Raw genomic sequence first — 53,900 nt, 5'->3', positions numbered from 1 at the left:
CGTCCGGTCGGCCGAATACCGGCGCGGCGACGTAGCCCACGCCGCGCGCGGCATGCACCTGCGCCAGCTCCTTCGCCAGCGCCACCGATACCGTGGCATGGTTCGCGTGCACCGCGCCGGGTGCCATCGCGCCGAGTGCGCCACCGTCGAGGATCACGGCGCGCACCGCGTCGTCGTTCGCCAGCATGCTGAGCACCGCCTCGCCGCGCGCCGCCTCGGCGGGCGCCGAGGCCACCGTCGCGCCCAGCGCCGCGAGCGGCTGCGCCGCCGCCGGCGAGCGGTTCCACACCGTCACTTGATGGCCTGCCCTGAGCAGGTTCGTCGCCATCGCGGCGCCCATCGCGCCAAGGCCCAGAAAACCGACTTTCATGTGCTGTGCTCCCGGGGTATCCGATCCATGCAGTGAAACATCCGGGGTGTTCAGCTCCCGCGAAACCGTCGCGTCACACCGCTTCGCCCGCCGCGTGTCCCGAGGCCCACGCCCACTGGAAGTTGTAGCCGCCCAGCCAGCCGGTGACGTCCACCACCTCGCCGATGAAATACAGGCCGGGCACGAGCTTCGACTGCATCGTGCTGGAGGAGAGGCCGTCGGTATCCACGCCGCCCAGCGTGACCTCGGCGGTGCGGTAGCCCTCGGTGCCGCTCGCCGTGATCGGCCAGTCGTGCAGTTGCCGGCCGATCTCGCGCAGCTCGGCGTCGCGGTACTGGCGCATCGGGCGGCTCGGGGACGCGGAGAGCGACCAGGGATGGTCGCTGCCTTGAGGAGCGAGGAAGCACAGCTCGCACAGGCGCTGCGCGAGGCGCCTGGGCAGGACATCGGCCAGCACGTTCTTCAGCTCGGCAGCCGGTCGCGCGGCGCGCTGCGCCGGCAACCAGTCGCCGAGCCCGGCATCGGGCGCGAGATCGAGGCGCAGCTCGTCGCCCGGCTGCCAGTACGAGGAAACCTGCAGGATCGCCGGCCCGCTGAGCCCGCGATGGGTGAACAGGAGGCCCGCGCGGAACGCGTGCCTGCCCACCCTTGCCTCGGCCAGCGGCAGGGCCACGCCGGCGAGCTCGGCGTAATGCTCCTGGTGCTTGCCGCTCAGGGTCAGCGGCACCAGCGCCGCGCGCACGGGCAGCACCGCGTGGCCGAACTGGCGCGCCAGCGCGTAGCCGAAACCGCTGGCGCCCATGCTGGGGATCGACAGGCCGCCGCTGGCCACCACCAGCGATTCGGCGTGTACCTCGCCGCGCGCGGTGAGCACGGTGAAGCCCTCCCCCGTCCTGCGCACGCGTTCCACCGCGCAGGAGGTTTCCACCCGCACGCCCGCCGCGGCGCATTCGTCCAGCAGCATGCGCACGATCTGCTTCGACGAATCGTCGCAGAACAGCTGACCCAGCTCCTTCTCGTGGTAGGCGATGCGGTGCTTCTCCACCAGCGCGATGAAGTCGACCGGCCTGTAGCGCGCCAGCGCGGACTTGGCGAAATGCGGATTCGCGCTGAGGTAATTCGCCGGCGAAGCGCCGATGTTGGTGAAGTTGCAGCGCCCGCCGCCGGACATCAGGATCTTCTTGCCCGGCTTGTTCGCGTGATCCACCACCAGCACGCGCCGGCCGCGTTGCCCTGCGGTGATCGCGCACATCAGGCCTGCGGCGCCGGCGCCGACGATCAGTACGTCCGTTTTCACATCCGCATCCTCGGCGCCGGGGCGCGCATTATCTCGCGTAAACTGTCCGCTTCGTTCCCCATCGAGCCACCGCCATGCCTTCCTTCGACGTAGTCTCCGAAGTCGACAAGCACGAACTCACCAATGCGGTGGACCAGGCCAACCGCGAGCTGGCGAACCGCTTCGACTTCAAGGGCACGGACGCGAAGTTCGAGCTGGACAAGTTCGTGATCACGCAGAGCGCGCCCAGCGACTTCCAGCTGCAGCAGATGCTGGACATCCTGCGTGGCCGGCTGATCTCGCGAAAGATCGACGTCCGCGCGCTGGACATCGGCGAGGTGGAGACCAACCTCGCCGGCGCGCGGCAGAAGATCACCGTGAAACAGGGCATCGAGCAGCCGGTCGCCAAGAAGCTGGTGGCCGCGCTGAAGGAGGCCAAGCTCAAGGTCGAGGCGCAGATCAACGGCGACAAGCTGCGCGTCACCGGCAAGAAGCGCGACGACCTGCAGGCCGCAATGGCGGTGCTGCGCAAGACCGACGTGGAGCTGCCGCTGCAGTTCGACAACCTGCGCGACTGAGCCGCCCCTAGCCACCCAGCCCGGCCACCACGCTCACGCTGATGGCGAGGATGAACACGTTGAAGAAGAACGCCACCACGCTGTGCAGCAGGGTGATGTGCCGCATGCGCCGGCTGCTCACGGCGACGTCGGAAGTCTGGAAGCACATGCCGATCACGAACGAGAAGTAGACGAAGTCCCAGTAGTCGGGGCGGTAGTCCGGCCCCAGTGCGGAAGGGAAATCCAGCCCGCCCTGCAGGCAGTCGTCGTCGCCGTAATAGCTGTGCGCGTAGTGCAACGCGAAGCTGGTGTTCACGAACAACCACGACAGCACCACGCTGGCCGTGGCCACCGCCACCGCCAGCGCACCGCTTCTGGCGGCGTGCAGCTCGGTGGCCAGCGCGCCCAGCACCACCAGCGAGACCGCCACCACCACCGCCAGCGTGGCATGCCGGCCGGTGTCCTGCAGCCGCGCCTGCCGTCCCAGGTGCTCGGTGCTGCAGCGGCAAAACATGATCGCCAGCGCGACCAGGTAGAGCAGCGCTCCCAGGTCGAAGCCCAGCAGCACCGCCAGGGGCAGGCGCACGCCGATCGAGCTGAGCAGCATCACCGCGAGCACGAACACCGCGGTGCTGGTGCTCAGCCGCGGTCGTGCGCGAATGAAGCGCAGCGGGCGCCAGCGCGAGGCCGCGCCCGCGCCGCCGGATGCCGGCGTATTCACGCGAGCAGGTCCGCGTAGTCCGGATGCCGCTGTATCCAGGCCTCGGCATAGCTGCACAGCGGCACCACCTTCCAGCCCTTCATGCGCGCGTAGTCCAGCGCCGTGCGCACCAGTTCGCCGGCCACGCCGCGGCCGCCGGCCGGCGGCGGCACCGCGGTATGGGTGATCGCCATGCCGCCCTCCGCCAGCGTGTAGTCGAGCACGCAGAGCGTGTCTTCCACCGTCACCTCGAAACGTTGCGCGCCGCGGTTGTGCTGAATGTCGAGCTCCATGGCGGTCTCCTGGAAAGATGCCGCCAAGCATACCGCCGCCGTCAGGCCGCCAGCTCGTCGCGGGCCAGCGCGCGGCGGCGGCGCACTGCCGCGGCGAGGCATTCCAGCACCTGCAGCGAGTCGTCCCAGCCGAGGCAGCCGTCGGTGATGCTCTGGCCATAGGTCAGCGGACGGCCGTCCACCAGATCCTGGCGGCCGGCGACGAGGTGGCTCTCCACCATCGCGCCCACGATGCGCGATTCGCCCGCCTCGAGCTGCGCGGCGATCCCGGCGACCACTCGCGGCTGGTTCTCCGGGTTCTTGCCGCTGTTGGCGTGGCTCGCATCGATCATCACCCGCGCCGGCAGGCCGGCCTTGCCGATGGCGGCGCAGGCAGCCTCGACGCTGGCCGCGTCGTAGTTCGGCACCTTGCCGCCGCGCAGGATCACGTGGCAGTCGCGGTTGCCGCTGGTGGCGGCGATGGCGGCCTGGCCCTGCTTGGTCACCGCGAGGAAGTGATGCGGATGCGCCGCTGCCTGCACCGCGTCCACCGCCAGCTTCACGTTGCCGTCGGTGCCGTTCTTGAAGCCCACCGGGCAGGACAGCCCCGAGGCCAGTTCGCGGTGCACCTGGCTCTCGGTGGTGCGTGCACCGATCGCGCCCCAGGCCACCAGGTCGGCGAGGTACTGCGGCGAGATGATGTCGAGGAATTCGCTGCCCGCCGGCACGCCCAGCGCGTTGATGTCGCACAGCAGCTGGCGTGCCACGCGCAGCCCCTTGCGGATGTGGAAGCTGCCGTCCAGGTCGGGGTCGTTGATCAGCCCCTTCCAGCCCACCGTGGTGCGCGGCTTCTCGAAGTACACCCGCATCACGATCTCCAGCTCGCCGCCGAGCCGCTCGCGCTGCGCCGCCAGACGCTGCGCATACTCCAGCGCGGCGCGCGGATCGTGGATGGAGCACGGGCCGATCACCACCGCGAGGCGGTCGTCCGTGCCGTCGAGGATGCGGTGCAGCGCTACGCGCGCCTGGCCCACGGTGGCGAGCGCGGCGGGCGGGGCGGGGCACTCGTCCATCACCTCGGCGGGCGTGGCGAGCGGGGTGATCGTGCGGATGCGCAGATCGTCGGTGGCGGACTGGGACATGGCGGCGGCTCTCCTCGGATGGGGTGCCAGCGGCGGCCATGAAAAAAGCCGCCTGTGCTGCTGGCGGCTTTCGGGATGGGGTCTCAGGACTTCATGACAAACACACCCACGCCTCCGCCAGCGCTTTGCGGTAGCCATAAAACCAGAAGTACTGGCAGGCGGTGTGGGTCATGGGAGGCCAGTGATAACACAGGCTTTCGCGGCACGCAAAGTCCTTTTGCGCATATCCGCCGCTTCCGCTAATTTCCGGCGGATCGACCGGGGGACGCCAGTGGCCACGCTCATACCTTCCCGCAACAGCTGCCTGCCACGGATGACCGGCGGCGAGAAGCGCGTGTCCGAACGGCTGGAACAGAAGCTGGAGGACGACTACCTGCTCTGGTACGACGTGCCGATCGGCCTCAGGCAGCGCCGCCCCGACTTCGTGGTGTTCCATCCGCGCCGCGGCCTGCTGGTGCTGGAGGTGAAGGACTGGAAGGCCGATACCATCCGCCAGGCCGACAGGACCCAGTTCACCCTGGTCACCGAGCGCGGCCTGGCGAAGGAAACGAACCCGCTGCTGCAGGCCCGCGCCTACGCGCTGGAGATCGGCGTGGTGCTGGAGCGCGACCCGGCGCTGCGCTTCCCGGAAGGCCACCGCCACGCCGGCAAGCTGGTGATGCCCTGGGCCTGGGGCGCGGTGCTGGCGAACATCACGCGCAGGCAGTTCGACGAGGGCGGGCTGGACGCGGTGATCCCCGGCCATCTCGCGATCTGCCGCGACGAACTGTACGAGACGGTCGACGCCGAGGCGTTGCAGGAACGGCTGTGGGCGATGTTCCCGCAGGTGTTTCCGGTAACGCTCACCCTGCCGCAGATCGACCGCGTGCGCTGGCACCTGTTCCCCGAGATCCGCGTGGAGCCGGGTAGCGGCCAGTTCGGCCTGTTCGCCGCCGAGGGCAAGGATGCGCGCGCACTCGAGATCCCCGACCTGGTGAAGGTGATGGATGCCCAGCAGGAGCAGCTGGCGCGCTCGCTGGGCGACGAGCATCGCGTCATCCACGGCGTAGCCGGCTCGGGCAAGACCATGATCCTGGGCTTCCGTGCGATGCAGCTGGCGCAGGCGATGAGCCGGCCGATCCTGGTGCTCTGCTACAACAAGACGCTGGCGGCGCGGCTGGAGCAACTGATCGGCGAGCGCGGCCTCGGCGACAAGGTGCAGGTCTACAACTTCCACCGCTGGTGCCGGCGCATGCTGGACAGCTACCACGTGGAACTGCCGCCCAGGGGCGAACACTTCTTCGAGGCGATGGTGGAGCGGGTGATCGAGGGCGTGGACAAGGGGCAGATCCCGCGCTTCCAGTACGGCGCCGTGCTCATCGACGAGGGCCACGACTTCGAGCCGGACTGGTACAGGCTGATCGTGCAGATGATCGACCCGGCCACCAACTCGCTGCTGGTGCTGTACGACGACGCGCAGAACATCTACGGCAAGCCCGGCCGTCGCCGGCTGAGCTGGAAGAGCCTGGGCGTGCAGGCGCAGGGCCGCACCACCATCCTCAGGCTCAACTACCGCAACACGCTGGAGATCCTCGCGGTGGCCCGCAACTTCGCCGGCGAGCTGCTGGCCGCGCGCGGCAGCGACGACGATGGCGTGCCGCTGGTCGCCCCCGAAAGTGCCGGGCGGCGCGGCCCGCTGCCCGAGCTGATCCGCACCGACAGCGCCGCCGCACAACTCGATGCGCTGGTCGCCCAGCTGCGCGACGAGCACGCCCACGGCCGCCCCTGGGGCGAGATGGCGGTGATCTACCGCGCCGGCTGGGAAGGCGAGAAGCTGCACGAGGCGCTGCAGCGCATCGACATCCCCTCCAGCCTCGCCGACGAGCACGGCAAGCAGGCGCTGTTCGTGGTCAAGGACAGCGTGAAGCTGCTCACCATGCACTCCTGCAAGGGCCTGGAGTTCCCGTTCGTGATCATTCCCGGCCTCGGCTCCCTGCCGCGCGAGGGCCAGCGCGAGGTCGACGAGGCGCGCCTGCTCTACGTGGCGATGACCCGCGCCACCGAACGGCTGGTGCTGATCCACCATCTCGACTCGGTGTTCTCCAAGAGCATCCGCGACTCGATCAACGAGGTGCAGGCGCAGCTCGCGCCGCCCGGTTGAGCCGGCCCGCCCGTCTCGCCGGGTTCACCCGGACGGGCGCAGGCTCCCGTCCGTGGCGCCACGCTCCGCGCCACCGGAGGAGCTTCGATGAAACGCACCGCCTGGCTCGCCACGTTCCCGCTGCTCGCCCTGCCTGCGCTCGCGCTGGCCGTGGAGGGCTATACCACCGCCAACGTCAACCTCCGCGCCGGACCGGACGCCGGCTACCCGCTGATCGACACCATCCCGGCCGGTGCCCCGCTGGACATCCAGGGCTGCACCAGCGGCTGGGAATGGTGCGACGTGATCTTCCAGGACGAGCGCGGCTGGGTCGCCGGCAACTTCATCCAGTACGACTACGACAACCAGTATGTGCTCGTGCCCCGGTACGGCATGCAGATCGGCATACCCATCGTCACCTTCGTCATCAACAGCTACTGGAGCAGCCACTACCGCGATCGCCCGTTCTACCGCGAGCGTACCCGCTGGTACGCACGCCCCATGCCGCGCCGGCCGCCTCCGCCGCCCGCGTACCGCCCGGTGCCGCCGCATCGCAACCCGCCGCGAGGCAACCCGCCGCAACGGCCCGCACTCCTGCCACCTGGAGCGCGGCCAGCCGGGCCTCCCCGCGCACCCGTCGCGCACCCGGGCAACGGCAAGCCCGCGCCCGCGCACGGCAGGTCCGAATCCAAAGGCAAGGACAAGGACAAGGACGGCCACCAGGACCATTGATCCATCATCCCCGTCAGCGCCCGTGCCGGTCGAACCGCGGCCGCCACGGGCACTGCGCTAGACTGCGCGCACCTCGTTGCCCGGAACCCGCTGCATGCGCCGTCTGTCCGCCGCGTTCGCCGCCATCCTGCTGGGCGCTCTCGCAGCCACGCCGCCGGCATCGGCCGCCGGCAAGGTCACCCAGCTGCAGAAGATCGACCGCGTGGTCGGCAGCGGCACGGTGGCGCGCGACGGCGACACGGTGCAGGTGAACTACACCGGCTGGCTGTACGACGCGAACGCGAAGGACCACCACGGCGCGGAATTCGACAGCTCGGAAGAGAACGGCGAGCCGATCCGCTTCACGCTGGGCGCAGGCGAGGTGATCGCCGGCTGGGACCAGGGCATCCGCGGCATGCACGTGGGCGGCAGGCGCACCCTGATCATCCCGGCCCGGCTGGCCTACGGCAGCCGCGGCGCCGGCGACGCCATCCCGCCGGACGCCGCCCTGGTGTTCGACGTCGAGCTGGTCGGGGTGCGCTGAGCCGCACGGCGCTTCAGGCCTCGACGAGATCGTCGTCCGCGGCATCGGCCACCACGCGGTTGCGCCCGCCGCGCTTGGCGCGGTACAGCGCGGCATCCGCTTCCTTGCACAGGCGCTGGGCGTCGTAGCCGGCGATGTCGGTGAAGGCCACGCCGACGCTGGCGGACACCCCGACGATCACGCCGTCACTCTCCACCCGCGCCGCCTCGACAGCCAGCCGGATGCGCTCCGCGATCGCCACGCCCTGCGTGCGCGAACACGCGGCCAGCAGGATGCCGAACTCCTCTCCGCCCAGCCGGCCGAACAGGTCGACAGTACGCAAGTGCCGCCGGCAGACGGCAACGATGTGCCGCAAGACTTCGTCGCCCATGGCATGACCATGGGTGTCGTTGACCTGCTTGAAGTGATCGAGATCGATGAAGACCAGGCAGGCCGCGGCGGCACGCTTCTCCAGCAGGCGCAGCGTGCGCTCCACCTCGGTCATGAAGTGCTGGCGGTTGAAGGTCGCGGTCAGGCCGTCGAGGTGCGACAGCTGCTTGAAGCGCAGTTGCGAACGCCTGAGCCGGAACATCCACAGCGCGGCGAAAGCCAGCGCCATCAGCAGCAGCGCCAGGTACAACCGGTTGGCTTCCGCCTTCTGGGCGTCCCGTTCCTGCCGTACGCGCAACAGCGCGTTCTGCCGGCCCAGTTTTTCCGTCTCGAGCTTCTGCGCCAGCAGGTGTTGCTGCACAGTCTGGTAGGCGATTGCGCGCGCATTGACGTCGTCGAGGTAGGCCTTGTCCAGCGCGGCGTACTTCTTGTAGTAGCCGAGTGCCGCGGCGGCGTGGCCCTGCCGATTCTCGATGCGGTAGAGCACCTGGTAGGTGTCTTTGAGCCATGCGCCGATATCGTCCGGTTTTCCCGCGGCGATCACGGCGAGGGCAGCCTTCCGGGCGCCATCGTCGTCGCCGACGGCAGCCAGCGCCTGCGCCCTGTCCACCAGAGCCGACAGCTTGTTCGGGGCATAGTCGTTGCCGTCCACGCTGGGAGCGATCCGACCGAGCAGGGCAAGCGCCTTGCGCGGCAGGCCCTCCTGTACGTACCGGTCCGCCAGCGTGACCGTCAGGTCGGTGTTGTAAACCGGTTCCGTGGCCATCGGGCAGGCCGTCAGCGCCTGACGCAACTCCGGGCTGTCGGACTTGAGCCGATGGCCGGTGTCGAGTGCCACGACCAGGGCGGCGGCGGCATAGCACGGACTGCTTCCAGCAGGAACGGCATCCATCGCCATGCGCGCATAGCGGACAGCCAGGTCGGTCTGGCCAGCCAGGCCCAGCGATTGCGACAGGTTCAGCAGCACCACGTAGCGGACCTTGGCATCCGTGATCTGCGGCAAGCGTGCCGCGAGGCGATTGGCCAGTTCGAATGCCTCCGTGTAGCGCCGGGTAATCCCGTACTGGCTCAGCAACAGGGCGGCCGCACGGTCGGCCACGTGCGGATCGCCGGAGTGCCGGATGATGTCGCGAAACTGCACCTCCGACCTGGCGTATTCGCCTTCGAACATGGCTTCCCATGCGTCCAGATAGCGCAGACGCCATTGCTCATCCGGTGCCAGCCGGGAAGCCACCCGATTGAGTTCGGCCAGTTGGCGGACGAATCGCGGGTGATCCGTGACCGGCAACAACCAGGTCTGCCTGAGCAGCGCGGAGGGGTCGGCGACAGCGTCGGCGGCAAACCCGGCCTGGCAGAGCACGCAGCCCGCCAGGCCTGCCCACGCGAGCCACAACCGCAAGCTGTCCGATTGCCAGTGCATGCCGTTCGGGCGAACGCTAGAGCGCCGGGTCGCCCTACTCCGGGAGCGGAAGATGGCCGATCGGTCGGGCGCCGCGTTCCACGGACCGCGTCCCGCCGTGCGACGGTGCCGGCATGCCAGCCGTCCGGCCGGCCGATGTCCGGCACTGCAACGCGGTGAAGCCGGCCGCTTCCGGCGATTCAATCGCATCCATCATGGATTCCCCCATTCCGGGATCATAACGCCGGCGGCGGGCCAATGTGCGCGGAACTGCTGTCGTGCAGCGGCGGCGCTCAGCCAGCGACGGACACCCTATTCCCGGCACCGGCCTCCACCCGGTTGCGCCCGCCGCGCTTGGCGCGGTACAGCGCGGCGTCGGCCTCGCGGCAGAGGCGTCGCAGGTCGTGGCCACAGGCGCCGGTACAGGCCAGACCCAGGCTCGTGGATATCGTAATGACGGCCCCTTCGCACTCCACCGCGGTGGCCTCGACCGCGCTGCGGATGCGCTCGGCGATCGCCACGCCCTGTTCGTGCGAGCAGCCCACCAGCAGGATGCCGAACTCCTCGCCGCCCAGCCGGCCGAACAGGTCGCCCGGACGCAGCTGCTGCCGACCGGCCACCACCACCTGGCGCAGCACCTCGTCGCCCATGGCGTGGCCGTGGGTGTCGTTGATCCGCTTGAAGTGGTCCAGGTCGATGAAGACCAGGCAAGCGTTGCCGGCGCGCTTCTCCAGCAGGCGCAGCATTCGGTCCACCTCGCCCATGAAATGCTGGCGGTTGAACACCGCGGTCAGTCCATCGAGGTGGGACAGCTTCTTGAAGCGCAGCTGCGAGCGCTTGAGCCGGAACATCCAGAGCAGGGCAAAAGCCAGCACCATCAACAGCAATGCCAGGTACAGTCGATTGGCTTCCACCGTCTTGGCGTCCAGCGTCTGCCGCATGCGCAGCAGCGCGTTCTGCCGGCTCAGGTTCTCCGTCTCCAGCTTCTGCGCCAGCACGTGCTGCTGCACCGCCTGGTAGGCCATCGCGCGTGCATTGACGTCGTCGAGGTACGCCTTGTCCAGCGCAGCGTATTTCTCGTAGTAGTCGAGTGCAGCGGCGGTATCGCCCTGCTTTTTCTCGATGTGGTAAAGGACTTCGTAGGTGTCTTTCAGCCAGTTGCCGGAGTCGCCTGCTGGCCTTGCGGCGATGGCAGCCAAGGCCGCATTCCTGGCGGCAACATTCTCGCCCACAGCAGCCAGTGCCTTCGCCCTGTCCACCAGCGCCTCCAGCTTGTAGGGAACATAGCCGTTGACGTCGAGCTCGGGCGCGATCCGGTCGAGCAAGGCAAGCGCCTTGCGTGGCTGCCCCTCCTCAATGTGCAGCTCGGCGAGCTTGAGCCACAGGTTCGCGTTGAAAACCGGTTCACTGGCCACGGGACAGGCATCAAAGGCCTGTTGCAACTCCGGGCTGTCGGATTTGAGTCGATGACCGTCGAAGAGCGCCTCGATCAGAGCGGAAGCGGGATAGCACAGGCTGTCGCCGGCAGGAACGGCAGCCATCGCCATGCGCGCGTAGTGCACAGCCACGTCGGTCTGGCCGGCCTCACCCAGCGATATGGACAAGTTCTGCAGCAATGGCAAGCGAGCCTTCGCGTCCGTGACCTGCGGCAGACGTGCCGCGATGCGATTGGCGAGTTCGAACGCTTCCGTGTAATGCCGAGTGAGCCCGAGCTGACTGAGCAGCATGGCAGATGCACGATCGGCCAAGGCCGGGATATCGGAATGCTGGATGATGTCCTGGAACAGCGCCTCCGACTTCGCGTAATCGCTCTCGTACATGGCCTCCCATGCGTTCGAATACCGCAAGCGCCACATCTGATCCGGTCTTAGCCTGGATGCTTCCTGATTGAGCAATGCCAGTTGCTGCAGGAAGCGCGGATGGTCCGTGGTTGCAAGAGCCTGGGTCTGCTTGAGGTAGACATCGGGGTCGGCAATGGGCGTGGCGGCCAGGCTCGCCCGCCAGCACAGACCGCTGGCGAGGCCCGCCCAGACGGCCCATTGCCGCAGACTGCTCGTCCAACGGGACATGCCGCTACACCTGTCGCCCCTCAGTGCGAGAGGGCTTGCTTGGCGGGAGAGGACGGGGAGCGATCAGGCTGGGATGGCTCCGGCAGCGGGGCGTCCTCTTCTTCCTCTTCATCCCCGTAGCCTGGCGAATTCATCTGGGGCGCTTCCGATATCTGCTGAAGCCCCAGTTCATGGCGCAAAGGCGCACCATCGCCCAACGCCACCGCCATCGACAATCCGGCGCTCGCCTGCGCCTGCTCCAGCGCGCCCTTTAGTTCGTCAGCCTGTGCATAGCGCAGTGACGCATCGCTACCGATGGTTTCCAGCAATTCGATCGTATCGGTCATGTTGTTCCCCCTGCCCCCATGTTCGGTCGGCACTGACGTGCCGCACCGTCCCGCTTCAGGTCGCCGTAGCTTCCTGTCCCCTCAAATCCAGCGCCTGCAGCCGTTCAAGCATGTCACGGTTCGGCTGCAAGGTCACGGCTGGCGGCAGCACCACAGTTTCCTCGGCGGTCAACGACACCCTGGCCAATTCACGCAGGGTGATGCGCTGGATGCGCGGCCGCTCGATGGGCAGGGTGGCACCACGGTAGATGATGACCTCGTGGTCGGGCGGATAGTCCTGCTCCAGCCGCTCCACCAGCAGGGCACGATAGGCCGGTCCGTTGTCGAAACGTCCCACGGAACGGTTGCCGACCACTCCGACCTGCCACAGCACCAGGTAACCCGCGGTGTCGATACGCCGCTCGCAGTACAGCAGTTGGCTGGCCTCGAAGTGCTGGCAGCCATAGCGCCCAGGGTCGATGCCCAGATCGGCGTAGAGGCAGTCTTCGGCCGAAATGCCCGGTTCCATGTGCGCCTCGTAGCCCTCTGCGCGCGCCTGTTCGATCACCTTGTGCGGCGACCAGGCAAAGATGCCGGGGTGGCCGTAGAACACACCGCAGACGCGTTTGCCATAGCGCAGCTCGACCATCATCAGCGCCACCCATTCGCGGTAGGTCTTCATGCGCGGCTTGCCCTCGGCGTAATTGGGCTGCAGGCTGCGCACGTCCGGCTGCATGCGCTTCAGCCACTCTTCCGCGATAGGGTCGGAAAGCGCCGCAAACACCACGTCCGCCTGCACGATGTGGCTGCGCGCCAACGGGGTTAGATGGGAGCCCAGGGTCATGCCCAGTCCCACACAGCTCAGGCTGCCGCGGCGGGTGTCGTTCGAAGATGGCGAGGCGGCTGGAATCATCGCGCGATCATAGAGCAAGTCCGGGTGGCGCCATGGTTGGCGGCGGATGAGTGGCGGGCGACTGCCGGAACCCGGGTTTGCGGAAAGCACGCCCCGTGCCAACCCATGCCTAACGGCACGGTTGCGCGGCGCCGCGGCTCGCTAGTCTTGCGAGCTTTGCCCCCCGCGAGGACAGACCCGTGCGCAAGCCGCTGCAGACGAGCTTGCTGGCAGCCCTGCTGCTGGCCGGTTTCCACCATCCGGCGCGGGCCGCCGATGCCAAACCGCCGGCCGCAACGGAGGCGCCGGGCGCCAGCGACGGCTTCCACCTGCCGCCCTTCCCCGCCGACGCCCACGTTGCGCAGTCCACCACCGTGGAAGGCCGCACGCTGAAATACACCGCCACGGTGGGCACGCTGCCGGTGCGCGACGAGAAGGGCAAGGTGATCGCGCAGGTGATGTTCACCGCCTACACCATGCCGGGCAGGAACCGCCCGGTGACCTTCGCCGTCAATGGCGGCCCCGGTGCGTCATCGGTCTACCTCAACCTCGGCGCGATCGGCCCGAAGAAGGTGAACTTCGGCGTGGAGGGCGACAATCCCTCCGATCCGGCCGTGCTGCACGACAACCCCGGCACCTGGCTGGGCTTCACCGACCTGGTGTTCATCGACCCGGTGGGCACCGGTTTCAGCCGTGCGCTGGTGGACGACAAGCAGGCCACCAGGGACTTCTACAGCACCGATGCCGACATCCACTACCTGTCGCGCATCGTCTACGACTGGCTGGTGAAGAACGGCCGCATGGAGTCGCGCAAGTACCTGGTGGGCGAGAGCTACGGCGGCTTCCGCGGACCGCGCATCACCGACTACCTGCAGACCCGGCTCGGCGTGGCGATGAACGGCGTGGTGCTGCTGTCGCCCTACCTCGACCCGGCCGCGTCGGACGACAGGAACGTCTCGCCGCTGCCGTGGATGCTCACCCTGCCGTCCATCGCCGCCGCGCACCTGGAGCGCGAGCACAAGCTCACGGCTGAGGCGATGCAGCCCATTGTCGACTACACCCGCACCACCTACGCCACCACGCTGATGCAGGGCCGTGGCAACCCGGCCGCCACCGACGCGATGATCCGGAAGGTCACCGAGCTCACCGGCCTCGACCCGCTGTTCGTCAAGCGCTCCGGCGGCCGGCTGGAAACGCAGGCCTATCTGCGCGAGGTGTATCGGGCCGAAGGCAAGCTGGGCAGCCGCTACGACTCCAACGTCACCGCGTGGGATCCGTTCCCGTATGCGCCGCACCAGGAAACCGGCGACCCCATCCTCAACGGCATCATCGCGCCCACCACCACCGCGATGGTGAACTTCATCACGCGGACCGTGGGCTGGAAGTACGACGGCCGCTACAACGCGCTCAGCTACGCCGTGAACCGGCTGTGGCACGAGGACGATGACGCCCGGCTCGGCTCGGTGAAGCAGCTGCGCGAGGCGGTGGCCAACGACCCCGGCCTGCGTGTGCTGATCGCCCACGGCTGGGACGACCTTTCCTGCCCGTTCATGGCCTCAGTGCTGATCGTCGACCAGATGCCGGCGATGGGCGACCCCACCCGCGTCGAGGTGAAGGAATACCCCGGCGGCCACATGTTCTACGCGCGACCGTCCAGCCAGGCCAGCCTGCTGCACGACGTGAAGACGCTGTACGGGGTGAAGTGACTCCGCTCCCGCCTGCCTGCGGGCATGCGGGGGAGGCGCCATGGAGGGCGCCGCGTCGAGGGGCGCGGAGAGGGTATTCCGGGGATGCGTTCACCTTCCGTGGTACACGACCGACCGATGATGGCGCACGGTGCCGCTACGGCGCACACTTGCGATCCGCCACATCCCTGATGAGGTGTCCCATGAAATCCGCCCTGACCGGCCTGTTCGCGTTCACGTTCGCGGTTGCCGCGAACGCCGCCCCCGCCCAGACGAAACCGAAGGCTCCCGCCTACACCCCGCTGCGTCCGGTCGCCGACTGCCTGCGCACCGACCGCATCAACGAGTGGCACATCGTCGACGACCGCACGGTTACCGCCCGCACCGGCCCCGACCGCTACCTGGTGAAACTCCAGGTCGCCTGCCCGCGCCTGAGCTACGGGCCGCCCACCCTGCTGTTCCATTCCAATCGCGCGAACCAGGCGGTGATCCCGTTCAGCATCTGCGGCGAGGCGGGCGAGTCGGTGCGCGCGCTGGGCCAGCCGCCCTGTCCGATCCAGTCGGTGCGCAAGATCGACAAGGCCGAGTTCGACAAGCTCAGCGCGCACGCCAGCCGCAGCGGCAGCGGCGCCAACCAGCCCAGCAAGCCGTGACCCGCGCGAACGAAAAGAGCCCGGCGCTTGGCCGGGCTCTTCGTTTTGCGCATCAGTGACTACGATCAATCGCCATCGTCGTCATCGCGCACGTAGCGCGTGGGGTAGCCATTGTCGTAGATCACGGTGCGGGTCACCACGCGACGCGTCACCACCGGCGCATCTTCATAGACCACGGTGGGCGGGCCGTAGACCACCGGCGGCTGCGCGTAGTACACGGGCCGCGGCGCCAGCGCGTCGCTGACGATGCCGGCCACCGCACCGGTGACGATCGCGCCGGCGATCCAGCGGCCGCCACTCCAGTAGCCGCCGTGGTGGTAGTAGCCGCCATGGCGCCAGCCGTCATGGTCCCAGCCGCCGCGATGACCCCAGCCACCGCCGTGACCCCAGCCATGCGCGGACGCACTCAGCGGCATCGCCACCGCGGCGGCCACGGCCAGACCGATCGCCATCCACTTGCCGACATTGCGCTTGGACATGACAGAAACCTCCGTTGATTGCGGGAGCGATGCTGGGCCCGATGCGCTTAATCCGCACTGAAGGATTCGCCTAAGCAAAACCTCAGCGCTTGATTCGTGATGTGGCCCACGGATCGACTTCGGGTGCACGGCGCGGCCTGAGCAGCCAGCAGCCGTGGATGTCGGCGCGGCGCGCGAAGTCGAACGGGATGCTCGCCACGCTCCAGTCCTCGATCTCGAAACGCTCCGCCAGGGCCGCCTCGTCCAGCTTGAAGCGGCGGAAATTGTTGGAGAACACGATCACGCCGTCGTTGGCCAGCCGCTCGCCGCAGGCTTCCAGCAGCGCCACGTGGTCACGCTGCACGTCGAAATCCTCGGCACGCTTGGAATTGGAGAAGGTGGGCGGGTCGACGTAGATCAGCCCGTAGTGCCCGCGATCCTGCCGCAGGAACGTGAGTGCGTCGGCCTGCATCAGCCGGTGCTTCGCGCCGGTGAAACCGTTCAGCGCGAGGTTGCGCGATGCCCAGTCGAGATATGTCGCCGACAGGTCCACGCTGGTGGTGTCGCGCGCGCCGCCCGCCGCCGCGTACACGCTGGCGGTGGCGGTGTAGGCGAACAGGTTGAGGAAGCGCCGGCCCGCGGCCAGTTCGCGCAGCCTGGCGCGCACCAGCCGGTGGTCGAGGAACAGGCCGGTGTCGAGGTAGTCGGTGAGGTTGACCAGGAACTTCAGGCCGCCCTCCTCCACCTCGACGAACTCGCCGCGCTGGTCGAACTGGCCGTACTTGGAGCCGCCCTTGCCGCGCTCGCGGGTCTTCACCGCGATGCGCTCGCGCGGCACCGCGAACACCTCGCCGGCCACGCGGGTGATCTCGCGCAGGCGGATGCGCGAGGTTTCGGCGGGCACATCGGCCGGCGCGCGGTATTCCTGCACGTGCAGCCAGGCGTCGCCGCCCTCGCGCGCGTAGACGTCGACCGCGGCGGCGTACTCGGGCAGGTCCTGGTCGTAGGCACGCCAGCAATGGATGCCCTCGCGCGCCAGCCGCTTGCGCAGGTGGCGCAGGTTCTTCTCCAGCCGGTTCTTCAGCATCTGCGCGCCGGCGGAAAGCGGCTTCGGCTCGCGCGGCGCCTCGTCGCGCGGACGGATCTCGAACGTGAGCAATTGGGTTTCCAGCGCGCCGTTGTAGAGCGCGTACTTCTTCTCGGCGTGCAGGCCCAGCGCGCGGCCCAGCTCCGCATCGCCCGCCAGCACCGCGGCGCGCCAGCCAGCGAACCGCGTGCGCAGGCGCTCGCCCAGCGCGTGGTACAGCGCGGGCATCGCCGCCCGTTCGCCCAGCCGTTCGCCGTACGGCGGGTTGGTGATCACGAGGCCGCGTTCCACGCCGGCCGGCGGCTCGACGTGCGCCACGTCGCGCTTCTCCAGCGCGAGGAAGCCGGCCACACCCGCTTCCTGCGCATTGCGCTTGGCGGTCTGCACCATGCGCGGATCGGCATCGCTGCCGAAGAAGCAGGGGCGCAGCCGCTGGAGGCCCGCCTCGGCGCGCTGCCGCGCCTCGTCCAGCAGGCCGCGCCACAGCGCGAGGTCGTGCTGCTGCCAGCCGAGGAAGCCGTAGTAGTCGCGGCGCCAGCCCGGTGCCACGTCGGCCGCCATCAGCGCGGCCTCGATCAGCAGGGTGCCGGAGCCGCACATCGGGTCGAGCAGGGCGCCGCCCGAGGCGTAGATCTCCGGCCAGCGCGCGCGCAGCAGCATGGCGGCGGCGAGGTTCTCCTTCAGCGGTGCCTCGCCCTGCAGCTCGCGCCAGCCGCGGCGATGCAGCGGCGAACCGGCGAGATCCAGCGACAGCGTGGCGCGGTCGCGCTTCAGGCGCAGGTTGAGGCGCACGTCGGGTTCGTCCGTGTCCACGCCGGGGCGCGTGCCGCCTTGCTGGCGGAACTGGTCCACCACCGCGTCCTTCACCCGCTGCGCGACGAACTGGCTGTGCGTGAGCTTGCTCAGCGCGGTGTGCGCATCCACCGCCAGCGTGGCGTGGGCAGCGAGGTGTCGCGACCAGTCGATGGCCTGCACGCCGGCATACAAGGCCTCGTCCGTCGCCGCGTCGAACTCGGCCAGCGGCAGCAGGATGCGGCTGGCGAGGCGCGACCACAGGCAGGCGCGGTAGGCGGTTTCCAGCGGACCGGCGAAATGCACGCCGGCCAGCGCCTCGCGCACGTCCTGCGCGCCCAGCGCGGCCAGTTCGTCGCGCAGCAGGTATTCAAGGCCCTTGGGGCAAGTCGCGAAGTAACGGTTCATGCCAGCGCCCCCAGCAGTACGTCGAATTGCGCAGCGATGGCGTCCATGCTGGCGAGCAGGCGATGGTCGTCGTCCAGCAGCAGCAGCGGCAGCCGGCGCGGCGCGGCGAAGGCCAGCACCGCCGACACCGGGCACACCTCGTCGCGCCAGCCGTGCACCAGCATCGCCGGCACGCCGGAACGCACGTCCAGCGCCTGCGCGAAGCCGGGGATCGCCGGCGGCGTGGCGAGCAGGAACAGGGCCGCCACCGGCGCCTCCAGCGAAACCAGCGCCGAGGCGAACGCGCCCATGCTGGAGCCCACCAGCACCGGCGGTGTTTCGCAGGCGGCGATGGCGGCGCGCAGTTGCGCCACGCGGGGCGCCACGGCATCCGCATAACCGTTGCCGTCGTGCGCGCGGAAATCCGGGCGCTGCGTGCGCCAGCCCCGCGCTTCGGCGCGGGCCGCCAGCGCGCTGATCTTGGTGGCGCCAGGGCTGGAATCCAGGCCGTGCGAAAGGATGATGTGGCCGCGCATCGCGGTCTCCGAGGGTCGTGGGTGCCGCATGCCGCGGTTGTCCATGATAGCGGGCGCCGTGCGAGACTCCGCGCATGCCCACGCTCGCCATCCACGACCAGCCCCTGCCGTACGTGGCGGAACTGCCAGAGCGCCCCGCGGACGCGGTGACCCTGGTGGTGATCCACTGCACGGAACTGCCCGACCTCGCGACCGCCCGCGAATACGGCGAGAAGGTGCTGTACGACAGCGGCGCCGGCAACAGCGGCCACTACTACATCGACCGCGACGGCACGGTGTACCGCTACGTGCCCGGCACGCGCGTGGCGAACCACGTGCGCGGCTGGAACCCGCCATCCATCGGCATCGAACTGGTGAACATCGGCCGCTACCCGGACTGGTTCGATTCGCGCCGGCAAACCATGACCGAGCCGTACCCGGCGGCGCAGGTCGCCGCGCTGCGCGCGCTGCTGGCGCAACTGCGCGGCGAATTCCCCGAGCTGCGCCAGATCGCCGGCCACGAGGATCTGGACACCGCTCGCGTGGCGGCCAGCGACGATCCTTCGAAGACAGTGCCGCGCAAGCTCGATCCCGGCCCGCTGTTCCCGTGGGACGCCATCGTCCCCGCCAGCGGCCTGGAACGGCTGCGCTAGACTGCGCCCACCTTCCCCGGCTCGCGTCCGATGCCCGAGTTCACCGTCCAGCCGTTGCTGCGGTCGACCACCGTCGCGGCACACGACGTGCACTGCCGCGGCGAATGCCGCCACCGCAGCGCGGAGGAGTGCGCGGCGGCGACCCAGCTGGTGTTCCCCTACCGCGGCCTGTTCCTGCGCCACGTGGGCAGCACGCAGTCGGTGGCCGACGCCAACCACGTGCTGTTCTTCAACGCCGGCGAGGGCTACCAGGTCAGCCACCCCGTGACCGGCGGCGACGCCTGCCTGTCGCTGTCTGTCTCGCAGCCGCTGCTGCTCGAACTGGCGCCGGCCGCGCTGTTGCAGCGGCGGGATGTCCCCGTGTTCCACGGCCAGTCGCTGCGCATCGACGAACGCGCCCAGGTGCTGGTGGCGCTGCTGCGCCACAGCCTGCGCCACGGCAGCATCGAGCCCCTGGAAGCCGAGAGCCTGGCGCTGACCCTGGTGTGCCGCAGCCTCGGCCCGCGCACCACCCATGCACCCGGCGCCACCCACGCGCGGCAGCGGCTGGTGGACCGCGCCAAGCTGCTGCTGGCCAGCGACCTCACCCGGCGCTGGACGCTGGCGGAGATCGCGGCGGAAGTCGGCGGCTCGCCGGTCTACCTCACCCAGGCCTTCCAGCAGGTCGAGGGCATGCCGCTGTACCGCTACCACCTGCGCCTGCGGCTGGCACGCGCGCTGGACCGGGTCGCCGAGTGCGAGGATGTCGCCGCGTTGGCGCTGGACCTCGGCTTCTCCAGCCACAGCCACTTCAGCGCCGCGTTCCGCCAGGCCTACGGACGCACGCCCAGCGAGTTCCGCCAGGCCGCGCTGGCGCCGAAGCGGTGAACGGCTAAAGATCCTGACAGCCGCCGACGGCGGCCCATGGTCTCCTGTGCCTGCCCGATCGCGGGCATCACCGGAGCACCACCATGAAAGCGAAAGAAGCCACCTGCGCCACCTGCGACTACCCGCTCGACGGCAATGCCATCGAGGTGACCATCGGCGGGCGCACCGTCGAAGTCTGCTGCGAGGAATGCGCGCAGAAGCTGCGCGAGGCGGAAGCGCGGTCGTGAGCGGCGAAATGCCCTCATCCGCCGCGCGGACGACGGCGCCGGACGTTGGCCGGCGCCGCTTCCTCATGCTGGCCGCGGGCGCGGGCGCAGCGGGACTCGCCGGCTGTGCCAGCTGGCCGCATGCGGTCACTCCTGCGATGGATGCCACGACGTTCCATGCCGCGCGCCGCTACACGCGTACCGCGTTCGGCGACATCGCCTACGTCGAGCGCGGCAGCGGACCGGCAGCGCTGTTCCTGCACGGCTTCCCGCTCAACGGCTTCCAGTGGCGCGGTGCGCTCGGGAGGCTGGCACCGTACCGGCGCTGCATCGCGCCCGACTTCCTCGGCCTGGGCTACACCCGGGTGGCCGAAGGGCAGTCGTGCGCGCCCGCCGCGCAGGTGGCGATGCTGGTCGCCCTGCTCGACACGCTGGGCGTCGAAAGCGCCGACGTGATCGCCAGCGACAGCGGAGGCGCAGTGGCGCAACTGCTGGTTGCCCGCCATCCGGAGCGCGTGCGCAGCCTGCTGCTGACCAACTGCGACACCGAGCAGGACTGCCCGCCGCCGGCCATGCTGCCGGTGATCGCGCTGGCCAGGCAGGGCCGCTTCGTCGACGACTGGCTGGGGCACTGGTATCGCGATCACGCCCTGGCACGTTCGGCCGCCGGCATCGGCGGCATGTGCTACGCCAATCCCGCGCACCCCAGCGACGAGGCCATCGACACGTATTTCGGGCCGTTGCTGGCGTCGCAACACAGCCGCGATCTGGCGCACGCCTATGCCATCGCGCTGGAACACAACCCGCTGGCCGGCATCGCCCCCTTGCTGGCGCGCTCACGCGTGCCGGTGCGCATTGTCTGGGGCGACGCCGACACGATCTTTGCCCCCGACAACGCCGACTTCCTCGACCGCGCCTTCGGACGTTCGCAGGGCGTACGCCGGCTGCCGCGCAGCAAGCTGTTCTGGCCCGAGGAACGCCCGGACGTCATCGCCGAAGAGGCGCGCAAGCTCTGGAGAGAAGCCACATGAACGCACCCCATTCCCGCCGCATTGCGGTGTACGGCGCCTATGGCCACACCGGCCGCTTCGTGCTGGCCGAGCTGCGCCGTCGCGGTCTCGTCCCGGTGGCCTGCGGCCGCGATGCGGCGAAGCTGGCGGCGCTGGCCGAAGCCACCGGCGTCGAAACCCGCGTCGCCGACGTCGCGGATCCCGCCGCGCTGGACGCGGCCTTCGCCGGCACTGCCGCCGTTCTGCTCTGCGCCGGACCCTTCATGGACACCTCGGCGCCGGTGCTCGACGCAGCGCTTCGCGCACGCATCCATTACCTCGACGTGGCGGCCGAGCAGCGCGTGGTGGCGGACGCCCTCGCACGCGACGCGGAGGCGCGCAGCGCCGGCGTGACGGTGTTGCCCGCGATGGCCTTCTACGGTGGCCTCGCCGACCTGCTGGCCAGCGCCGTGCTCGACGGCGCCGGCGATGCGGACGCGGTCGATATCGCCGTCGCTCTCGACGGCTGGCATCCCACCCGCGGCACCCGCATCACCGGCGAACGCAACCACCACCCGCGCAGCTACATCGAGCACGGGCGCACGCTCCATCTGCCCGATCCGGCGCCAGTGCGCACGACGGATTTCCCGGCGCCGTTCGGGCCGCAGGAGACCGTGCTGCTCACGCTGTCCGAGGCGGTGCTGGTGCCGCACCACATCGCCTGCCGCAACCTGCACGCCTGGATGAACCTGGCCCCGCTGCGCGACCTGCGCGACCCGGCCACGCCGCCACCCGTTGCCGCCGACGACAGCGGCCGCTCCGCGCAGCGCTTCATGGTCGACGTGCGCGTGCGCCGCGGCGATCGCGCCGGGCGCGCCACCGCCAGCGGGCGAGACATCTACGCCGTCACCGCGCCGCTGCTGGCCGAGGCGCTGCAGCGCATCCTCGACGGGCGGGTGAGCGGCTGCGGGGCCCTGGCCGCAGGACAGGCGTTCGACGCATGCGACTTCCTGGCCGCGCTCGCGCCCGCCGGCCTCGCGGTGGCGATCGAGACCGGGGCGAGGGTCGAGGTGCCGCTGCCCGCTTGCTGAGGCGGGAGCGGCGGGCGCTCCCGGTATACTGGCGCATTTCCGCCAAGGCCCGCCGCATGCGCGAAGAGCACGTCAAGGAACTGGTCGAACTGCTGCAGCTCGAGCGGCTCGAGGACAACCTGTTCCGCGGCCAGAGCCGCGACATCGGCACCCGCTTCGTGTTCGGCGGCCAGGTGCTGGGGCAGGCCCTGTCGGCCGCGCAGCAGACCGTCGATCCCTCGCGCGAGGCGCATTCGCTGCACGCCTACTTCCTGCGCGCCGGCGACATCGACGCGCCGATCGTCTACAGCGTGGAGCGCGCCCGCGACGGCGGCTCGTTCTCCGCGCGCCGGGTGGTGGCGATCCAGCACGGGCAGCCCATCCTCAACGGCGCGATTTCCTTCCAGGAGCCGGAGAAGGGTTTCGAGCACCAGATGGCGATGCCCGAGGTGCCCGCGCCGGAGGACGTGGAACCGATGCGCCACCTGCCCGCCGGCGAGCTGGCCAAGCTGCCGGTGAAGCTGCAGCGCTGGCTGGGCATCGACGGCCCGTTCGAGTTCCGCCAGGTGTGGCCACGCGACGAGCTGCACCCGGCCAAGCGGCCGCCGATCCAGCACATCTGGTTCCGTCTCACCGCGCCGATCGGCGATTCGCCCGTGCTGCACAGGGCGATGCTCGCCTACGCCTCGGATTTCCACCTGATCGGCACCGCCACGCTGCCGCACGGCATCTCCTACCTCACCCACAACGTGCAGATGGCCAGCCTCGACCACGCGCTGTGGTTCCACCGCCCGTTCCGGGTCGACGAGTGGCTGCTGTACTCCTTCGACAGCCCCACCGCCCAGGGCGGCCGCGGCCTGGCGCGCGGGCAGATCTTCAGCCGCGACGGCCAGCTGGTGGCCTCCACTGCGCAGGAAGGCCTGATCCGCCTGCGGAACGGCTAGTAGAATTCCGACATGCGCCAGATCTACACCTCGCCCCGCCCCGAAAACATCGACCGCGTGGTCGCCCTGATGGCCGAGCACGGCATCGAGGCCACGGTGGAGAACCGGTCCAACTGGCGCAAACCCGGCCACCGCCGCTTCAGCTACCGCGAGACGGACTACGACCGCAGCGGCTGGGAACAGGTGTGGATCGCCCGCGCCGACGACTACCCCCGCGCCCGCGCCCTGCTGCGCGACCTGGGCATCGAGCCGGTGGTGCGCCACGGCCAGGACCTGGCCGAGGCGCGCAATCCCTCGCCCCTGGCCCGGCGCAAACACACCGTGGCGCGCGTGCGCCGCATCGTGATGCTGGCCATCCTGGGCATCGTCGCGATGATGACGCTGCGCTACCTGCACATCATTTGAGGCCAAGAGCCTGTTCAATATCCCCGCGTGGCCCGCGCCGGGAGCTGTTTGCGTGCAGGCCGAGGAAGAACGAAGGAGTGGACGTCCGTCCACGACCGAGCGATGACGCAGGCATGCGGCAGCGCGCGGCTTGACCTGCCGGCCAGGCAGGCGCTGCGCCACGCACTACCACCTGACGGCCACGGCAAGGCAACGCGGGCTGCGTGGAGACATTGAACAGGCTCTTACGCCCTGCAGCGTGCGCCTGCCGCCGCTCCAGCCTAGAATCGGGCCATGCGTTCCGAACACGTCCGCCTGTTCCAGACCCTGCCCCACGCGTGCGGCTACTACCCCGAGCGCACGGCGCAGAACCTGGTGATCGACCCGGCCGCGCCGCAGCTGGACCGGCTGTACGGGCCGGCGCTGGAACGCGGCTTCCGCCGCGCCGGCGGGCACCTGTACTTCCCGCACTGCCCGGAGTGCCACGCCTGCACCCCCTGCCGCATCGACGCGCTGCACTTCCAGCCCGACCGCTCGCAGCGGCGCTGCCTGAAGCGCAACGCCGACCTCACCGTCACCGAATGCCAGGCCGGCTACAACGCCGAGCGCCATGCGCTGTACGAGCGCTACCTGCGCCAGCGCCACCCCGGCGGCGGCATGGACGAGGCCGACGCCAGCGACTTCCGGCGCTTCCTCACCGCGCCGTGGAGCCCGACCGTGTTCCTGGAGTTCCGCCTGCACGGTCGTCTGCTGGGCGTGGCGGTCACCGATGTCTGCCGCAGCGGCCTGTCGGCGGTCTACACCTTCTACGACCCTGCCGAAGACGCGCGCGGGCTCGGCACCTTTGCGATCCTGCAGCAGGTGGCGCTGGCCCGCCGCCGCAACCTGGCCTGGGTGTACCTGGGCTTCTGGATCGAGGGCCACCCGAAGATGGACTACAAGCGGCGCTTCAAGCCGCTGCAGCTGCGCACGGCCGAGGGCTGGAAGGTGATGCCGTGAGGCAGGAGCGCCGCCCTGCCGCGCGCTCCTGCAAGTTCAAGCCCCGGGTGCTTCCGGATACGGAAACAGCTTCACCAGTGGCACCGAGATGCCGTCGTCGCCCACCACGCGGCAATGCGTGCGGTCGAGCTGGCGCGGGTCGTCCACGCCGCAGCTGTGGGCGATGATGCCCACCTCGTGCATCACGTTCTTCGCGTAGTTCGCCACCTTCCCGCTCTTGTCGGCCACCACCAGGCCGCGCTGCAGCTTCGGGTCCTGCGTGGTGATGCCGGTGGGGCAGGTGTTGCGGTTGCACTGCAGCGACTGGATGCAGCCCAGCGCCAGCATGAAGCCGCGCGCGGAGTTGACGAAGTCGGCACCCATCGACAGCGCCCAGGCCACGTCGTAGGCGGTGATACGCTTGCCCGAGCAGATCACCTTGACGCGCTCGCGCAGGCCCTTGACGACCAGGGTGTCGACCAGCGCGGGCAGCGCCTCGTGCAGCGGCAGGCCCACGCCTTCCATCAGGGTCTGCGGCGCGGCGCCGGTGCCGCCCTCGGAACCGTCGACGATGATGAAATCGGGCGCGCTCTCGATGCCGCGCCGGTGCACTTCGTCGCACAGCTCCTCGATCATCGCCATGTCGCCGAACACCGCCTTGAAGCCGGTGGGCTTGCCGGTGAGCTCGCGGATGTGGCGGATCGCGTCCAGCAGTTCCGGCACGTTGCCGATGTCCAGGTGCCGGTTCGGGCTCTGCGAATCCTGCCCCACCGGAATGCCGCGGATCTCGGCGATCTCCGGCGTCACCTTGGCGGCAGGCAGCAGGCCGCCCATGCCGGGCTTGGCGCCCTGGCCGAGCTTGATGCTGACCATCTTCACCTGCCTGTGAGCGCAGATCGCCAGCAATTTCCGGTCGTCCAGCTTGCCGTCCGGCGTACGCACGCCGTACTTCGCGGTGCCGATCTCGAACACGATGTCGCAACCGCCTTCGAGGTGGTACGGCGCCAGCCCGCCCTCGCCGGTGTCCACCCAGATGCCGGCCTTGGCCGCGCCGTGCGACAGCGCGCGCACCGCGGGCGCGCCGAGCGCGCCGAAACTCATCGCCGAGATGTTGAAGAACGCGGCGTGGTCGTAGGGTTCGCGGGCATAGGGGCCGATGCGCACCGGCTTCGGCTCCACGTGGTGGTCGCCCAGCGCCGGAAACGCCGCATTGACGAAGAACGGCACGCCTTCGCCGCGCAGGTCGCGGGTGGAACCGAACGCGTTGGTGTTCTCCGCATTCTTCGCCGCGCGGTACACCCACACGCGCTGGGCGCGGTTGAACGGCAGCTCCTCGCGGTCGCTGGAGAACAGATACTGGCGGAAGAACTCGCCCAGGCGCAGGAAGCCGTAGCGGAAATGGCCGATCACCGGGAAGTTGCGCAGCACCGCGTTCGAGGTCTGGTTGCGGTCCACCACCCACACCACCGCGATCACCGCCACCGCCACCGCCAGCAGCAGCAGGAACAGCGCCGCGAGCGTTTCCACCAGCACCACCAGCCAGTGCGCGAATCCCGTCGATTGCATGAGCGACTCCCGTGCGTTGCGATCGCGTCGAGCGTAACTCGCACGGCGTGCGAACGCGAGGAGCAGCCACGGCTGGCGGCGCCTTGGTGAGCGAGGAAGTCGAGACGCGTGCTTCCTCCTCTTCCCCTTGGGGAAAGGATCGAGGCGAGGCGCAAGGCTCGAACACCACTGATCGACGCACGCTTCGATGACAGTGACTCTGCCAGAGCCGCCCCTCACCCCAACCCTCCCCCCGCTCCTCGGAGCCGCGGCCATCCGTGGCCGCTCCCCGCGTGCCCCGGAGGGGAGCGCGAGAAAACCGTTACAGCTCCACGCGCAGCTGCGCCGCGGCGCGCACTGCCTTCGCGCGCGCCGCCTCGATGCCGGCGTCGCGCGCCAGCGTCACCGCCATGCGCCGGCGTCCCTTCACCTCGGGCTTGCCGAACAGGCGCAGCTGGGTGTCCGGCTCGGCCAGCGCCGCCGCCACGCCGTGGTAGCGCGGGGCGCGGCCCTCGCCTTCCACCAGCACCGCGCACGATGCCGAGGGACCGAACTGGCGGATCACGGGAATCGGCAGCCCGAGGATCGCCCGCGCATGCAGCGCGAACTCCGACAGGTCCTGCGAGATCTGGGTGACCAGGCCGGTGTCGTGCGGGCGCGGGCTGACCTCGGAGAAGATCACCGCATCGCCCTTGACGAAGAATTCCATGCCGAACACGCCCCAGCCGCCCAGCGCGTTCGACACCGCCGCAGCCTGGCGTTGCGCCTCGGCCAGGGCCTTGTCGCTCATCGGCTGGGGCTGCCACGACTCGCGGTAGTCGCCGTCCTCCTGGCGATGGCCGATCGGCGCACAGAAGCTGGTGCCGTCCCGGTGGCGCACGGTGAGCAGGGTGATCTCGTAGTCGAAGTCGACGAAGCCTTCCACGATCACCCGCCCCTGCCCCGCGCGGCCGCCGGACTGCGCATAGTCCCACGCGTGCTGCAGACCGGATGCGTCGCGCACGATGCTCTGGCCCTTGCCCGAGGAGCTCATCACCGGCTTGATCACGAACGGGTAGCCGATGTCGGCCACCGCGCGGCGGTAGTCGGCCTCGTTGTCGCAGAAGCGGTACGGCGAGGTCGGCAGCTCCAGTTCCTGCGCGGCCAGCCGGCGAATGCCCTCGCGGTCCATCGTCAGCCACGCGGCGCGCGCGGTGGGGATCACGTGCAGGCCCTCGCGTTCCATCTCCACCAGGGTGGGGGTGTGGATCGCCTCGATCTCCGGCACCACCAGGTCGGGGTGTTCGGTCTCGATCACGCGGCGCAGCGCGGCGCCGTCCAGCATGTCGACCACATGGCTGCGATGCGCCACCTGCATCGCCGGCGCGGCGGGGTAGCGGTCCACCGCGATCACTTCCACCGCGTAGCGCTGCAGCTCGATCGCCAGCTCCTTGCCGAGCTCGCCGGAACCCAGCAGCAGCACGCGCACGGCGTGATCGGAATGGGGCGTGCCGAAGGGTTTCATGGGCGTGCTCCGTCGCTGGGCGGGAGCGTATTGTAGGTGGAGCGGCGCGGGTTTCGCGCCCCTCGCAAGGCCTTGCCATGCAGCGCTTCGGCAGCGCACCATCGTCCGCCCGGGGCATGCGCTGCCGATGGCGGCTGGCGCGAGGCTGCACGTCGGCACGACCCTCAGCGCCTGCCTGACGCCGCCACCGTCAGTTGCGGAAGCCTGAGCTCGTTGCGCGCGCCGTCATCGCCCACCACGTAGAGGCGCCCGTCGCGCCGCGCCAGGGTGGCGACGTCGCCCACCACAGCGGGATCGAGCCGCCGCAGCAGGCGGCCGTCGGTGGCGTCGTACACGACCAGCCGGTTCGCAGCGTCGTCGGCGACCAGCAGCCAGTCGCGTCCAGCGCCCTGCCAGCGCATCAGCCGCCCCGAACCCGACGGCGGATGCGCCGGGCCGAAACCTCCCAGCACGATCGCCAGCAGGCCCGCCCAGAGAACGGCGGCGGGCCACCAGGAACGAACGCGCTGGCTCGCGGGGGAATGCATGCCGGCATGCTCGCGCCGCGCCATGACAGGCGCATGACGCCTTCGCCGGCGTCAGGCCCCGCGTGGGCGCAGCGCCAATCCCAGCGCGATCCAGCCTGCCACGAAGGCGATGCCGCCGAGCGGCGTGACGACGCCGACCCAGCGCGGCGCACCCAGCGCCAGCGCATACAGGCTGCCGCTGAACAGCGCGATGCCGAACGCGAATGCGACGGTGGCGCAACGTCCCGCGCGCCCCGCGCCGAGCGCCGCCGCGAGCGCCAGCGCCAGCGCATGCCATGCGTGGTATTCCACCGCCGTGCGCCACAGCTCTCGATGGGCGGGGTCGAGCACGTCACGCAGGGCATGCGCGCCGAATGCCCCCAGTAATACCGCGCTTGCGCCGGCAATGCCGACAAGCAGGCCGGCAGCTGGCACGCCGACACGAAAGCGGACAGTTTGTCGCGGCATGCTCGGGCTCCGGAGGCAAAGGGGGCGCACAGCGAAGGGGCTGGCGTATGCTTGGGCGATCGATGCCGACGGATTCTCGCATGAAGTTCCCGCGCCTCCTGCGTCTCGCCCTGCTCCTGCTGCCGCTGGCCGGCGCCTTGCTGCTGGGCGGCTGCCACCGCGACGCGCTGCCGTTCAAGCTCACCGACATCAGCGGGCACATGCCGGACCTGCAGTTCCGGCTCACCGACGACAACGGCAAGACAGTGACCGCCGCCGACTACCGCGGCAAGGTGCTGCTGCTGTACTTCGGCTACACGCACTGCCCCGACGTCTGCCCGCTGACGCTGGCCCACCTGCACGTGGTGCTGCAGAAGCTGAGCAAGCAGGCCGACGACGTGCGCATCCTGTTCGTCAGCGTCGACCCCGCGCGCGACACGCCGGCGGTGCTGCACGCCTACGTCAACGCCTTCGACAAGCGTGCGGTGGGCCTTACCGGCAGCCCCGGCGCGATCGAGGCACTGGTCAAGCGCTATCGCGCCTCGTTCACCCGCGAACCGGGCAGCAAGGACGGCAACTACGAAGTCAGCCACAGCTCCGCGATCTACGTGTTCGACCGCGACGGCCGTGCCCGCGTGCTCTCCACACCCGGCACGCCACAGGACGACCTGGTGCACGACTTGCGCCTGCTGCTGCCCCCGGGAGCTTCCGCATGAACCGTATCGCCCTGCCCCTGCTGCTCACCGGCCTGCTCGGCGCCGGTCTCGCACATGCCGGCACCATCGCCCAGGTCGTCGCCAGCCATGCCTGGATCCGCGTGCTGCCCGGCGACCTGCCGGCCGGCGGCTACGTCGTGCTGCGCAACGACGGCGACCGGCCGGTCGCGCTGACCGGCGCCAGCAGCCCCGCCTACGGCGAAGCGATGCTGCACGAAAGCTCCCATGCGGGCGGCATGAACCGCATGACGATGATCCATGCGCTGCCGATTCCCGCCCACGGCACGCAGGCGCTGCAGCCCGGCGGTTACCACCTGATGCTGATGCACGCGAAGCAGCCGGTGCACCCCGGCGACACGGTGCGCGTGGTGCTGCAATTCGGCGATGGCGGCACGCTGCCGGTGAAGTTCCTCGCGCGCCCGGCCGGTGCGTTGAGCGACGAGGATTGAGCAACTGACTTGGCGATCGTCCCTGATCGCACGCTTCAATCGAGCACCGCCCGGCGTGGCGTCTGCCAGGTCTTGCGCGGCAGGCGGCCGCTGCGCGACAGGCGCAGCCACTGGCGCAGCGCGAGCAGGCCGCCGACGGATTCCAGCAGCGCCGCCGGCACCCAGGTGATCACGCCGCCGATCATCTGCCCGGTGAGCACGTTGAAGCTGAACGCGCGGCCGCAGATCTCGAAGATCGGGTAGAGGTCGCTGCGCGAGAACGTGACGATCGCCCCGGCCAGGATCTGCGGTGCCATCGTGATGCCCGGCGACAGCACGCGCATGCCTGCGCCCATCCGCCCCGGCGGGTGCGGCCGGTGGTCGAGGATCAGCGACCAGTAGGCGAAGCCCGAGAGCAGCATCGTCCAGTTCATGAAGCGGTAGACGCGCCAGTCCAGCATAGCCAGCGTCTGCGCCCACGGCACCAGCCAGACCAGCACGAAGAACACGAACAGCACCGAAGCCACCAGCGGCTGGAACAGCGTGCCGCCGACGACGCGCCAGGGCCGTGAACGCCGCAGCCGCTTCAGCCTGCGCACGCGCCAGCGCCGCGGCAGGCCGGCACGCAGCACGCTGGCCGGGAACGAGGCGCAGATCAGCAACGGCGCGAGGTGATGCAGCAGCAACTGCTGCAGGCGGTGCACGAAGAACTCGTGCTCGGCGTAGAAATCGAGATAGGTCTGCAGCGTGAGCCAGATGATCGCCATGCCGATCCAGAACGCCGCGCGGCGGCCGCGGCTCACGCGCACGCGCCGGCTGCCGCGCCAGTACAGCACGCAGGCCACCAGGAAGCTCGCGAGGAACACCCACGAGAACTCCCACGGCACGAACCATTTCAGCAGCGTCGCCATCAGTCCGACATGCCCGCACGCGATACCCGGCCCAGCATAGCGCCCACGGCAGCGGCGCCATTGCGACGGATTGCCGCCCGCATCACGGACGTGCTCACCGCCGCCGCCGGTTGCGCCGGGTGCGGCGCCAGCCGTACAGCAGGCCCAGCAGCGCCACCAGCGCGGGCACCACCACGATGTTGATCACCTTCAGGCGCAGACCCAGCGCGTCGATCTCGGCGTTGAGCTGGTGCTGCACGTCGCGCAGCTCCTTGTTGATAGCCAGCTGGCGCTGACGGAACTGCTCGATCTCGTGCCGCTGCTCGGTACCGATGCTGCCGGCATGGCCGCCGCCCTTGCCCGGCTGCAGCTCCTCCAGCCGCTGCCGCGTCTCGGCCAGCTCGCGCTCCAGTTCCTGCTCCTTCTGCAGGAATTTCTGGTCGGCCACGTTGCGCAGCGCCTCCACCCGGGTGAACGGCCGCTGCGAGGTGGAGCGGCCGCGGATCGACAGCAGCGCCGAGGAGCCGCTGAGATTGTCCACCAGGTTGCTGACGAACTCGCCGTTGTTCGCGAACGGCCGCATCATGACCTGGCCCAGGACGGTCTGCGGCTCCACCCACAGGCGGTCGCTGAGCAGGTCCGTGTCGGCGACCAGGATCACCTCGTCGCCGGCGGCGGAATGCGCCAGGTGGCCGGGCTGCCGCGCGCGCTCCGGGAACGCGCTGGAAAACGTGCCGCGCAGGCGCGCGGCGAGCACGTAGTTCGTGTTGTCCGGCTTGTAGCCCTGCAGCAGCAGGGCCGGGTTGTCGCTGGCCTGCAGCACCCGCTGCGTCGGCACCAGCTCGGCGTCGGAACTGCTCTGCAAGAGCGGGATCAGCCGCGTGGTCGCGTCCGGCGCCAGGTCGAAATGCCCGGTGGTGGAGAGGTCGATGCGCTGCAGGCTGGCGGTCACCACGTCGTCGTGGTTGAGCTGCTGGGCATCCAGCCCCAGCATCGCCGGATGGCTCGCGTTGGCGCCGTTCAGTTCGATGGCCAGCGCGTGCGAACGGTCCAGCACCACCTCGTGCGGGTCGTAGCGGACGCCCCAGGCCGCAAACAGCCGCGGCAGGTCGGAGCTGTGGTCGGGCAGCGCGCCGGTCGCCGGATCACCCGGCGTGTCGTCCAGCTCCGCATCCGGATCGACGAACACCACCAGGTGGCCGCCGCGCAGCACGTACTGGTCGATCGCATACAGCGCGTCCGCCGGCAGCTGCCTGGGATGGATCAGCAGCAGCACACGGATGTCCGCGCCGACCTGCTTCAGCCGATCCGGGTCGATGGTCTTCACATCGAACAGCTGGGCCAGCTGCTGCATCACCACCCAGGGCTGCTGTCCCAGCACCGGATTGCCTTCCACCGGCAGCGAGCTGATCACGCCGATGTGCGGCTTGCTGGCCTCGTTGAGTTCGTACAGCAGCTTGGCGATGTCGTATTCGAGGAACGGCTCGCGCGACGGATCGAAGAACGGGATCGCCAGCGAACGCTCGGGCGCCGCCCCCTCCATCGCCTCGCCGTCGGCGCCGGCCGGCAGCACGTTGCCGGCGAGGCCGAAGAACACCCGCTCGCCGTTGCTGCCGCCGCTGGCCGGGGTGAGCCCGGCGCCCTCGGCGCTGGCCTCGTCGTCGGAGTACGGCACCGGGTCGACCACCTGCAGCTGCACGCGCCCGTGCGAGCGTGCCGCGATCTCCCGCAGCATGTCGCGCACGCGCTGTTCGTAGCTGCGCAGCTTGGGCAGGTCGCGGGTGGCGTGCTCGGAGAAGTACAGCGTGAGCCGCAGCGGCCGCTGCAGGTGCTCCACGATCTGCAGCGTGCCCGGGCTGAGCGTGTACAGCCTGTCGGCGGTGAGGTCGATGCGGCGCGCGCGCAACCAGTGCCCGCTGCTGACGATCAGCGATACGGTCACCAGCGCCAGCAGCGCCAGCGCGGCGTACAGCCAGGCGCGCCGGCTGACGCGCAGCGGCGTGGTGAATGCGGCGGGCAGGCGCAGGCGGGCCATCTCAGCGCACCCGCTTCAGGGCGAGCAGCAGCACGCCGGCGGTGAGCCAGCCCAGCGTGCTCAGCACGAAATAGGCCAGGTCGCGCAGGTCCAGCACGCCGCGCGCGATCGCCTCGAAGTGGCGCAACATGCTGAGGTAGGCCATCGCGTTGACCAGCCGGCGCGGCAGCGCGCCGGAAAAGAAGTCGAGCACCTGCGGCTGGCCGGCGAGGATCAACAGCACGCACACCGTGGCGGTGAGCACGAAGGCCACCACCTGGCTGCGGGTGAGCGCCGACAGGCAGGCGCCGATCGCCACGAAACTGCCGGCCATCAGCCAGCTGCCGAGGTAGCCCGCGAAGATCACGCCGTTGTCGGGCGCGCCGAGGTAGTTCACGGTGAGCCAGAGCGGGAAGGTCAGCGCGAGTGCCAGGCCGATGAACAGCCAGGCGGCCAGGAACTTGCCCAGCATCGCCTGCCACAGCGCCAGCGGCAGCGTGAGCAGCAGCTCCAGCGTGCCGCCCTTGGCCTCCTCCGCCCACATGCGCATGGTGACCGCGGGCACCAGGATCAGGTACAGCCAGGGATGCACCGCGAAGAACGGCTGCAGGTCGGCCTGCCCTCGCTCGTAGAAATCGCCCGTGTAGAACGTGAGGATGCCCGCCAGCACCAGGAAGATGACCAGGAACACCCAAGCCATCGGGGTGACGAAGAAACTGCGCAGCTCGCGCCGCATCACCGCGCCGACCGGGCTCATGCAGCGTCCCCCGCGTCGTCCTGCGCGGTGGTGATCTGGCGGAACACCTCGTCCAGCCGGCCGCGCTCGAGCTGGATCTCGGAGACTTCCAGTCCCTGCTCGCGCAGCAGCTGCTCCACCGGTTCCAGGATGCGCACGCCAGGCCGCGGAAACACCGTGATGCGGCCGTCCAGCGGGTCCACCTCGATCGCGGCCACCTGCGGCAGCCGCCCAAGCATCTCCTGCGACACGCCGCTGCCGGGCGCACTGAACGACACCGCGCCGTGGTAGCGCGAGCGCGCCTCCAGCTCGGCCGGCGTGGCGTCGGCCAGCAGCCGGCCGCGCGCGACGATCACCACGCGGTTGCACAGTGCGTGCACCTCCTCCAGCAGGTGGGTGGAGATCAGGATCGTGCGTTCGCGCGCCATCGCGTCGATCAGGCGGCGCACCGTGTGCTTCTGGTTCGGGTCGAGGCCGTCGGTGGGTTCGTCCAGCATCAGCACCGGCGGGTCGTGCAGGATCGCCTGGGCCAGGCCCACGCGCCGGCGCAGGCCCTTGGAGAGCGTGTCGATGCAGGTCTCCAGCACGTCCTCCAGCTGCAGCCAGCCCACCACCTCGTCGAAGCGGCGCCGCCCCACTTCGGCGGTGAGCCGGCGCATGCGCGCGATGAACACCAGGAACTCGCGCACCGTCATCTCGCCATAGCTGGGTGCGCCCTCGGGCAGATAGCCCAGCGCACGGCGCGCGGCCAGCGGCTCGCGCTGCACGTCGTGACCGCAGACCCGCGCGGTGCCGCTGGTGGGTGCGAGGAAGCCCGCGATCATGCGCATCGCGGTGGACTTGCCCGCGCCGTTGGGGCCGAGCAGCCCCAGCACCTGCCCCGGCTCGGCGCGGATGCTCAACGCGTCCACCGCGGTGAGATGGCCGTAGCGGCGGGTGAGTCGTTCGGTCTCGATCATGGATGGGCGGGCGGCGAAATCATCTGCAATGTACCGCATGCAGGCGGGAAGGTTCCGGCGTATCGACACGGCAACGGTACGGCGGAGCGCCGTTCCACCCGCCCGCCGAGATGGCGCGCAGCGATCTGCGCCACAAAAAAGCCCCTCCGGAGAGGGGCCTTTCGATGGAGCGGCGGACGGGACTCAGCTGCTGGCGGGATCCGCCGCCGTACTCGCGGGCGCCGGTGCGCTGCCGGCGGCGGCCGGGCCTTCCACTTCCAGCGTCGGCTGCTTGATGCCGGCGGCCTGCTCCGGGGTCTGCTCCGGCGCGTTGGTGATCGGCAGGTAGACGTCGAATTCGGCGTAGCTGGTGATGTTGCCCTGCGCGTCCTTCACCTCGGGCTTGGCGAGGATGTCGTACATGCGGTTCACCACGTCGTCGAACTTGTAGCCGTGGGTCAGCGCGTAGGCCTTCAGCATGTCGCGCGTCTGCGGTACGCCGGCGGCGGTGCCGTTCCACACGCCTTCCAGCGCGGGGCCGCCGAACGCCAGGGTCGCGCGCACGTCGCCGTCGACGACCAGGCGGCCGAACTTGTCGTGGTCGCCGGGCTTCAGCGTGGCCGCCTCGGCCGGGGCCGCGGCGGTGCCGGCATCGGCCGGCGCGCTGCCCAGGGCGGGCGGCGTGGGCGTGGTGAGCTGCTGGGTCTGGCCGTTGACGTTGACGGTGCTGGAGTCGATCGGCATGGCCACGTCGAAGGTGTACGTGGTATCGCCGTAGTTGGTGGTGAAGATGATGCGCGGGCCGGTGACGTTCACGCCCAGCTTCTTCGCCGTCGCCTGGATCTGCGCCACCGCCTTGTCGACGGTGTCGGCCAGGCCCTCGATGCCGTCCTTGCGCTGGATCGACGCCGGCACCAGCAGCACCGGGGTCTGCTCGGTCTGGCGGATGTACGGGATCAGGTCGCCGTAGCTCACGTTCGGCACCGAGGCCAGCACGTTCTGCAGGTTGTTCAGGCCGAACTCGATGAACGAGTCGGGGTCGCCGTGGATGTACAGGTTGGCGAAGCGGTTCACCAGGTTCCAGCCGTACTTCACGTCATACGACCAGGTGACGTTGGTGAGCTGGTTGCGGCTGCCCTGGCGCTCCAGGTCGAGGGTGAAGGTCTTGTCGTAGCCCTTCCAGCCGTTGTCCAGGTCCCACACGATCTTCGCGGTCTTGGCGGTGCCGTCGACCTTGTTGAAGTCAGGGGTGGCGCTGTCGATGGTCAGCGAGCCGTTGCCGACGCGGGGATCGCTGCTGCTCCAGCTCACCTCGGCGCCGGGGCCGAAGGCCTTGCCGGAGTAGCTGTACTTGAGCTGCGGGTCGTACGAGTTCAGCACGGAGAACTCGGGCAGGCGACGGAAGTTCGAAAGCACGTCGTAGACCTGGCGCATGTCCTTGCCGACCACCAGCGAGCGCTCGATGTGGCCGCTGCCCGGCATGACCACCGCGGCCAGCACGCCGATGCCGACGACGATGGCCAGCGCCATGAGAAATTCAAGAACACGAACACGCATCATTCCAGGGTCTCCGAGCGTCTGTTACGCGGTACTCAGGTGTTGCCCCAGCCTTCGCGCGAGCCTTGGCAATGGCTCGATCGCGGGGAGATGACCGGGGGTCGGCAAGCGCCGAAGGACCGGATGTTACTTGCTCGTGCGCCGGAACGCCATCGGGTTCCGGCGAGCCGTATGGACGGCCGCAAGGCCTTGTCGCGACAGGCTTGCCGGCCCGCGACGGACGTTGCGCCGCAGCATCCGCGGGCGCATGGAAGCGCAGCCCCGCGGCGCGCTCAGACGATGCCCAGCTCCAGCGCCTTCAGCACGGCGCGGGTGCGGTCGCGCACGCCCAGCTTGGAGAGGATGTTGGAGACGTGGTTCTTCACCGTGCCCTCGGCCACCTTCAGCGAGTTGGCGATCTCCTTGTTGGAGTAGCCGCCGGAGAGCAGGCGCAGGATCTCGGTCTCGCGCTCGGTCAACGGGTCGGGCTGCTCCAGGCTGGTGAACTGGTTCTGCATGCGCCCCACCCCGGCCAGCAGGCGCTGGGTGACCATCGGCGCCACCAGCGAGCCGCCGGCGGCCACGGTGCGCACCGCCTCCACCAGTTGCTCCAGCGACACGTCCTTCAGGAGATAACCCCGCGCACCGGCTTTCAGGCCCTGCAGCACCAGCTGGTCGTCGTCGAAGGTGGTGAGGATGATGGTGGGCGGCAGCTCGTTGCGCGCACCGAGCGCCTGCAGCACCTCCAGCCCGCTCATGTTCGGCATGCGCAGGTCCAGCAGCACCACGTCGGGCTTGACGCGCGGAATCTCCTGCACCGCCTGTGCGCCGTCGGCGCACTCGGCCACCACGCGGATGTCCTGGGCCAGATCGAGCAGCGAGCGCACGCCCTGGCGCACCAGGTTCTGGTCGTCGACGAGACAGACGGAAATCATCGCGGATCCTCGAAGCGGTCGTCGTTCCGGCACGCCGGCGAACGACAAGGGGAACAGTGCGGCGTCCGAACCGCCGCATTCTGGCATGCGGGAAGCGCACGGCGCGAACTCATAGTGCGCATCAGGGCACACTCAGCGCCGGCGGCTCGGTCCGCGAGGGCGCATGCGCCAGCTCCGGCTGCTCGCCCAGCGGCAGCCGAACGGTCAGCGAGAAGCCCTCGCCCGGCGCGGTATCCAGCACCATGCTGCCGCCGAACTCGGCCAGCCGTTCGCGCATGCCGGACAGGCCGTTGCCCGCCGCCGGCTGCGCGGCGCCGCGGCCGTCGTCGCGCGCATGCAGGCCCAGCAGGCTCGGCCCGGCATAGGCGAAGGTCAGCCACAGGTTGCGCGCGCCGGCGTGGCGCGCGGTGTTGGTGATGATCTCCTGCGCACAGCGCAGCAGCACCTGCGCACGGCGCGGGTCCTCCACGCTGAAGCGCGGTGGCATCGTCACGTGCACGTAAAGCCCCGGCACGCCCTCGGTGAGACTGCGCAGCGCCTGGGTGAGGTCGATCGCGTCGTCCTGGCGCAACTCGCTCACCGCTTCGCGCACGTCGGCCAGCAGATGCTTGGCGGTGGTCTGCGCCTTGCGCACGTGCGTGCCGGCGTCCTCGTTGCAGACGTGGCTGGCCACTTCCAGGTTGAGGCTCAGCGCGGTGAGATGGTGGCCGATCAGGTCGTGCAGCTCGCGCGCGATGCGCATCCGCTCGGCCAGCCGGCTGGACTCGGCCAGCAGCGCGCGGGTGGCGCGCAGTTCGGAGTTGAGCCGGCGCAGCGCCTCGCGCTCCTCGGTCTGCCGGCTGGCCACCACCGAGGCGATGAACGCCAGCGCGCAGATGCCCAGGTAGATGATGGTCTGCAGCGCGGCCTGGCCGAAGCTGTGGCCGAACTCGGGGAAGTGCACGAACACCGCCACCAGACTGGCGTTCTGCAGCACGATGCAGAACACGCCCAGCCAGAACGGCAGCAGCCACGGCAGCACCACGGCCGTCACCGCAAACAGCATCGCGACCAGGCCGCTGTGGCTGTACCAGCCTACCGCCACCGCCGCGGCGCTCATCACCAGCACGCCCAGCAGGCGCACGCCCACGTAGCGGCGCGATCCGAGGTCGTAGGTCACGGCCCAGTACAGCAGGCCGAACATCAGGTAGCACAGCGTCCAGACCAGCAGCGAGAACCCGGGTCGATGCAGCTGATTCAGGCGATCGGACGCCCACTGCGTCAGCAACGGCGTGCCCACGCACAGATAGGTGAACAATCCGGCGAAGCGCAGCAGCCGGATATGGCTGAAATTGACCTGGGGCATGCCCCACATGATTGGACACGCGCCCGGCGCGCGCAATCCGTGGAAAGTCATGCCTGCCAAAAGGCACAGGCTCCGCGTTTTACGGGGTCTTTACATCCCGCATCGCGAGGTGTGCGGGTGGCGGGTGCGTGCCATAATGCGCCATTGCCGCGAGGCCATGCCGGCCTCGGCCCACTCCATCCCTGCGGAGCAACGAATGGCCCTTGCCATCCGCGACGTCAGCGAGCACGACCTCGACGCCGTGCTGGCCCTCAACAACGCCGCCGGTCAATCCATCATCGTCCTCGACGCCGCGCAGCTGCGCTACTTCTTCGAGCGCGCCGACTACTTCCGCGTCGCCGAGATCGACGGCCACGTCGCCGGCTTCCTGATCGCGCTGCGCGAAGGCGGCGACTACCACAGCCCCAACTACCGCTGGTTCAGCGAACGCTACCCCGCGTTCGTGTACATCGATCGCATCGTGATCGCCAACGCCTACCGCCGCCACGGCCTCGGCCGCATCTTCTACTGCGACGTCACCAGCTACGCCGAGGTGCGCGTGCCGCTGCTGGCCTGCGAGGTGTTCCTGGAGCCGCGCGACGACGTGGTCGTGCTGTTCCACGGCACCTACGGCTTCCAGGAAGTGGGTCAGCAGCGCATGGGGCCGAAGGGTCGCCAGGTGAGCCTGCTCGCCAAGGAGCTGCCCAGCTACGCCTACGTGCGCGAAACCTGGCTCGACCACGGCGGCCTGCCGGATCTTCCCTGGCTGGCCGAGCGTCAGCGCCCGACGCTGACCGCGCAACCGCGCCGGCAAGCCGGGGAGCGCCACGCATGACCGCCACACTGGACGCCACCGACGCCTGCGACCTGCGCTTCGGCCAGGTGGGCATAGCCAACGTGCGCATCAAGCGCGTGGACGCCGCCGCGCTCTGCGAGGAACTGGAGCGCCGCGTGCGCTCCGCGCCGCAGCTGTTCGCCCGCGCCGCCGTGGTGCTGGATCTCAGTCACCTGCTGCACCTGCCCGACGACGGCGCGGTCGACGCGCTGCTGGAGGCGGTGCGCAGCGCGGGCATGCTGCCGGTGGGCCTGGCCTACGGCACCAGCGAGACCGAGGCGCTGGCGCGGCGCATGGGCCTGCCGCTGATCGCCAAGTTCCGCGCCGCCTACGAGCCGGCCGACGGCCACGCCGCGACGGCCGCCACGCCCGAACCGGCCGTCGCGCCGGTGCACGAGCCGGCCGAACCCGCGCACGAGCGGACGCAGGGGACGCTGCACCACGACGGCACCGTGCGCTCGGGCCAGCAGGTCTATGCACGCGACCGCGACCTCGTGGTCACCGGCGCCGTCGCCAACGGCGCCGAGGTGATCGCCGATGGCGACATCCACGTCTATGGCGGCCTGCGCGGCCGTGCCATGGCCGGCGCCCAGGGCGACACCGACGCACGCATCTTCGTGCACGACTTCCGCGCCGAGCTGGTGGCCATCGCCGGCCACTACCGCGTGTTCGAACAGATTCCGAAAGACCTCGAAGGCCAATCCGTGCGATGCTGGCTGGAAGGGGAAAAACTGCTGCTGGCCCGCCTGTGACCGGCCTCGGCTGCCGCAACAACCACAACGACAAGAACGTTCCCGGGAGATGGTTCCTTGACTGCTGAAATCATTGTTGTCACCTCGGGCAAGGGCGGCGTCGGCAAGACCACGACCAGTGCCTCGCTCGCCACCGGCCTGGCGATGGCCGGCAAGAAGGTCGCGGTGATCGACTTCGACGTCGGCCTGCGCAACCTCGACCTGATCATGGGCTGCGAGCGCCGCGTGGTGTACGACTTCGTCAACGTCGTGCACGGCGAGGCCACCATCAAGCAGGCCCTGATCAAGGACAAGCGCCACGAGAACCTGTTCGTGCTGGCCGCCAGCCAGACCCGCGACAAGGACGCGCTGACCCAGGAAGGCGTCGAGAAGGTGCTCGACGACCTCTCCAACGACGGCTTCGACTACATCGTGTGCGACTCGCCCGCCGGCATCGAGAAGGGTGCGCACCTGGCGATGTACTTCGCCGACCACGCCGTGGTGGTGGTAAACCCGGAAGTCTCCTCGGTGCGCGATTCCGACCGCATCCTCGGCCTGCTCGCCAGCAAGACCCGGCGCGCCGAGCGCGGCGAGAGCGCGATCAAGCAGCACCTGCTGCTGACCCGCTACAGCCCGGTGCGCGTGGCCAGCGGCGACATGCTGAGCGTGAAGGACGTCGAGGAGATCCTCGGCATCAATGTGGTCGGCGTGATCCCGGAATCGGAGCAGGTGCTGGCCGCCTCGAATTCGGGCGTGCCGGTGATCCTCGATGCGAATTCGCACGCCGGCCAGGCCTACAGCGACACCGTGGCCCGCATCCTCGGTGAGGAACGCACCCTGCGTTTCCTCGACGCACCGAAGAAAGGTTTCCTGCAACGCGTGTTCGGAGGCTGACCCGATGGGCATTCTCGACTTCCTGAAGCGCAAGCCCGAGCCCACCGCCGGCCTCGCCAAGGAACGCCTGCGCATCATCGTGGCGCAGGAGCGCTCCACCCGCGGCGCGCCGGACTACCTGCCGCTGCTGCGCAACGAATTGCTCGAAGTCATCAAGAAATACGTCCACGTCGACATCGAGGCGATCAACATCAACGTCGAACGCGACAGCGGGCACGAAGTGCTGGAACTGTCGGTGGCGTTGCCCGAAGGCAAGGCCGCGGCCACGCCCGCCACCTGAGCGCCCTGCCGCCGCGGCCCGCCGGGGCGGCACCATCCATGTCCGATACCACTTCTGCCCCCGGCGTGCTGCGCCTCGCCGATATCGGCGACGCCGCGCCAGCCGCGCTGCTCGCCCGCCACGGCCTCGCGCTGCGCCGCGTGGCCGACGGCGCGCCGATTCCCGGCAGCTACTGGGGCGACGACGAGGCCGGCATCATCGGCCACATCGTGTACGCGCGCGACGACACGCCGGTGCACTCGCTGTTGCACGAAGCCTGCCATCTGATCGTGCTGCCGCCGGAGCGCCGCGCCACCGTGCACACCGACGCCACCGACTCCATCCCGGAAGAGGACGCCGCCTGCTACCTGCAGATCGTGCTGGCCGACGCCCTGCCCGGCGTGGGCCGCGCGCGGCTGATGGCCGACATGGATGCCTGGGGCTACAGCTTCCGGCTCGGCTCCACCCGCGCGTGGTTCGAGCAGGACGCGGAGAACGCGCGGCAATGGCTGGTCGAACGCGGCCTGCTCGCGCCCGGCGGCGGGCCTCCCGCGCCGGTCGACGCCGCGCTGCGCACCGGCTGACATTCCCACCTCATCACCCTGCAGGCCCGCCGTGGCGCGACCCCCGCACGACTCCTTCGACCTCGACCACCTGCGCCGCCGCGCGGCGCGCGGCCTGATGCGGCTGCTGTTCGGCAAGCCCGCCGAGCCCAGCGGCGAGCCGCTGCCGCGGCGTGGCATCCAGCGCATCCTGGTCTGCCACATCAGCCACACCTTGGGCAACGCGCTGCTGCTCACCCCGCTGCTGCAGGAACTGGAAGCCACCTGGCCCGGCGCCGAGATCGACATCATCACGCGCAGCCAGGCCGGCCGCGAACTGTACTGCCACTACGACCGCGTCGGCCAGGTGTTCCAGCTGCCCGCGCACGGCTTCGGCCATCCGCGCCAGTGGCTGCGCGGATTGCGCGGCATGCGCCGCGCGCATTACGACCTGGCGATCGACGTCGACCCACAATCGCAGACCGGCCGCCTGCTGCTGCTGAAGGCGCGCGCCACCTGGACGCTGGGCTTCAGCGGGTCGAAGAAGAGCGGCAGCGTGACGCACGCGGTCGAGGTGCCCGAGCATGTGCAGAGCAAGGGCCAACGCCCGGTATACCTGCTGCGCCAGGCGCTGGGCACCACCACCGAGGCCGGCTATCCCGTGCCGGACATCCGTCTCGACGAGGCCGAACGCGCCCGCGGCCGGCGCGTGCTGGAGCGCGTGCTTGCCGCCGCGCCCGCCGACCCGCAGCAGCGCAAGACCATCGGCGTGTTCGCCAACGCCACCGGCCCCAAGCTGCTCGGCGCGGACTGGTGGAACCCGCTGCTCGCGACGCTGGAACAGCTGCGCCCGGATTGCCGGCTGGTGGAGATCGTGCCGATGTCCGGCCGCTCCATGCTCGATTCGCGCTACCCCGGCTACTTCTCCACCGACCTGCGCCAGCTCGGCGCCGTGCTCGCCAGTCTCGACGGCTACTTCAGCCTCGACTGCGGCATCATGCACCTGGCCTGCGCCTCGCGCGTGTCCACGCTGGGCATCTTCACCACCACCCGCGCCGACGAGTGGGGTCCCTATGGCCCCGGCAACCACGTGATCCACGCCTACGGCCTCGCGCCCGAGGCGGTGGCGCGCGAGCTCGCCGCCCACCTCTGAGCCCGCCGCGCCGCGTGCGCCACGGCACTGCGCGCAGGCACGGTGCTGCGCTAGGCTTCGCGCGTTGCCGTGCCGGCATGCGGCGCGGCCCATCTCGCCATGGGGAACCATCGATGAAGCCGCTCACCCGGATCGCCTGCGCCATTGCCCTCGCCCTGCCGCTGGGCGGCGCCGCGCTCGCCGCGCAAACCGCATCTGCGGTCGCCGCCACCACCTCCGCCGCAACCTCGCCCGCCGACCAGGCCTTCATGCGCCTGGCCGACCAGTACTTTGACAGTTACTACTTCCCCGCCAATCCCAGCATCGCCACCAGCGACGGCCTGCACGCCTGGGACGGCAAGCTGGAGGACTACTCCCGCGCCGGCGTCGACGCCAACGTCAAGGCGCTGAGGCAGTGGGAAGCGCGCGTCGCCGCGGTGGACCCGAAGACGCTGGGCGAATACGTGCAGGGCGACCGCGAGCTGGTGCTCAACAACATCCGCAGCACCCTGCTCACGCTGCAGACCATCCGGCCGTGGCAGAAGAACCCCGACAGCTATTCCAGCGGCATCACCAGCAGCGCGTTCACCCTGATGGAGCGCAAGTTCGCACCGCCGGAGACGCGCCTGCGCGCGCTGATCGCCCGCGAGAAGCAGATGCCCGCCGTGCTGGCGGATGCGCGCCGGAACCTCGACAACCCGCCGAAGATCTATACGCAGATCGCGCTGGAACAGCTGCCCGGCCTGGTGGCCTTCTTCCGGCACGACGTGCCCGCAGCCTTCGCCGACGTCACCGACGCGGACCTCAAGCAGCAGTTCGCCGCCAGCAACGGCGCGGTGATCAAGGCCCTGCAGGACTACCAGCAGTGGCTGAAGACCGACCTGCTGCCGCGCTCGCATGGCGACTTCCGCATCGGCGCGCAGGCCTACCGCGACAAGCTGAAGTACGACGAGATGGTCACCCTGCCGCTCGACCGCCTGATCGCCATCGACACCGCGGACATGCGTGCGAACCAGCAGCAGTTCGCCAGGGTGGCGCACGAACTCGACCCGAGCAAGACGCCGCAGCAGGTGCTGGCCGAGCTCGCCGCCGACCACCCCGCGCCGGACCGGCTGCTGGCCGTGTTCCGCGGCAGCCTCGACAAGCTGGTCGATTTCATCAGGCAGCGGCACATCATCTCGGTGCCCTCCGACGTGCGGCCCATCGTGGAGGAAACGCCGCCGTTCATGCGCGCTACCACCTTCGCCTCGATGGACACCCCCGGGCCCTACGAGACGGTGGCGAAGGAGGCCTACCTCAACGTCACCCTGCCCGAGCCGTCGTGGAGCAGGCAGCGCACCGACGAGTTCATGGCGCAGTTCAGCTACCCGGTGATCAACAGCGTGGCCACGCACGAGGCCTATCCCGGCCACTACATCCAGTTCCTGTGGATGCACCGCCTGCACGATCGCGTGCGCAAGCTGCTCGGTGCGAACACCAACGTGGAAGGCTGGGCGCACTACAGCGAACAGATGATGCTGGACGAAGGCCTGGCGCAATACCTCTACCCGCACGACCGCCGCCAGCAACTGCTGCTGCGCCTCGGCCAGCTGCAGGACGCGTTGCTGCGCAACGCGCGCTTCATCGTCGGCATCAAGCTGCACACCGGCCAGATGACCATGGCGCAGGCGGTGGATTTCTTCGTGAAGGAAGGCTACCAGTCGCGCGCCGTGGGCGAGGTGGAAACCAAGCGCGGCACCAGCGACCCCACCTACCTGTACTACACGCTGGGCAAGCTGGAGATCCTCAAGCTGCGCGCCGACCTGGAGAAGAAGCAAGGCAAGGACTTCAACCTCGAACGCTTCCACGACGCCTTCATGCAGCAGGGCTTCGCACCGATCGCGATCGTGCGCAAGGCGATGCTGGGGGACGATTCGCCGGTGCTGTGACGCGGCGTGCGGTCCGCGCCCGGTCGTGCGCCGGGCGCGCGACCGGAACATCCCGCCGGATTCCGAATTTCCCGCACGCCCTGACCCGACGTTTCGATGGCCGCGGCCGCGTGCCGCCACGGGGGACGACATGAGCACACGCAGGCTGGTCGTGCTGTTCGACGGCACCTGGAACAAGCCCGAATCGAACACCAACGTGGAGCGCCTGCGCCGGCTGATCGCGCCCCGCGACGCGGTGGGCATCGAGCAACACGTGGAATACATCCCCGGCGTGGGCGTGAGGCCCGGCATGGCCCACCTGCTCGGCGGCGCGTTCGGCTACGGCCTGTCCGGCAACGTGAAGGACGGCTACCGCTGGCTCTGCCGGCAATGGCAGCCCGGCGACCAGATCTGGCTGTTCGGCTTCAGCCGCGGCGCCTACAGCGCGCGCAGCCTCGGCGGACTGATCCGCAAGTGCGGCCTGCTGCGTCGTGCGGCCGGCGACGCCGTCGCCGAGGACGCCATCACGAGCGCCTACGCGTTCTACCGCGACACCGGGGTCAAGCCGGGCGACGCCGCCGCCGTAGCGTGGCGCGCCGCGCGCTCGGCGGAAACGGACATCCATTTCATCGGCGTGTGGGACACCGTCGGCGCACTGGGCATTCCCGACACCGCCTCGTGGTTTCCGTTCGCCCGCGCACACTACCGGTTCCACGACACCGAGCTCAGCCGCATCGTCAAGCACGCCTACCAGGCGCTGGCGCTGGACGAGCATCGCGCCGACTTCGCGCCCGCCAAGTGGACGCGCAACCCAGCCACGCTCCCCCCCGGCGAATCGCCCACCGCGAAGAAGGCCGAGCAGATCGAGGTGGAGCAGCGCTGGTTCGTGGGCGCGCACGCCGACGTGGGCGGCGGCAACGACCACGACGGCGCCGGCCGCGTGCCCGACCTGCTACCGGAGCTGCCACTGGCCTGGCTGCAGCACAAGGCGATGGCGGCTGGGCTGTCCTTCACCGAACCCTGCACGCCGCCGCCCGACGCCGACCGCGGCGTGCCGCGCGACTCCTACGGCGAGTTCATGCACGGCGTCTACAAGCTGTTCAAGCCGCCGTTCAACCGCGTGATCGGCGGCGGCGTCAACGAGACCGTGGACGCGTCGGTGTGGCAGCACGCGCGCCTCGCCGGCGGCTACCGCTCTCCCACACTGGAGCAGGCGCTGCGCGGCGACGTGATCGCCGCGCCGCCCGGCGTGGCGTGAACCGGCGCGCTTGACCGTCGCCCCCGCGCATCGGCTAGCATCCCGGTTCATGAGGGAGATGGCATGCCTCCCGTCTCCCGCGTCCCGGGAGACGAACCGCCCCACCCTGCACGGCGCAGGGGCTGATGATGCCTGCACCACCGGCTTCCGGCGGCGCAGGCGTGCCTGTCGTCGCGGACACCACGTTTCGCGGACAGGAGACGCTACACGTGAACCTCAACGGATTCATCGCGGTCGGCCTCGGCGGCGCCATCGGCTGCTGGATACGCTGGCTGCTCGGCAGCACGCTCAATGGGATCTTTCCCACCGTGCCGCTGGGCACCCTGGCCGCCAACCTGCTGGGCGGCTTCATCATGGGCTGCATGATGGGCATCTTCGAGCATTTCCAGACGCTGCCGCGGGAACTGCAGCTGTTCGTGCTCACCGGCTTCCTCGGCGGGCTCACCACCTTCTCCACCTTCTCGGCCGAAGCCGACACCCTGCTGCTGCGCCAGCAGTACCTGTGGTTCGGCGCCCACGTGGCCATGCACCTGGTCGGCACGCTGGGCATGACGATCGTGGGCATCGCGCTCACCCGCGGCCTGCTGCGGCACTGAAACGGAGACCGCCGACATGAGCACGGAAACCCTGATCGACGGCGTGCAGTTGCGCTTCTACGTGCACATGCACGCCCGCCACGACGGACTGCTGGTCTCCGAATGGCTGCTGGAACTCGCCAAGCGGCACAAGCTGGGCGGCGGCTCGGTGTTCCGCGCCATCGCCGGCTTCGGCCGCCACGGCGTGCTGCACCAGGAAGCCTTCTTCGAACTGGCCGGCGACCTGCCGGTGGCAGTGGAATTCCTGCTGCGCGAGAGCGAGGCGGAAACCCTGCTGCAGCTGGTGCGCGACGCCGGCGTGGAACTGGTGTACGCCCGCATCCCGGCGCGCTTCGGCGTGCTGCGCCACGAGGACGACCGATGAGCCAGGATTCGCTGAAGGAGCGCGCCAACGACCTGCTGCAGCACGCCGGCATCCGCATCGGCGGCGACGCGCCCACCGACATCCGCGTGCACGACGAGCGCCTCTACGCCCGCGTGTTCGCGCACGGCTCGCTGGGCCTGGGCGAGGCCTACATGGACGGCTGGTGGGATGCGGGCGACCTGCCCGGCTTCATGACGCGGCTGCTCACCTCGCACCTGGACGAACACCTCAAGACCCTCGACACCCTGATCGCCCACCTCAGGGCCCGTTTCGTCAACCTGCAGCGCGGCGACCACGCCTTCGAGATCGGCAAGGCACACTACGACCTCGGCAACGACCTGTTCCAAGCCATGCTGGGCAAGCGGCTGGTGTACTCCTGCGGCTACTGGGCCGGGGCCGGCAACCTCGACGACGCGCAGGAGGCGAAGCTCGACCTGGTCTGCCGCAAGCTGCGCCTGCAACCCGGCCAGCGCGTGCTCGACATCGGCTGCGGCTGGGGCGAGGCGCTGAAGTACGCCGCGGAGAAGTACGGCATCAGCGGCGTGGGCATCACCGTGTCCGAACAGCAGGCGGCTTTCGCCCGCGGGCTGTGCAAGGGCCTGCCCATCGAGATCCGCCTGCAGGACTACCGCGAAGTCGACGAAGCGTTCGACGCGGTGTACTCCATCGGCATGTTCGAGCACGTCGGCGGCAAGAACTACCGCGCCTACTTCGAGACCGTCCGGCGCTGCCTGAAGCCGGAGGGCCTCTCCGTGCTCCACTGCATCGGCAGCAACGGCACGCCTGCGCAGCCCGATCCGTGGATCGAGAAGTACATCTTCCCGAACTCGATGATCCCGGCGATGAGCCAGGTCGCCAGCGCGCTGGAGAACCTGTTCGTGGTCGAGGACTGGCACAACTTCGGCACCGACTACGACCGCACGCTCACCGCCTGGCGTGCCAACTTCGACGCTGCCTGGCCCGGGTTGTCGAAAAGCTACGACGAACGCTTCCGCCGCATGTGGCACTACTACCTCGCCGCCTCCGCCGCCGTGTTCCGCAGCCGCCGCGACCAGCTGTGGCAGCTCACGCTGAGCCCCGAGGGCGTGCCGGGCGGGTACCGCGTGCCGCGCTGAGCCGGTGCCGCGGACCCGGAGTTCCCGTAACCCAGATGCCACGCACCGCACGGCCCGGCGGGACGTATGTATCCGCTTTTCCGGAGCAATAAAAGATATCCACCCCGTTTCGTGCGATACGCAATCCGGCGTGCCTGCAAGGGGGCATGCAGTCGGGCTGCACAAGTGCCTCTTGCGCATGACGTTCCGCGCTTGACACCGCTGCTGACAGGGGAAGAGCATGGCTTGCATATGCCTCGATGCGGGGTCTGCTAAGCGTTAGTTTGCACACCATGACCGAGGCAGAGACCAACATACGAGAATCACTCCTCAGTACGCTTTTGTTTCTTGCTTCGGAAACTCAGCAACGCGAATTCGCTGCAAAGGTCTTCTACGCTTCCTACAGCGACGAGTTTGCCTCCTGGTGGTTCGACACGTTTTGTCCGGACGAGCCCAGCGCGCTGCATATGTTTAGCGAGGTGCAGCTAGCAACTCTTCGGTCATTCTCAGCAACCTTCGACCGCAATCTTGCGGAACTTCGTGACGGTGAACGCACCATCGAGCAGCTACTACAGGAACCAAGGTGGCAAAGTATCGTCACCAGTTCACGTACCACCTTGGCTCAACTCGTCGGTGCAATCTAACCATTCGTTCAAGGCGGACGGCTACGCCGCCGCTTAATTCCAGCGTTAGATGTTCTCTGTGTGGACTGGGGCAACAGATGGGAAACCCAAATAAACTCGGGCGCGCGCTTTTCCTTACCGCGACGTTCGCGCTTTTGGCTTTCGCTGCAGCTTGCCTTTTCTACGGGGGCAACAATTTTGTAATCCATGGCGTTGGCCTACTTGCGATATTCGCGCCCCTTGCACTCGGTCGGCGATCGCGGACGTTGCCGGCTTCTCCGGAAGTGCGCGCAATGCAAAGTGCTTGGGCCCTTAAGCCATGGCACTGGCTAGTTGGGCTTGTACTTATTGTCTGTGTGGGGGCAGCGCTCGCGTGGCTTTACTGGGCTTCCACGGTTCCTGGCTACAAAGGCGCGGCGCCCGTGTACGCCTTTGCAGACGCTGCCTTGGTTTGCGGCGGTTGGTGGGCTGGGCTATTTGCGCGGTGGTTAAGCCGTTGACGCACTCGCCAACATCTGGCACATCCAGCATCTCGTTCAAGGCGGACGGCTTCGCCGCCGCTTAACTCGAGCATTACGCCACTACAGCTGGGAGGGATGCCATGGGTCTTGAGCTACGAATGGTCGGCTATAGCGCTTTGCTTGGCTTCGCTCAAATCGTTCTTGCGTCGCACACGGCGAGCTTCCAAAGAGGCTACGACTGGACCGCCGGCCCCAGGGAGGGGGCCGTGCCACCTCTCACCGGAGCAGCACACCAATTTGCTCGTGTCTCAGCCAATTTTCTCGAAACTTTCCCGATCTTTGCCGCCCTTGCACTGGCCGCACATGTCGCAAATCGGGAGGGACCATTAACTTCCTGGGGAGTGCAACTCTACTTTTGGTCCCGACTGGCATATGCCCCACTCTACCGCGTTCGCTTGGTACGCTCCTTGGTTTGGAACGTCTCTGCCGCGGGCATGATCTTGATTGCTGCTGCTCTGCTTTGGCCTGTTCAATAAAACGGGCGGCCTAACAATTCAGATCCACCGCCCACTGGCTGTGCCAGCGGCCGGCGCCTTAACTCCAGTGTCAGGCTGCACAACATGAAATTCAGCGATCTTCAAAAATCAGCGCTGCACCTGAATGACCTCTACGAGCAGCTTGAGATCAAGAGGTGGGGGCGCGTCTGGAGTACAGAAGAACTTGCGCTTGGCTTCGTGGGGGACGTAGGCGACCTGGCCAAATTGATCCAGGCGCACTCGGGCGTTCGGGATATTGACGACTGCAAAGCGAAACTCGGTCATGAGCTTTCGGACTGTTTGTGGTCCATTATTGTCCTGGCAAACAAGTGCGGAATTGACCTGCAGGCGGAGTTTGCCAGAAACACCGAAGAGCTGGTTGTGCATGTATCTGGCGAACTCGGCAAGTAACCGACAGCCGCCTGGCGGCTCGGCCGGGCGAACGCGGGCGCCGCGCGCCGCCTGACTCCAGCATCAGCCGCATGAATTCCAGCCCCAGCGATCACACCCCTACTCGCATGCCTCCCACTCGACCCGGCCAGCCATTCGCCACCACCGCTCGCTGGATCGCCGCTGCGCGTGCGAGGGAGACTCGCCGTACCGACTGCCTGTTTTCGGATCCGTATGCGGAGCTGTTCGCCGGCGAGGCCGGCCACGCCATGCTGGCGCGCTCCGAGCAGGCTGCCGGCGGCGAGAACCGTTTCCTTCCCGTTCGCACCCGCCATTTCGACGACGCGCTCCTCGCAGACATGCAACAGCGCAGCCAGGTCGTCCTGCTCGGCGCGGGTTATGACACTCGCGCCTATCGCCTGCCGCTGCCGGTTCACGCGTGCGTCATCGAACTCGACCGTGCGGAACTGCTTGCAGAAAAGGAGGCTGCGCTGAACCGGCACGGAGCTCACCCCCGGTGCGACCGACGCACGGTCTCCGCAGACCTGGCCGGCGACTGGGCATCCGCTCTGCTTGCGTCCGGATATGACCGGGCGCGACCAACGACATGGATTGCCGAAGGCGTCCTGTTCTACCTTCCGACAGCGAGCGTCTCGGCGTTGCTGCGCGACGCTCGTGCATGCTCAGCTGCGGGAAGCCTGTTTCTGGCCGATGTGTTTGGGACCGGACTGCTGGCAACGCCGGCGATGCAGGGGTACCTGCAGTGGCTCAAGCAGGCGGGGAAACCCCTGCCATTCTGCACGGATGACCCCGAGGGGCTGTTCACCGAGAATGGCTGGCAGAACGTACGGATGGCGCAACCGGGGGCACCGGAGGCAAATTACGGCCGGTTCGCGGCGCGGGCACCAGCGACGCAGCAAGACGAGACGCATCGGACCTATCTCGTGCATGCGATGGCGGGCCACGCCGGATAGTTTCGAGACAGCGACACACGTGGCCAACGCCACCCGCCCCAGGAGCACCCATGTTCGATCACGTTGTCTTCGGCGTCAGCGACTATGCGGCGAGCAGGGCGTTCTACCTCAAGGCGCTCGAACCGATCGGCATGGCGGTGGTCGCGGAGGGACCGCTCGGCGTCGAGATGAGCGCGGACGGCAAGTGCTCCCTGTGCCTCGTTCCCACCGAGGAGAAGCCGGCGCATCTGCACCTGGCGTTCGTGGCGGAGAATCGCCAGCAGGTCGAGGCCTTCCACCGCGCGGCGCTGGAAGCCGGCGCCAAGGACAACGGCGCGCCGGGCCTGCGCCCGAACTACAGCGGCAGGTATTACGCGGCCTTCGTGATTGGCCCGGACGGGCACAACATCGAAGTGGTTTGCCACGAACCCGAGGACTGACGCCCCATCCCGGCGCACTTGGCGACGCGCGCCGCCGGATCCACGCGCCAGGCCGATACCCGGACATGCGGAGAGACCCATGAGCAAGGTATTCGTCAACATCGGACTCAGCCTCGATGGCTACATGGCGCCGGAAGGCATGACCATGGGCAAGCCCGAATACAAGAACTGGGGCGCCAAGTGGGGCGCGATGATGGCCTGGATCATCCGGCAGCAGTATTTCCGCGAGCACCTTCTCAAGCTCGGTCCGGGCGGAGACACCGGCCCGGTCAACGACCTGCTTCGCAGCACCGCCGAGCGCATCGGCGCCAACATCATGGGCAAGCGGATGTTCGACCAGGGCGAGGTCAGCTGGCCGGAGGAGGCGCCGTTCCACACGCCGGTCTACGTGCTCACCCACGAGAAGCGCGAACCCTGGGTACGCCCCGGCGGCACGACGTTCCACTTCGTCAACGATGGGCCGGAACGCGCGCTGGAACTGGCCCGGGAATCCGCCGGCACGCGCGATATCCGCATCGCGGGCGGTGCGGATGTGATCCAGCAGTACCTGAACCTGGGTGTGGTCGACGAGCTGGAAATCGCCTTGGCGCCGGTGCTGTTCGGCGGCGGGCGGCGTCTGTTCGAGAACCTGCGCGAGCCCTTGCCCCGGTTTCGCATCGACAGGGTGCTCGATGGCCCGAACGCCACGCACATGCGCTACGTGCGCGAGTGACGGCTCCCGCCTATTCGCACCCGCGGCTCGGGCCGCCTGCTCCGCGCCACGCGCTTGGCCCGACCTCCCGACCCGGAAGCCGCGTCTCCCGCCTGCCCCACCCGGTTCTCCGCGGCCGGAGTTCGGCGCACCGAGCTTTTTGCCCGGTGTTCGGAGCCTGGAGCTCCACCTTCCGGGCGTTGTGCTCCACGCCTGGATAGCGTCGCCCGGTCCTGCTCCGATCATCATGCAGTCGAAGCTGCACTGCGCCAGGCGCCCCACCACGACGGCCCCGGCATCCCCCGCCGGATCGAAGAGGCGGCTCTCGACCTCGAAACCGAGGCCACGCAATCGTTCGTGCTGCGCGTCGATGAACGTCTGGACGAGTTCGGGGGCTAATCCGGGAAACCCCGGTGAAGTCGGCGTGGAGCGGGGCCGCGCCCGGGACGAGAACGCTTTTCGACATGAGGTCGCCTTCGCTGGATCAGTCGATGCCGGCGACCGCGTGCGGCATGTAGGGCGCTTCCAGCGCCTCGGCCTCGGCATCCGGCAAATGCACGGCCAGCGCCGCCACGGCCTCCTCCAGATGATGCGGTCTGGTGGCCCCGACGATCGGCGCGGTGACCGTCGGCTGGCGCAACAGCCACGCCAGTGCCACCTGCGCCCGCGAGATGCCCAGCCGTTCCGCGACCTCGCCGACGCGATCGACCACGATCCTGTCTGCCGCCTTGCTGGGCGCATAGACTCCGTCACCCCAGGGATCGGAGCCGCCACGCACTGTCGTCGGCTTGTCTTCCCACGCACGCGACAGGCGGCCGCGGGCGAGCGGGCTCCACGGCACCACCCCGATCCCCTGGTCCGCGCACAGGCCAAGCATCTCGCGCTCCTCCTCGCGATACAGCAGGTTGTAATGGGGCTGCATCGAGACGAAGCGCGTCCAGCCGTGCAGGTCGGCGGTGTACAAGGCCTTGGCGAACTGCCACGCCATCATCGACGAGGCGCCGAGGTAACGCGCCTTGCCCGACTTCACCACGTCGTGCAGCGCCTCCAGCGTTTCCTCGATCGGCGTGGCGTAGTCCCAGCGGTGGATCTGGTAGAGATCGATGTAGTCGGTGCCGAGCCGGCGCAGGCTGGCGTCGATCTCGGTCATGATCGCCTTGCGCGACAGGCCGCCGCCATTGGTGTCGGCGCGCATGGGATAGAACACCTTGGTCGCGATGACGACCTCCTCGCGCCGGGCGAAGTCGCGCAGCGCTCGCCCCAGCACCAGCTCGCTACCGCCGGCGGAGTACATGTTCGCGGTGTCGAAATAGTTGATGCCCAGTTCGAGCGCGCGACGGATGAACGGCCGGCCGTGCTCCTCGTCCAGCGTCCATGGCCTCGCCTCGGTGGGCGTGACCGAATAGCTCATGCAGCCCAGGCAGATGCGCGAAACCTTGAGGCCGGATTTTCCGAGCCGTACGTAATTCATGGGATCACCTCGCTGTCGTTGCGTGTATTCGGCCCGGTCTCAGAGCCTAGTGATGGATGGCAATGCCGGCGGCGACCAGCGCAATGCCTGTCGTCTCCGCCCGGCCGGGCAACTGGTGCAGCACGACGGCACCGACCAGGCACGCCGTGGCCGGCAGCAGGGCCAGCAGCATGGCGAAGCTGGCCCGCGGCAATCGCGCCATCGCCAGCTGGTCGCATACGTACGGTACGACCGATGAAGTCACGCCCACGCCGACGCCCGCGGCAAACAGCGGCAGGCTGCGCAACGCCGGCACCGCCGGACGGATGCCGACCGGGGTGACCGCCACCAGCGCCACCAGCATCGCCGCGGCCAGCCGGTCGATCGCGTTGCCGCCGCCATCGTTGGCCACCCGATGGCCAAGCACGATGTACAGCGTGAACAACGCGCAGTTCGCGAAGGCGAACAGGAAGCCGGGCAGCGTGCCGGCAAGGCGCAGGTGGCTCAGGAACCACACGCCGGCGATCACCAGCGCGAGCGCCACGGCATTGCGCCGTGTGCGCAGCCCGGCCAGCGCCAGCGCGATCGGGCCAAGAAACTCGATCGCGCCGACCGTCGCCAGCGGCAGGCGGGCTATCGCCAGGTAGAAGCAGGCATTCATGCCGCCGAGCACCACGCCCAGCCCCGCGATGTTCCATCGTGCCGCCGCCTTCATCTGCCGGAAATCGCGCCACGGCCGCCGCCATGCAGCGAAGACCAGCGCCGCGCTGGCGATCCGCAGCCAGGCGACGCCCAAGGGTTCCACGCGCGCGAAAAGCAGCACCGCGAAGGC

Annotated in this window: 58 protein-coding genes and 1 riboswitch (2 of these 59 running past the window's edge); of the genes, 33 read left to right on the top strand and 25 right to left on the bottom strand. The window is 69.1% G+C overall.

Annotated elements, in window-relative coordinates:
- Together ACQGNW_RS11315 and ACQGNW_RS11310 are read right to left on the bottom strand one after the other, a co-directional pair.
- Positions 1-403 carry the 5' portion of an NAD(P)-dependent oxidoreductase gene (locus tag ACQGNW_RS11315; protein WP_426663651.1) on the bottom strand. It extends 518 nt beyond the left edge of the window, so 403 of the gene's 921 nt are visible here — the first part of the coding sequence; it begins with the start codon at positions 401-403; the stop codon falls past the left edge of the window.
- A 40-nt stretch (positions 404-443) separates the two neighbouring features.
- The gene (locus ACQGNW_RS11310) at positions 444-1,667 is read right to left on the bottom strand and encodes a BaiN/RdsA family NAD(P)/FAD-dependent oxidoreductase (protein ID WP_426663264.1); all 1,224 of its coding nucleotides are present in this window, start codon (positions 1,665-1,667) and stop codon (positions 444-446) included.
- 74 nt (positions 1,668-1,741) lie between these two features.
- Here ACQGNW_RS11310 and ACQGNW_RS11305 point away from each other — a divergent pair, with 74 nt between their 5' ends.
- Positions 1,742-2,224 carry a YajQ family cyclic di-GMP-binding protein gene (locus tag ACQGNW_RS11305; RefSeq protein WP_426663263.1) on the top strand — a complete coding sequence of 161 codons (483 nt, stop codon included), beginning with the start codon at positions 1,742-1,744 and terminating at the stop codon, positions 2,222-2,224.
- Positions 2,225-2,231: 7 nt separating this feature from the next.
- Here ACQGNW_RS11305 and ACQGNW_RS11300 read toward each other — a convergent pair whose 3' ends face one another.
- From ACQGNW_RS11300 to ACQGNW_RS11290, 3 genes are read right to left on the bottom strand one after another with little or no spacing between them, the layout of a single operon-like run.
- On the bottom strand, positions 2,232-2,924 hold the full coding sequence (locus ACQGNW_RS11300; RefSeq protein ID WP_426663262.1) for a DUF1345 domain-containing protein: 693 nt from the start codon (positions 2,922-2,924) through the stop codon (positions 2,232-2,234).
- The gene (locus tag ACQGNW_RS11295) at positions 2,921-3,196 is read right to left on the bottom strand and encodes a GNAT family N-acetyltransferase (protein ID WP_426663261.1); all 276 of its coding nucleotides are present in this window, start codon (positions 3,194-3,196) and stop codon (positions 2,921-2,923) included. Before ACQGNW_RS11295 ends, ACQGNW_RS11300 begins: the two co-directional genes overlap by 4 nt.
- Positions 3,197-3,237: 41 nt before the next feature.
- A complete protein-coding gene (locus ACQGNW_RS11290; RefSeq protein ID WP_426663260.1) occupies positions 3,238-4,317 on the bottom strand; it encodes a 3-deoxy-7-phosphoheptulonate synthase in 1,080 nt (359 codons plus the stop codon).
- A 313-nt stretch (positions 4,318-4,630) separates the two neighbouring features.
- Between ACQGNW_RS11290 and ACQGNW_RS11285 the strand changes: the two genes are divergently transcribed.
- The 3 genes from ACQGNW_RS11285 to ACQGNW_RS11275 all read left to right on the top strand — a co-directional run bounded on the left by ACQGNW_RS11285 (position 4,631) and on the right by ACQGNW_RS11275 (position 7,691).
- Entirely contained in the window at positions 4,631-6,457 is a 1,827-nt protein-coding gene (locus ACQGNW_RS11285; protein WP_426663650.1) for a 3'-5' exonuclease, read from the top strand.
- A gap of 87 nt (positions 6,458-6,544) precedes the next feature.
- Positions 6,545-7,168: an SH3 domain-containing protein gene (locus ACQGNW_RS11280; RefSeq protein WP_426663259.1), complete on the top strand. Its 624-nt coding sequence runs from the start codon at positions 6,545-6,547 to the stop codon at positions 7,166-7,168.
- 94 nt (positions 7,169-7,262) lie between these two features.
- Entirely contained in the window at positions 7,263-7,691 is a 429-nt protein-coding gene (locus tag ACQGNW_RS11275; protein ID WP_426663258.1) for an FKBP-type peptidyl-prolyl cis-trans isomerase, read from the top strand.
- 13 nt (positions 7,692-7,704) lie between these two features.
- Here ACQGNW_RS11275 and ACQGNW_RS11270 read toward each other — a convergent pair whose 3' ends face one another.
- The 4 genes from ACQGNW_RS11270 to ACQGNW_RS11255 form a co-directional block, all read right to left on the bottom strand.
- Positions 7,705-9,669, bottom strand: coding sequence for a tetratricopeptide repeat-containing diguanylate cyclase (locus ACQGNW_RS11270; RefSeq protein ID WP_426663257.1), 1,965 nt, complete (start codon positions 9,667-9,669; stop codon positions 7,705-7,707).
- Positions 9,670-9,752: 83 nt separating this feature from the next.
- Entirely contained in the window at positions 9,753-11,528 is a 1,776-nt protein-coding gene (locus tag ACQGNW_RS11265) for a GGDEF domain-containing protein (RefSeq protein ID WP_426663256.1), read from the bottom strand.
- A 20-nt stretch (positions 11,529-11,548) separates the two neighbouring features.
- Positions 11,549-11,854, bottom strand: a complete 306-nt coding sequence (locus tag ACQGNW_RS11260) for a hypothetical protein (RefSeq protein WP_426663255.1) — start codon at positions 11,852-11,854, stop codon at positions 11,549-11,551.
- Positions 11,855-11,909: 55 nt separating this feature from the next.
- Positions 11,910-12,746, bottom strand: a complete 837-nt coding sequence (locus ACQGNW_RS11255; protein WP_426663254.1) for an SAM-dependent methyltransferase — start codon at positions 12,744-12,746, stop codon at positions 11,910-11,912.
- 191 nt (positions 12,747-12,937) lie between these two features.
- Between ACQGNW_RS11255 and ACQGNW_RS11250 the strand changes: the two genes are divergently transcribed.
- Entirely contained in the window at positions 12,938-14,431 is a 1,494-nt protein-coding gene (locus tag ACQGNW_RS11250) for a S10 family peptidase (RefSeq protein WP_426663649.1), read from the top strand.
- Positions 14,432-14,613: 182 nt separating this feature from the next.
- On the top strand, positions 14,614-15,063 hold the full coding sequence (locus ACQGNW_RS11245; protein WP_426663253.1) for a DUF6491 family protein: 450 nt from the start codon (positions 14,614-14,616) through the stop codon (positions 15,061-15,063).
- 65 nt (positions 15,064-15,128) lie between these two features.
- On the opposite strand, the gene ACQGNW_RS11240 is transcribed toward ACQGNW_RS11245, so the two are convergent.
- The 3 genes from ACQGNW_RS11240 to ACQGNW_RS11230 form a co-directional block, all read right to left on the bottom strand.
- Positions 15,129-15,542 carry a hypothetical protein gene (locus ACQGNW_RS11240; protein ID WP_426663252.1) on the bottom strand — a complete coding sequence of 138 codons (414 nt, stop codon included), beginning with the start codon at positions 15,540-15,542 and terminating at the stop codon, positions 15,129-15,131.
- Between the two features lie 82 nt (positions 15,543-15,624).
- Entirely contained in the window at positions 15,625-17,808 is a 2,184-nt protein-coding gene (gene rlmKL / locus ACQGNW_RS11235) for a bifunctional 23S rRNA (guanine(2069)-N(7))-methyltransferase RlmK/23S rRNA (guanine(2445)-N(2))-methyltransferase RlmL (RefSeq protein ID WP_426663251.1), read from the bottom strand.
- Positions 17,805-18,323: an alpha/beta hydrolase gene (locus ACQGNW_RS11230; protein ID WP_426663250.1), complete on the bottom strand. Its 519-nt coding sequence runs from the start codon at positions 18,321-18,323 to the stop codon at positions 17,805-17,807. The genes rlmKL and ACQGNW_RS11230 overlap by 4 nt, the downstream gene beginning before the upstream one ends.
- A 74-nt stretch (positions 18,324-18,397) precedes the next feature.
- Here ACQGNW_RS11230 and ACQGNW_RS11225 point away from each other — a divergent pair, with 74 nt between their 5' ends.
- The 8 genes from ACQGNW_RS11225 (at position 18,398) to ACQGNW_RS11190 (ending at position 24,414) form a co-directional block, all read left to right on the top strand.
- Positions 18,398-18,955 (top strand): N-acetylmuramoyl-L-alanine amidase, encoded by a 558-nt coding sequence (locus tag ACQGNW_RS11225; RefSeq protein ID WP_426663249.1) that lies wholly within the window; start codon positions 18,398-18,400, stop codon positions 18,953-18,955.
- A 30-nt stretch (positions 18,956-18,985) separates the two neighbouring features.
- Positions 18,986-19,822 carry a helix-turn-helix transcriptional regulator gene (locus tag ACQGNW_RS11220; protein ID WP_426663248.1) on the top strand — a complete coding sequence of 279 codons (837 nt, stop codon included), beginning with the start codon at positions 18,986-18,988 and terminating at the stop codon, positions 19,820-19,822.
- Between the two features lie 83 nt (positions 19,823-19,905).
- Complete coding sequence (locus ACQGNW_RS11215; RefSeq protein WP_426663247.1) at positions 19,906-20,049, top strand: hypothetical protein; 144 nt, start codon at positions 19,906-19,908, stop codon at positions 20,047-20,049.
- Complete coding sequence (locus ACQGNW_RS11210) at positions 20,046-21,059, top strand: alpha/beta fold hydrolase (protein WP_426663246.1); 1,014 nt, start codon at positions 20,046-20,048, stop codon at positions 21,057-21,059. Before ACQGNW_RS11215 ends, ACQGNW_RS11210 begins: the two co-directional genes overlap by 4 nt.
- Positions 21,056-22,108, top strand: coding sequence for a saccharopine dehydrogenase family protein (locus ACQGNW_RS11205; protein WP_426663245.1), 1,053 nt, complete (start codon positions 21,056-21,058; stop codon positions 22,106-22,108). The genes ACQGNW_RS11210 and ACQGNW_RS11205 overlap by 4 nt, the downstream gene beginning before the upstream one ends.
- A gap of 56 nt (positions 22,109-22,164) precedes the next feature.
- Complete coding sequence (gene tesB, locus ACQGNW_RS11200; RefSeq protein ID WP_426663244.1) at positions 22,165-23,031, top strand: acyl-CoA thioesterase II; 867 nt, start codon at positions 22,165-22,167, stop codon at positions 23,029-23,031.
- Between the two features lie 12 nt (positions 23,032-23,043).
- Positions 23,044-23,436: a hypothetical protein gene (locus ACQGNW_RS11195; protein ID WP_426663243.1), complete on the top strand. Its 393-nt coding sequence runs from the start codon at positions 23,044-23,046 to the stop codon at positions 23,434-23,436.
- A gap of 273 nt (positions 23,437-23,709) precedes the next feature.
- Positions 23,710-24,414, top strand: coding sequence for an arginyltransferase (locus ACQGNW_RS11190; RefSeq protein WP_426663241.1), 705 nt, complete (start codon positions 23,710-23,712; stop codon positions 24,412-24,414).
- 36 nt (positions 24,415-24,450) lie between these two features.
- Here the strand turns inward: ACQGNW_RS11190 and ACQGNW_RS11185 are convergent, their stop codons facing one another.
- From ACQGNW_RS11185 to ACQGNW_RS11170, 4 genes are all read right to left on the bottom strand, one after another.
- Positions 24,451-25,959 carry an FMN-binding glutamate synthase family protein gene (locus tag ACQGNW_RS11185; RefSeq protein ID WP_426663240.1) on the bottom strand — a complete coding sequence of 503 codons (1,509 nt, stop codon included), beginning with the start codon at positions 25,957-25,959 and terminating at the stop codon, positions 24,451-24,453.
- A 301-nt stretch (positions 25,960-26,260) separates the two neighbouring features.
- Positions 26,261-27,442 (bottom strand): formate-dependent phosphoribosylglycinamide formyltransferase, encoded by a 1,182-nt coding sequence (gene purT, locus ACQGNW_RS11180; RefSeq protein WP_426663239.1) that lies wholly within the window; start codon positions 27,440-27,442, stop codon positions 26,261-26,263.
- A 164-nt stretch (positions 27,443-27,606) separates the two neighbouring features.
- The gene (locus ACQGNW_RS11175) at positions 27,607-27,969 is read right to left on the bottom strand and encodes a hypothetical protein (protein ID WP_426663238.1); all 363 of its coding nucleotides are present in this window, start codon (positions 27,967-27,969) and stop codon (positions 27,607-27,609) included.
- Between the two features lie 51 nt (positions 27,970-28,020).
- Positions 28,021-28,416, bottom strand: a complete 396-nt coding sequence (locus ACQGNW_RS11170; RefSeq protein WP_426663237.1) for a DUF423 domain-containing protein — start codon at positions 28,414-28,416, stop codon at positions 28,021-28,023.
- A gap of 80 nt (positions 28,417-28,496) precedes the next feature.
- On the opposite strand from ACQGNW_RS11170, the gene ACQGNW_RS11165 reads away from it, so the two are divergent.
- Both ACQGNW_RS11165 and ACQGNW_RS11160 read left to right on the top strand, forming a co-directional pair.
- Positions 28,497-29,111, top strand: coding sequence for an SCO family protein (locus ACQGNW_RS11165; RefSeq protein WP_426663236.1), 615 nt, complete (start codon positions 28,497-28,499; stop codon positions 29,109-29,111).
- Positions 29,108-29,560, top strand: a complete 453-nt coding sequence (locus tag ACQGNW_RS11160) for a copper chaperone PCu(A)C (RefSeq protein WP_426663235.1) — start codon at positions 29,108-29,110, stop codon at positions 29,558-29,560. Before ACQGNW_RS11165 ends, ACQGNW_RS11160 begins: the two co-directional genes overlap by 4 nt.
- Positions 29,561-29,595: 35 nt before the next feature.
- On the opposite strand, the gene ACQGNW_RS11155 is transcribed toward ACQGNW_RS11160, so the two are convergent.
- The 7 genes from ACQGNW_RS11155 to ACQGNW_RS11125 form a co-directional block, all read right to left on the bottom strand.
- On the bottom strand, positions 29,596-30,453 hold the full coding sequence (locus ACQGNW_RS11155) for a cytochrome c oxidase assembly protein (protein WP_426663648.1): 858 nt from the start codon (positions 30,451-30,453) through the stop codon (positions 29,596-29,598).
- 91 nt (positions 30,454-30,544) lie between these two features.
- Complete coding sequence (locus ACQGNW_RS11150) at positions 30,545-32,464, bottom strand: GldG family protein (protein ID WP_426663234.1); 1,920 nt, start codon at positions 32,462-32,464, stop codon at positions 30,545-30,547.
- 1 nt (position 32,465) lies between these two features.
- On the bottom strand, positions 32,466-33,200 hold the full coding sequence (locus tag ACQGNW_RS11145) for an ABC transporter permease subunit (RefSeq protein WP_426663233.1): 735 nt from the start codon (positions 33,198-33,200) through the stop codon (positions 32,466-32,468).
- Positions 33,197-34,138, bottom strand: coding sequence for an ABC transporter ATP-binding protein (locus ACQGNW_RS11140; protein ID WP_426663232.1), 942 nt, complete (start codon positions 34,136-34,138; stop codon positions 33,197-33,199). The genes ACQGNW_RS11145 and ACQGNW_RS11140 overlap by 4 nt, the downstream gene beginning before the upstream one ends.
- 183 nt (positions 34,139-34,321) lie before the next feature.
- Entirely contained in the window at positions 34,322-35,647 is a 1,326-nt protein-coding gene (locus tag ACQGNW_RS11135) for an SRPBCC family protein (RefSeq protein ID WP_426663231.1), read from the bottom strand.
- Between the two features lie 299 nt (positions 35,648-35,946).
- Positions 35,947-36,588: a response regulator gene (locus tag ACQGNW_RS11130; RefSeq protein ID WP_367844488.1), complete on the bottom strand. Its 642-nt coding sequence runs from the start codon at positions 36,586-36,588 to the stop codon at positions 35,947-35,949.
- A gap of 121 nt (positions 36,589-36,709) precedes the next feature.
- Positions 36,710-37,933 carry a sensor histidine kinase gene (locus ACQGNW_RS11125; protein WP_426663230.1) on the bottom strand — a complete coding sequence of 408 codons (1,224 nt, stop codon included), beginning with the start codon at positions 37,931-37,933 and terminating at the stop codon, positions 36,710-36,712.
- Between the two features lie 196 nt (positions 37,934-38,129).
- On the opposite strand from ACQGNW_RS11125, the gene ACQGNW_RS11120 reads away from it, so the two are divergent.
- The 17 genes from ACQGNW_RS11120 (at position 38,130) to ACQGNW_RS11040 (ending at position 51,639) form a co-directional block, all read left to right on the top strand.
- Complete coding sequence (locus tag ACQGNW_RS11120; protein ID WP_426663229.1) at positions 38,130-38,747, top strand: GNAT family N-acetyltransferase; 618 nt, start codon at positions 38,130-38,132, stop codon at positions 38,745-38,747.
- A complete protein-coding gene (gene minC, locus ACQGNW_RS11115; RefSeq protein ID WP_426663228.1) occupies positions 38,744-39,499 on the top strand; it encodes a septum site-determining protein MinC in 756 nt (251 codons plus the stop codon). Before ACQGNW_RS11120 ends, minC begins: the two co-directional genes overlap by 4 nt.
- A 57-nt stretch (positions 39,500-39,556) precedes the next feature.
- Positions 39,557-40,372, top strand: a complete 816-nt coding sequence (gene minD, locus ACQGNW_RS11110; RefSeq protein ID WP_426663227.1) for a septum site-determining protein MinD — start codon at positions 39,557-39,559, stop codon at positions 40,370-40,372.
- Positions 40,373-40,376: 4 nt separating this feature from the next.
- Entirely contained in the window at positions 40,377-40,652 is a 276-nt protein-coding gene (gene minE / locus ACQGNW_RS11105) for a cell division topological specificity factor MinE (protein WP_426663226.1), read from the top strand.
- Between the two features lie 38 nt (positions 40,653-40,690).
- Positions 40,691-41,215: a hypothetical protein gene (locus tag ACQGNW_RS11100; RefSeq protein ID WP_426663225.1), complete on the top strand. Its 525-nt coding sequence runs from the start codon at positions 40,691-40,693 to the stop codon at positions 41,213-41,215.
- 31 nt (positions 41,216-41,246) lie between these two features.
- On the top strand, positions 41,247-42,326 hold the full coding sequence (locus ACQGNW_RS11095; protein WP_426663224.1) for a glycosyltransferase family 9 protein: 1,080 nt from the start codon (positions 41,247-41,249) through the stop codon (positions 42,324-42,326).
- 113 nt (positions 42,327-42,439) lie between these two features.
- Complete coding sequence (locus tag ACQGNW_RS11090) at positions 42,440-44,233, top strand: DUF885 domain-containing protein (RefSeq protein WP_426663223.1); 1,794 nt, start codon at positions 42,440-42,442, stop codon at positions 44,231-44,233.
- A gap of 130 nt (positions 44,234-44,363) precedes the next feature.
- Positions 44,364-45,470, top strand: a complete 1,107-nt coding sequence (locus ACQGNW_RS11085; protein WP_426663222.1) for a DUF2235 domain-containing protein — start codon at positions 44,364-44,366, stop codon at positions 45,468-45,470.
- Between the two features lie 45 nt (positions 45,471-45,515).
- A riboswitch (Fluoride riboswitch) is annotated at positions 45,516-45,612 on the top strand.
- Between the two features lie 67 nt (positions 45,613-45,679).
- Entirely contained in the window at positions 45,680-46,066 is a 387-nt protein-coding gene (gene crcB, locus ACQGNW_RS11080; protein WP_426663220.1) for a fluoride efflux transporter CrcB, read from the top strand.
- A gap of 16 nt (positions 46,067-46,082) precedes the next feature.
- Positions 46,083-46,430 carry a DUF190 domain-containing protein gene (locus tag ACQGNW_RS11075; RefSeq protein WP_426663219.1) on the top strand — a complete coding sequence of 116 codons (348 nt, stop codon included), beginning with the start codon at positions 46,083-46,085 and terminating at the stop codon, positions 46,428-46,430.
- Entirely contained in the window at positions 46,427-47,545 is a 1,119-nt protein-coding gene (cfa, locus tag ACQGNW_RS11070; protein ID WP_426663218.1) for a cyclopropane fatty acyl phospholipid synthase, read from the top strand. The genes ACQGNW_RS11075 and cfa overlap by 4 nt, the downstream gene beginning before the upstream one ends.
- A gap of 272 nt (positions 47,546-47,817) precedes the next feature.
- Complete coding sequence (locus ACQGNW_RS11065) at positions 47,818-48,168, top strand: hypothetical protein (protein WP_426663217.1); 351 nt, start codon at positions 47,818-47,820, stop codon at positions 48,166-48,168.
- Between the two features lie 580 nt (positions 48,169-48,748).
- Positions 48,749-49,144 carry an MAPEG family protein gene (locus tag ACQGNW_RS11060; protein WP_426663216.1) on the top strand — a complete coding sequence of 132 codons (396 nt, stop codon included), beginning with the start codon at positions 48,749-48,751 and terminating at the stop codon, positions 49,142-49,144.
- A gap of 84 nt (positions 49,145-49,228) precedes the next feature.
- Entirely contained in the window at positions 49,229-49,555 is a 327-nt protein-coding gene (locus ACQGNW_RS11055; protein WP_426663215.1) for a nucleoside triphosphate pyrophosphohydrolase family protein, read from the top strand.
- Positions 49,556-49,626: 71 nt separating this feature from the next.
- Positions 49,627-50,508 (top strand): class I SAM-dependent methyltransferase, encoded by an 882-nt coding sequence (locus tag ACQGNW_RS11050; protein ID WP_426663214.1) that lies wholly within the window; start codon positions 49,627-49,629, stop codon positions 50,506-50,508.
- A 50-nt stretch (positions 50,509-50,558) separates the two neighbouring features.
- Positions 50,559-50,927 carry a VOC family protein gene (locus tag ACQGNW_RS11045; protein ID WP_426663213.1) on the top strand — a complete coding sequence of 123 codons (369 nt, stop codon included), beginning with the start codon at positions 50,559-50,561 and terminating at the stop codon, positions 50,925-50,927.
- A 79-nt stretch (positions 50,928-51,006) separates the two neighbouring features.
- On the top strand, positions 51,007-51,639 hold the full coding sequence (locus ACQGNW_RS11040; RefSeq protein WP_426663212.1) for a dihydrofolate reductase family protein: 633 nt from the start codon (positions 51,007-51,009) through the stop codon (positions 51,637-51,639).
- 463 nt (positions 51,640-52,102) lie between these two features.
- On the opposite strand, the gene ACQGNW_RS11035 is transcribed toward ACQGNW_RS11040, so the two are convergent.
- Positions 52,103-53,089: an aldo/keto reductase gene (locus ACQGNW_RS11035; RefSeq protein ID WP_426663211.1), complete on the bottom strand. Its 987-nt coding sequence runs from the start codon at positions 53,087-53,089 to the stop codon at positions 52,103-52,105.
- A 46-nt stretch (positions 53,090-53,135) separates the two neighbouring features.
- Positions 53,136-53,900, bottom strand: partial view of an EamA family transporter gene (locus ACQGNW_RS11030; RefSeq protein ID WP_426663210.1) — the 3' portion only. 123 nt of this gene lie beyond the right edge of the window; only the last 765 of its 888 coding nucleotides appear in the window; its start codon lies off the right edge, out of view — the gene reads right to left on this strand; it ends in the stop codon at positions 53,136-53,138.

This window comes from Rhodanobacter aciditrophus, assembly GCF_050026795.1.
GTDB lineage: Bacteria > Pseudomonadota > Gammaproteobacteria > Xanthomonadales > Rhodanobacteraceae > Rhodanobacter_A.
The sequence above is the reverse complement of the archived record's forward strand: the minus strand, read 5'-3'. Positions and strand labels throughout refer to the sequence as shown.

Bases quoted from the DNA above. Each gene is read 5' to 3' on its own strand.
- ACQGNW_RS11305 (WP_426663263.1), top strand. From the start codon at position 1,742: ATGCCTTCCTTCGACGTAGTCTCCGAAGTCGACAAGCACGAACTCACC.
- ACQGNW_RS11295 (WP_426663261.1), bottom strand. From the start codon at position 3,196: ATGGAGCTCGACATTCAGCACAACCGCGGCGCGCAACGTTTCGAGGTG.
- ACQGNW_RS11290 (WP_426663260.1), bottom strand. From the start codon at position 4,317: ATGTCCCAGTCCGCCACCGACGATCTGCGCATCCGCACGATCACCCCG.
- ACQGNW_RS11285 (WP_426663650.1), top strand. From the start codon at position 4,631: ATGACCGGCGGCGAGAAGCGCGTGTCCGAACGGCTGGAACAGAAGCTG.
- ACQGNW_RS11280 (WP_426663259.1), top strand. From the start codon at position 6,545: ATGAAACGCACCGCCTGGCTCGCCACGTTCCCGCTGCTCGCCCTGCCT.
- ACQGNW_RS11275 (WP_426663258.1), top strand. From the start codon at position 7,263: ATGCGCCGTCTGTCCGCCGCGTTCGCCGCCATCCTGCTGGGCGCTCTC.
- ACQGNW_RS11270 (WP_426663257.1), bottom strand. From the start codon at position 9,669: ATGCGATTGAATCGCCGGAAGCGGCCGGCTTCACCGCGTTGCAGTGCC.
- ACQGNW_RS11265 (WP_426663256.1), bottom strand. From the start codon at position 11,528: ATGTCCCGTTGGACGAGCAGTCTGCGGCAATGGGCCGTCTGGGCGGGC.
- ACQGNW_RS11260 (WP_426663255.1), bottom strand. From the start codon at position 11,854: ATGACCGATACGATCGAATTGCTGGAAACCATCGGTAGCGATGCGTCA.
- ACQGNW_RS11255 (WP_426663254.1), bottom strand. From the start codon at position 12,746: ATGATTCCAGCCGCCTCGCCATCTTCGAACGACACCCGCCGCGGCAGC.
- ACQGNW_RS11245 (WP_426663253.1), top strand. From the start codon at position 14,614: ATGAAATCCGCCCTGACCGGCCTGTTCGCGTTCACGTTCGCGGTTGCC.
- ACQGNW_RS11240 (WP_426663252.1), bottom strand. From the start codon at position 15,542: ATGTCCAAGCGCAATGTCGGCAAGTGGATGGCGATCGGTCTGGCCGTG.
- rlmKL (WP_426663251.1), bottom strand. From the start codon at position 17,808: ATGAACCGTTACTTCGCGACTTGCCCCAAGGGCCTTGAATACCTGCTG.
- ACQGNW_RS11230 (WP_426663250.1), bottom strand. From the start codon at position 18,323: ATGCGCGGCCACATCATCCTTTCGCACGGCCTGGATTCCAGCCCTGGC.
- ACQGNW_RS11225 (WP_426663249.1), top strand. From the start codon at position 18,398: ATGCCCACGCTCGCCATCCACGACCAGCCCCTGCCGTACGTGGCGGAA.
- ACQGNW_RS11220 (WP_426663248.1), top strand. From the start codon at position 18,986: ATGCCCGAGTTCACCGTCCAGCCGTTGCTGCGGTCGACCACCGTCGCG.
- ACQGNW_RS11215 (WP_426663247.1), top strand. From the start codon at position 19,906: ATGAAAGCGAAAGAAGCCACCTGCGCCACCTGCGACTACCCGCTCGAC.
- ACQGNW_RS11205 (WP_426663245.1), top strand. From the start codon at position 21,056: ATGAACGCACCCCATTCCCGCCGCATTGCGGTGTACGGCGCCTATGGC.
- tesB (WP_426663244.1), top strand. From the start codon at position 22,165: ATGCGCGAAGAGCACGTCAAGGAACTGGTCGAACTGCTGCAGCTCGAG.
- ACQGNW_RS11195 (WP_426663243.1), top strand. From the start codon at position 23,044: ATGCGCCAGATCTACACCTCGCCCCGCCCCGAAAACATCGACCGCGTG.
- ACQGNW_RS11190 (WP_426663241.1), top strand. From the start codon at position 23,710: ATGCGTTCCGAACACGTCCGCCTGTTCCAGACCCTGCCCCACGCGTGC.
- ACQGNW_RS11185 (WP_426663240.1), bottom strand. From the start codon at position 25,959: ATGCAATCGACGGGATTCGCGCACTGGCTGGTGGTGCTGGTGGAAACG.
- purT (WP_426663239.1), bottom strand. From the start codon at position 27,442: ATGAAACCCTTCGGCACGCCCCATTCCGATCACGCCGTGCGCGTGCTG.
- ACQGNW_RS11175 (WP_426663238.1), bottom strand. From the start codon at position 27,969: ATGCATTCCCCCGCGAGCCAGCGCGTTCGTTCCTGGTGGCCCGCCGCC.
- ACQGNW_RS11170 (WP_426663237.1), bottom strand. From the start codon at position 28,416: ATGCCGCGACAAACTGTCCGCTTTCGTGTCGGCGTGCCAGCTGCCGGC.
- ACQGNW_RS11165 (WP_426663236.1), top strand. From the start codon at position 28,497: ATGAAGTTCCCGCGCCTCCTGCGTCTCGCCCTGCTCCTGCTGCCGCTG.
- ACQGNW_RS11160 (WP_426663235.1), top strand. From the start codon at position 29,108: ATGAACCGTATCGCCCTGCCCCTGCTGCTCACCGGCCTGCTCGGCGCC.
- ACQGNW_RS11150 (WP_426663234.1), bottom strand. From the start codon at position 32,464: ATGGCCCGCCTGCGCCTGCCCGCCGCATTCACCACGCCGCTGCGCGTC.
- ACQGNW_RS11145 (WP_426663233.1), bottom strand. From the start codon at position 33,200: ATGAGCCCGGTCGGCGCGGTGATGCGGCGCGAGCTGCGCAGTTTCTTC.
- ACQGNW_RS11140 (WP_426663232.1), bottom strand. From the start codon at position 34,138: ATGATCGAGACCGAACGACTCACCCGCCGCTACGGCCATCTCACCGCG.
- ACQGNW_RS11135 (WP_426663231.1), bottom strand. From the start codon at position 35,647: ATGGCGCTGGCCATCGTCGTCGGCATCGGCGTGCTGGCCGCGGTGGTC.
- ACQGNW_RS11130 (WP_367844488.1), bottom strand. From the start codon at position 36,588: ATGATTTCCGTCTGTCTCGTCGACGACCAGAACCTGGTGCGCCAGGGC.
- ACQGNW_RS11125 (WP_426663230.1), bottom strand. From the start codon at position 37,933: ATGCCCCAGGTCAATTTCAGCCATATCCGGCTGCTGCGCTTCGCCGGA.
- ACQGNW_RS11120 (WP_426663229.1), top strand. From the start codon at position 38,130: ATGGCCCTTGCCATCCGCGACGTCAGCGAGCACGACCTCGACGCCGTG.
- minC (WP_426663228.1), top strand. From the start codon at position 38,744: ATGACCGCCACACTGGACGCCACCGACGCCTGCGACCTGCGCTTCGGC.
- minE (WP_426663226.1), top strand. From the start codon at position 40,377: ATGGGCATTCTCGACTTCCTGAAGCGCAAGCCCGAGCCCACCGCCGGC.
- ACQGNW_RS11100 (WP_426663225.1), top strand. From the start codon at position 40,691: ATGTCCGATACCACTTCTGCCCCCGGCGTGCTGCGCCTCGCCGATATC.
- ACQGNW_RS11090 (WP_426663223.1), top strand. From the start codon at position 42,440: ATGAAGCCGCTCACCCGGATCGCCTGCGCCATTGCCCTCGCCCTGCCG.
- ACQGNW_RS11085 (WP_426663222.1), top strand. From the start codon at position 44,364: ATGAGCACACGCAGGCTGGTCGTGCTGTTCGACGGCACCTGGAACAAG.
- ACQGNW_RS11075 (WP_426663219.1), top strand. From the start codon at position 46,083: ATGAGCACGGAAACCCTGATCGACGGCGTGCAGTTGCGCTTCTACGTG.
- cfa (WP_426663218.1), top strand. From the start codon at position 46,427: ATGAGCCAGGATTCGCTGAAGGAGCGCGCCAACGACCTGCTGCAGCAC.
- ACQGNW_RS11065 (WP_426663217.1), top strand. From the start codon at position 47,818: ATGACCGAGGCAGAGACCAACATACGAGAATCACTCCTCAGTACGCTT.
- ACQGNW_RS11060 (WP_426663216.1), top strand. From the start codon at position 48,749: ATGGGTCTTGAGCTACGAATGGTCGGCTATAGCGCTTTGCTTGGCTTC.
- ACQGNW_RS11055 (WP_426663215.1), top strand. From the start codon at position 49,229: ATGAAATTCAGCGATCTTCAAAAATCAGCGCTGCACCTGAATGACCTC.
- ACQGNW_RS11050 (WP_426663214.1), top strand. From the start codon at position 49,627: ATGAATTCCAGCCCCAGCGATCACACCCCTACTCGCATGCCTCCCACT.
- ACQGNW_RS11045 (WP_426663213.1), top strand. From the start codon at position 50,559: ATGTTCGATCACGTTGTCTTCGGCGTCAGCGACTATGCGGCGAGCAGG.
- ACQGNW_RS11040 (WP_426663212.1), top strand. From the start codon at position 51,007: ATGAGCAAGGTATTCGTCAACATCGGACTCAGCCTCGATGGCTACATG.
- ACQGNW_RS11035 (WP_426663211.1), bottom strand. From the start codon at position 53,089: ATGAATTACGTACGGCTCGGAAAATCCGGCCTCAAGGTTTCGCGCATC.